General features: G+C 62.5%; 47 protein-coding genes and 3 tRNA genes. 27 read left to right on the forward strand and 23 right to left on the reverse strand.

The window, feature by feature from the left end; all coding sequences use genetic code 11:
• Nucleotides 1-166: 166 nt before the first annotated feature.
• Genes urtB through urtE form a run of 4 tightly spaced genes read left to right on the forward strand, consistent with a single transcriptional unit; the run spans nucleotide 167 to nucleotide 4,570 of the window.
• Nucleotides 167-1,834, forward strand: a complete 1,668-nt coding sequence (urtB, locus tag ACRC0P_RS08840) for an urea ABC transporter permease subunit UrtB (protein WP_438629981.1) — start codon at nucleotides 167-169, stop codon at nucleotides 1,832-1,834.
• Entirely contained in the window at nucleotides 1,831-3,048 is a 1,218-nt protein-coding gene (urtC, locus tag ACRC0P_RS08845; RefSeq protein WP_438629983.1) for an urea ABC transporter permease subunit UrtC, read from the forward strand. The genes urtB and urtC overlap by 4 nt, the downstream gene beginning before the upstream one ends.
• Entirely contained in the window at nucleotides 3,045-3,878 is an 834-nt protein-coding gene (gene urtD, locus ACRC0P_RS08850) for an urea ABC transporter ATP-binding protein UrtD (RefSeq protein ID WP_438629985.1), read from the forward strand. Before urtC ends, urtD begins: the two co-directional genes overlap by 4 nt.
• Nucleotides 3,875-4,570: an urea ABC transporter ATP-binding subunit UrtE gene (gene urtE, locus ACRC0P_RS08855; protein ID WP_438629987.1), complete on the forward strand. Its 696-nt coding sequence runs from the start codon at nucleotides 3,875-3,877 to the stop codon at nucleotides 4,568-4,570. Before urtD ends, urtE begins: the two co-directional genes overlap by 4 nt.
• A gap of 447 nt (nucleotides 4,571-5,017) precedes the next feature.
• Here urtE and holA read toward each other — a convergent pair whose 3' ends face one another.
• From holA to leuS, 3 genes are all read right to left on the reverse strand, one after another.
• The gene (gene holA, locus ACRC0P_RS08860; protein WP_438629989.1) at nucleotides 5,018-6,019 is read right to left on the reverse strand and encodes a DNA polymerase III subunit delta; all 1,002 of its coding nucleotides are present in this window, start codon (nucleotides 6,017-6,019) and stop codon (nucleotides 5,018-5,020) included.
• The gene (locus tag ACRC0P_RS08865) at nucleotides 6,019-6,543 is read right to left on the reverse strand and encodes an LPS-assembly lipoprotein LptE (protein ID WP_438629991.1); all 525 of its coding nucleotides are present in this window, start codon (nucleotides 6,541-6,543) and stop codon (nucleotides 6,019-6,021) included. The genes holA and ACRC0P_RS08865 overlap by 1 nt, the downstream gene beginning before the upstream one ends.
• Nucleotides 6,544-6,700: 157 nt before the next feature.
• Nucleotides 6,701-9,310 carry a leucine--tRNA ligase gene (gene leuS / locus ACRC0P_RS08870; RefSeq protein WP_438629993.1) on the reverse strand — a complete coding sequence of 870 codons (2,610 nt, stop codon included), beginning with the start codon at nucleotides 9,308-9,310 and terminating at the stop codon, nucleotides 6,701-6,703.
• A gap of 110 nt (nucleotides 9,311-9,420) precedes the next feature.
• On the opposite strand from leuS, the gene ACRC0P_RS08875 reads away from it, so the two are divergent.
• From ACRC0P_RS08875 to ACRC0P_RS08885, 3 genes are all read left to right on the forward strand, one after another.
• A complete protein-coding gene (locus ACRC0P_RS08875; RefSeq protein ID WP_438629995.1) occupies nucleotides 9,421-9,873 on the forward strand; it encodes a zinc ribbon-containing protein in 453 nt (150 codons plus the stop codon).
• A 2-nt stretch (nucleotides 9,874-9,875) separates the two neighbouring features.
• Nucleotides 9,876-10,658 (forward strand): YdcF family protein, encoded by a 783-nt coding sequence (locus ACRC0P_RS08880; RefSeq protein WP_438629997.1) that lies wholly within the window; start codon nucleotides 9,876-9,878, stop codon nucleotides 10,656-10,658.
• A gap of 150 nt (nucleotides 10,659-10,808) precedes the next feature.
• Nucleotides 10,809-11,213 (forward strand): hypothetical protein, encoded by a 405-nt coding sequence (locus tag ACRC0P_RS08885; protein ID WP_438629999.1) that lies wholly within the window; start codon nucleotides 10,809-10,811, stop codon nucleotides 11,211-11,213.
• Nucleotides 11,214-11,302: 89 nt separating this feature from the next.
• On the opposite strand, the gene ACRC0P_RS08890 is transcribed toward ACRC0P_RS08885, so the two are convergent.
• The 6 genes from ACRC0P_RS08890 to miaB all read right to left on the reverse strand — a co-directional run bounded on the left by ACRC0P_RS08890 (nucleotide 11,303) and on the right by miaB (nucleotide 18,028).
• Nucleotides 11,303-12,226, reverse strand: a complete 924-nt coding sequence (locus tag ACRC0P_RS08890) for a TIGR01777 family oxidoreductase (protein WP_438630001.1) — start codon at nucleotides 12,224-12,226, stop codon at nucleotides 11,303-11,305.
• A 167-nt stretch (nucleotides 12,227-12,393) separates the two neighbouring features.
• On the reverse strand, nucleotides 12,394-13,983 hold the full coding sequence (gene lnt / locus ACRC0P_RS08895) for an apolipoprotein N-acyltransferase (protein ID WP_438630003.1): 1,590 nt from the start codon (nucleotides 13,981-13,983) through the stop codon (nucleotides 12,394-12,396).
• 95 nt (nucleotides 13,984-14,078) lie between these two features.
• Nucleotides 14,079-14,963: an HlyC/CorC family transporter gene (locus tag ACRC0P_RS08900; RefSeq protein WP_438630005.1), complete on the reverse strand. Its 885-nt coding sequence runs from the start codon at nucleotides 14,961-14,963 to the stop codon at nucleotides 14,079-14,081.
• Between the two features lie 8 nt (nucleotides 14,964-14,971).
• Entirely contained in the window at nucleotides 14,972-15,445 is a 474-nt protein-coding gene (ybeY, locus tag ACRC0P_RS08905) for an rRNA maturation RNase YbeY (RefSeq protein ID WP_438630007.1), read from the reverse strand.
• A gap of 3 nt (nucleotides 15,446-15,448) precedes the next feature.
• On the reverse strand, nucleotides 15,449-16,471 hold the full coding sequence (locus tag ACRC0P_RS08910; RefSeq protein ID WP_438630009.1) for a PhoH family protein: 1,023 nt from the start codon (nucleotides 16,469-16,471) through the stop codon (nucleotides 15,449-15,451).
• 189 nt (nucleotides 16,472-16,660) lie between these two features.
• Nucleotides 16,661-18,028 carry a tRNA (N6-isopentenyl adenosine(37)-C2)-methylthiotransferase MiaB gene (gene miaB / locus ACRC0P_RS08915; RefSeq protein ID WP_438630011.1) on the reverse strand — a complete coding sequence of 456 codons (1,368 nt, stop codon included), beginning with the start codon at nucleotides 18,026-18,028 and terminating at the stop codon, nucleotides 16,661-16,663.
• Nucleotides 18,029-18,195: 167 nt separating this feature from the next.
• Here miaB and ACRC0P_RS08920 point away from each other — a divergent pair, with 167 nt between their 5' ends.
• The 3 genes from ACRC0P_RS08920 (at nucleotide 18,196) to ACRC0P_RS08930 (ending at nucleotide 21,104) form a co-directional block, all read left to right on the forward strand.
• On the forward strand, nucleotides 18,196-18,528 hold the full coding sequence (locus ACRC0P_RS08920) for a DUF1820 family protein (RefSeq protein WP_183455596.1): 333 nt from the start codon (nucleotides 18,196-18,198) through the stop codon (nucleotides 18,526-18,528).
• A gap of 117 nt (nucleotides 18,529-18,645) precedes the next feature.
• Nucleotides 18,646-19,437 (forward strand): UDP-2,3-diacylglucosamine diphosphatase, encoded by a 792-nt coding sequence (locus tag ACRC0P_RS08925; protein WP_438630013.1) that lies wholly within the window; start codon nucleotides 18,646-18,648, stop codon nucleotides 19,435-19,437.
• Nucleotides 19,434-21,104 carry a lysophospholipid acyltransferase family protein gene (locus ACRC0P_RS08930; protein ID WP_438630015.1) on the forward strand — a complete coding sequence of 557 codons (1,671 nt, stop codon included), beginning with the start codon at nucleotides 19,434-19,436 and terminating at the stop codon, nucleotides 21,102-21,104. The genes ACRC0P_RS08925 and ACRC0P_RS08930 overlap by 4 nt, the downstream gene beginning before the upstream one ends.
• A 158-nt stretch (nucleotides 21,105-21,262) precedes the next feature.
• Here ACRC0P_RS08930 and ACRC0P_RS08935 read toward each other — a convergent pair whose 3' ends face one another.
• Together ACRC0P_RS08935 and ACRC0P_RS08940 are read right to left on the reverse strand one after the other, a co-directional pair.
• Nucleotides 21,263-22,543, reverse strand: coding sequence for an aminotransferase class I/II-fold pyridoxal phosphate-dependent enzyme (locus ACRC0P_RS08935; protein ID WP_438630017.1), 1,281 nt, complete (start codon nucleotides 22,541-22,543; stop codon nucleotides 21,263-21,265).
• A 67-nt stretch (nucleotides 22,544-22,610) separates the two neighbouring features.
• The gene (locus ACRC0P_RS08940; protein WP_438630019.1) at nucleotides 22,611-23,477 is read right to left on the reverse strand and encodes a DUF6279 family lipoprotein; all 867 of its coding nucleotides are present in this window, start codon (nucleotides 23,475-23,477) and stop codon (nucleotides 22,611-22,613) included.
• Between the two features lie 317 nt (nucleotides 23,478-23,794).
• Between ACRC0P_RS08940 and nagK the strand changes: the two genes are divergently transcribed.
• The 4 genes from nagK (at nucleotide 23,795) to ACRC0P_RS08960 (ending at nucleotide 28,547) form a co-directional block, all read left to right on the forward strand.
• Nucleotides 23,795-24,733 carry an N-acetylglucosamine kinase gene (gene nagK, locus ACRC0P_RS08945; protein ID WP_438630021.1) on the forward strand — a complete coding sequence of 313 codons (939 nt, stop codon included), beginning with the start codon at nucleotides 23,795-23,797 and terminating at the stop codon, nucleotides 24,731-24,733.
• A gap of 20 nt (nucleotides 24,734-24,753) precedes the next feature.
• A complete protein-coding gene (gene nagB-II, locus ACRC0P_RS08950) occupies nucleotides 24,754-25,785 on the forward strand; it encodes a glucosamine-6-phosphate deaminase NagB-II (protein WP_438630023.1) in 1,032 nt (343 codons plus the stop codon).
• Between the two features lie 22 nt (nucleotides 25,786-25,807).
• The gene (nagA, locus tag ACRC0P_RS08955) at nucleotides 25,808-26,929 is read left to right on the forward strand and encodes an N-acetylglucosamine-6-phosphate deacetylase (RefSeq protein WP_438630025.1); all 1,122 of its coding nucleotides are present in this window, start codon (nucleotides 25,808-25,810) and stop codon (nucleotides 26,927-26,929) included.
• A gap of 298 nt (nucleotides 26,930-27,227) precedes the next feature.
• The gene (locus tag ACRC0P_RS08960; protein ID WP_438630027.1) at nucleotides 27,228-28,547 is read left to right on the forward strand and encodes a sugar MFS transporter; all 1,320 of its coding nucleotides are present in this window, start codon (nucleotides 27,228-27,230) and stop codon (nucleotides 28,545-28,547) included.
• 78 nt (nucleotides 28,548-28,625) lie between these two features.
• Here the strand turns inward: ACRC0P_RS08960 and ACRC0P_RS08965 are convergent, their stop codons facing one another.
• Nucleotides 28,626-29,672: a LacI family DNA-binding transcriptional regulator gene (locus ACRC0P_RS08965; RefSeq protein ID WP_438630029.1), complete on the reverse strand. Its 1,047-nt coding sequence runs from the start codon at nucleotides 29,670-29,672 to the stop codon at nucleotides 28,626-28,628.
• Between the two features lie 1,007 nt (nucleotides 29,673-30,679).
• Here ACRC0P_RS08965 and edd point away from each other — a divergent pair.
• The 8 genes from edd (at nucleotide 30,680) to ACRC0P_RS09005 (ending at nucleotide 40,464) form a co-directional block, all read left to right on the forward strand.
• Nucleotides 30,680-32,497, forward strand: coding sequence for a phosphogluconate dehydratase (gene edd / locus ACRC0P_RS08970; RefSeq protein ID WP_438630031.1), 1,818 nt, complete (start codon nucleotides 30,680-30,682; stop codon nucleotides 32,495-32,497).
• Nucleotides 32,498-32,571: 74 nt separating this feature from the next.
• Nucleotides 32,572-34,032, forward strand: a complete 1,461-nt coding sequence (zwf, locus tag ACRC0P_RS08975; RefSeq protein ID WP_438630033.1) for a glucose-6-phosphate dehydrogenase — start codon at nucleotides 32,572-32,574, stop codon at nucleotides 34,030-34,032.
• 16 nt (nucleotides 34,033-34,048) lie between these two features.
• Complete coding sequence (gene pgl / locus ACRC0P_RS08980; protein ID WP_438630035.1) at nucleotides 34,049-34,759, forward strand: 6-phosphogluconolactonase; 711 nt, start codon at nucleotides 34,049-34,051, stop codon at nucleotides 34,757-34,759.
• Nucleotides 34,760-34,827: 68 nt separating this feature from the next.
• Entirely contained in the window at nucleotides 34,828-35,457 is a 630-nt protein-coding gene (locus tag ACRC0P_RS08985) for a bifunctional 4-hydroxy-2-oxoglutarate aldolase/2-dehydro-3-deoxy-phosphogluconate aldolase (protein ID WP_438630069.1), read from the forward strand.
• 48 nt (nucleotides 35,458-35,505) lie between these two features.
• Nucleotides 35,506-36,540: a type I glyceraldehyde-3-phosphate dehydrogenase gene (gap, locus tag ACRC0P_RS08990; RefSeq protein ID WP_438630037.1), complete on the forward strand. Its 1,035-nt coding sequence runs from the start codon at nucleotides 35,506-35,508 to the stop codon at nucleotides 36,538-36,540.
• 185 nt (nucleotides 36,541-36,725) lie between these two features.
• Nucleotides 36,726-38,162 (forward strand): pyruvate kinase, encoded by a 1,437-nt coding sequence (gene pyk, locus ACRC0P_RS08995; protein ID WP_438630039.1) that lies wholly within the window; start codon nucleotides 36,726-36,728, stop codon nucleotides 38,160-38,162.
• A 169-nt stretch (nucleotides 38,163-38,331) separates the two neighbouring features.
• Nucleotides 38,332-39,048 carry a SapC family protein gene (locus tag ACRC0P_RS09000; protein ID WP_438630041.1) on the forward strand — a complete coding sequence of 239 codons (717 nt, stop codon included), beginning with the start codon at nucleotides 38,332-38,334 and terminating at the stop codon, nucleotides 39,046-39,048.
• Between the two features lie 363 nt (nucleotides 39,049-39,411).
• On the forward strand, nucleotides 39,412-40,464 hold the full coding sequence (locus ACRC0P_RS09005; RefSeq protein WP_438630043.1) for a sulfite exporter TauE/SafE family protein: 1,053 nt from the start codon (nucleotides 39,412-39,414) through the stop codon (nucleotides 40,462-40,464).
• Nucleotides 40,465-40,496: 32 nt separating this feature from the next.
• Here the strand turns inward: ACRC0P_RS09005 and ACRC0P_RS09010 are convergent.
• From ACRC0P_RS09010 to ACRC0P_RS09020, 3 genes are all read right to left on the reverse strand, one after another.
• A tRNA-Gln gene (locus ACRC0P_RS09010) sits at nucleotides 40,497-40,571 on the reverse strand.
• A gap of 49 nt (nucleotides 40,572-40,620) precedes the next feature.
• Nucleotides 40,621-40,697: transfer RNA gene (locus ACRC0P_RS09015), tRNA-Met, on the reverse strand.
• 118 nt (nucleotides 40,698-40,815) lie between these two features.
• A complete protein-coding gene (locus ACRC0P_RS09020; RefSeq protein WP_438630045.1) occupies nucleotides 40,816-41,730 on the reverse strand; it encodes a DMT family transporter in 915 nt (304 codons plus the stop codon).
• A 285-nt stretch (nucleotides 41,731-42,015) separates the two neighbouring features.
• Here ACRC0P_RS09020 and ACRC0P_RS09025 point away from each other — a divergent pair, with 285 nt between their 5' ends.
• Both ACRC0P_RS09025 and ACRC0P_RS09030 read left to right on the forward strand, forming a co-directional pair.
• On the forward strand, nucleotides 42,016-42,273 hold the full coding sequence (locus ACRC0P_RS09025; RefSeq protein WP_438630047.1) for a type II toxin-antitoxin system ParD family antitoxin: 258 nt from the start codon (nucleotides 42,016-42,018) through the stop codon (nucleotides 42,271-42,273).
• Nucleotides 42,260-42,565, forward strand: coding sequence for a type II toxin-antitoxin system RelE/ParE family toxin (locus tag ACRC0P_RS09030; protein WP_438630049.1), 306 nt, complete (start codon nucleotides 42,260-42,262; stop codon nucleotides 42,563-42,565). The genes ACRC0P_RS09025 and ACRC0P_RS09030 overlap by 14 nt, the downstream gene beginning before the upstream one ends.
• A 333-nt stretch (nucleotides 42,566-42,898) precedes the next feature.
• Here the strand turns inward: ACRC0P_RS09030 and ychF are convergent, their stop codons facing one another.
• From ychF to ACRC0P_RS09070, 8 genes are all read right to left on the reverse strand, one after another.
• Nucleotides 42,899-43,990: a redox-regulated ATPase YchF gene (gene ychF / locus ACRC0P_RS09035; protein WP_438630051.1), complete on the reverse strand. Its 1,092-nt coding sequence runs from the start codon at nucleotides 43,988-43,990 to the stop codon at nucleotides 42,899-42,901.
• 39 nt (nucleotides 43,991-44,029) lie between these two features.
• Complete coding sequence (gene pth, locus ACRC0P_RS09040; RefSeq protein WP_438630053.1) at nucleotides 44,030-44,668, reverse strand: aminoacyl-tRNA hydrolase; 639 nt, start codon at nucleotides 44,666-44,668, stop codon at nucleotides 44,030-44,032.
• A 3-nt stretch (nucleotides 44,669-44,671) separates the two neighbouring features.
• Nucleotides 44,672-45,310: a 50S ribosomal protein L25/general stress protein Ctc gene (locus tag ACRC0P_RS09045; protein WP_438630055.1), complete on the reverse strand. Its 639-nt coding sequence runs from the start codon at nucleotides 45,308-45,310 to the stop codon at nucleotides 44,672-44,674.
• A 188-nt stretch (nucleotides 45,311-45,498) separates the two neighbouring features.
• A complete protein-coding gene (locus ACRC0P_RS09050) occupies nucleotides 45,499-46,428 on the reverse strand; it encodes a ribose-phosphate pyrophosphokinase (RefSeq protein WP_438630071.1) in 930 nt (309 codons plus the stop codon).
• Between the two features lie 94 nt (nucleotides 46,429-46,522).
• Nucleotides 46,523-46,597 (reverse strand) — tRNA-Gln (locus ACRC0P_RS09055).
• Nucleotides 46,588-47,475, reverse strand: a complete 888-nt coding sequence (gene ispE / locus ACRC0P_RS09060; protein ID WP_438630057.1) for a 4-(cytidine 5'-diphospho)-2-C-methyl-D-erythritol kinase — start codon at nucleotides 47,473-47,475, stop codon at nucleotides 46,588-46,590. Before ispE ends, ACRC0P_RS09055 begins: the two co-directional genes overlap by 10 nt.
• Nucleotides 47,476-47,536: 61 nt before the next feature.
• The gene (lolB, locus tag ACRC0P_RS09065; protein ID WP_438630059.1) at nucleotides 47,537-48,235 is read right to left on the reverse strand and encodes a lipoprotein insertase outer membrane protein LolB; all 699 of its coding nucleotides are present in this window, start codon (nucleotides 48,233-48,235) and stop codon (nucleotides 47,537-47,539) included.
• Nucleotides 48,219-50,000: a tetratricopeptide repeat protein gene (locus ACRC0P_RS09070; RefSeq protein WP_438630061.1), complete on the reverse strand. Its 1,782-nt coding sequence runs from the start codon at nucleotides 49,998-50,000 to the stop codon at nucleotides 48,219-48,221. The genes lolB and ACRC0P_RS09070 overlap by 17 nt, the downstream gene beginning before the upstream one ends.
• Before the next feature lie 217 nt (nucleotides 50,001-50,217).
• Between ACRC0P_RS09070 and hemA the strand changes: the two genes are divergently transcribed.
• From hemA to prmC, 3 genes are all read left to right on the forward strand, one after another.
• On the forward strand, nucleotides 50,218-51,501 hold the full coding sequence (gene hemA, locus ACRC0P_RS09075; protein ID WP_438630063.1) for a glutamyl-tRNA reductase: 1,284 nt from the start codon (nucleotides 50,218-50,220) through the stop codon (nucleotides 51,499-51,501).
• On the forward strand, nucleotides 51,498-52,580 hold the full coding sequence (gene prfA / locus ACRC0P_RS09080; protein WP_438630065.1) for a peptide chain release factor 1: 1,083 nt from the start codon (nucleotides 51,498-51,500) through the stop codon (nucleotides 52,578-52,580). The genes hemA and prfA overlap by 4 nt, the downstream gene beginning before the upstream one ends.
• Nucleotides 52,581-52,740: 160 nt before the next feature.
• Nucleotides 52,741-53,568 (forward strand): peptide chain release factor N(5)-glutamine methyltransferase, encoded by an 828-nt coding sequence (gene prmC, locus ACRC0P_RS09085; protein ID WP_438630067.1) that lies wholly within the window; start codon nucleotides 52,741-52,743, stop codon nucleotides 53,566-53,568.
• Nucleotides 53,569-53,606 lie beyond the last annotated feature (38 nt).

A 53,606-nucleotide genomic window follows, 5' to 3' on the forward strand; every position in this document is an offset into this window, starting at 1 on the left:
CGTGAATACGTCCCTGTAGGCTTGTCCGCGAGGTCCCTCTCGCAGACAGTCCCGCAAACAGCCACCGGCATCAGCGCCTTCGCATTAAGTTCCGGTATTCATTTCCCGGGCCCCGAGTAGTACGAGATATCGATAATTCCTCTGTAAGTTATACGGGGTTATACAAGTGAAACATTTGCTATTGACCGGTTGCCTGCTGTTGGCGCTGGTGACGACACTGCCGGCCGCGAGCGCCGGCAGTGCCGTTTCGGAGCAGGCATCGCCGTCCGCCACACCGGCGCCCGAGGAGCCCGGCGGTGATCGCCAGGTACTACTGACGCGGCTCACCCAGGCCAGCCTGCGCGAGAGCGCAGAGGTGCTGGACCAGCTCGAGCGTTCCGGTGGCCGCGAGATGCGCGGACTTTTTGCCACCATGCTCGCGGGAGACCTTTACTACCAGCGCGAGACCGGCCGGTTGATGGCGGTACAAAAGAACCAGGCCGGCGAGCGGATCGGCAACGATATCTTTACCGGGGAGGACCTGGGGATACAGTCGCGTCGTTCGATCAAGAAAGTCCGCGTGAACAACCGCCTGCGCAGCCACCTGCGCGATGCCATTGCCCGCATTGATCTGATGCACGGGACTGAGGCGCAAAAAGAGGGCGCAGTGCTGGCAATCCTGGATGACCTGAGCCCGCAGAATATGCGCCTGCTGCAGGCCGCCGCCGGCGCCGGTCAGAGCGACAGGGTGAGCGAGCTGATTGAACTGGCGCAGGCGATGGTGGAGCTGCGCGATTCCAGCGTAACGGACGCGCGGCTGTCGGCTATCGCTGTGATGAGCGGGCGTCTCGAAGCGCCGGTGCGCAACCAGTTGAAGCGCCTGCTCGACGATGAGCGCGAAAGCGACAAAAAAATTCGCATGGCTGCTCAGCAAGCGCTGGAAGAAATTGAGGGCCGTATAGCGTTCTACGGTTTTATGGAGCAGCTGTTTTTTGGCCTGAGCCTCGGTTCGGTGCTGCTGCTCGCGGCCATCGGTCTGGCCATCACTTTTGGTGTGATGGGCGTGATCAATATGGCCCACGGCGAAATGATCATGCTCGGCGCCTATACCACCTACGTGGTGCAGCAGCTGATGCCCGGCGCCATCGAATACTCCCTGCTGGTGGCGGTGCCGGCGGCGTTCCTGGTTTCGGGGGGTGTGGGAGTGTTGATCGAACGCGGTGTCATCCGTCACCTGCAGGGGCGCCCGCTGGAAACCCTGCTGGCCACTTTCGGTATCAGCCTGATCCTGCAACAGGCAGTGCGTACAATTTTCTCGCCGCTCAATATGCCGGTGGTGACGCCCGGCTGGATGAGCGGCGCTTTCGCTATCAACCCGGTGTTCTCTGTCACCTTTAACCGCCTTTATATCCTGTTGTTTGCGCTCGCCGTATTTGCGCTGCTGCTGGTGACCCTGAAGAAAACTTCCCTGGGCCTGAATGTGCGCGCGGTGTCACAGAACCGCGACATGGCAAAGGCCATGGGGGTGCGCACGGAAATGGTGGATGCCATGACCTTCGGCCTGGGCTCGGGTATCGCCGGTGTGGCCGGTGTGGCGCTGAGCCAGCTGACCAATGTGGGGCCGAATCTCGGGCAGTCCTACATCATCGATTCATTCATGGTGGTGGTGTTCGGTGGCGTCGGCAATCTGCTCGGCACCCTCGTCGGTGGCTTCTCCCTCGGTGTGACCAACAAGTTCCTCGAGCCCGCCACCGGCGCGGTGCTGGCGAACATCATCGTGCTGGTGTGCCTGATCCTGTTTATCCAGAAGCGGCCCAAGGGGCTGTTTCCGCAGCGCGGGAGGGCCGCCGAATGACGACTGCGGAACACAACCGATCCCTGTTCGGCAACCTGGCCGGCGCGCTGGCGCGGCTGCGCGCGCCGGGCGAGGGGTCCTCGCTACTGGTGGCGATCCTGCTCGGGGTCACGCTGCTGATGTCGGCCGCCAACCTGCTGTTGCCCGCCGAATCGCCGCTATACGTGAGCACCTACACCATCACGCTGATGGGCAAGTACCTGTGCTTTGCCATGTTGGCGATGGCGGTGGATATTGTGTGGGGATACTGCGGCATCCTGAGCCTCGGTCACGGCGCCTTCTTCGCGCTGGGCGGCTATGGCATGGGCATGTACCTGATGCGCCAGATCGGCGATCGCGGTGTCTACGGCAATCCGGACCTGCCGGATTTCATGGTGTTCCTCAACTGGCAGGAGCTGCCCTGGTACTGGCACGGTATGGATCAGTTCTGGTTCGCGTTGCTGATGGCCCTGCTGGTGCCGGGCCTGCTGGCGTTTGTGTTCGGCTGGCTGGCGTTCCGGTCGCGCGTCACCGGGGTATACCTGTCGATCATGACCCAGGCGCTGACCTACGCCCTGATGCTGGCTTTCTTCCGCAACGAGATGGGGTTCGGCGGCAACAACGGCCTGACGGATTTCAAGGACATACTCGGCTTCGACCTGCAGGCGGATGGCACCCGCGTGGCCCTGCTGATGGCGACGGCGCTGCTATTGGCGCTTACCTTTGTCGCCAGCCGCGCCATCGTGCACTCGCGGCTCGGGCGCGTGGTGGTGGCCATCCGCGATGCCGAGCCGCGCGCGCGTTTTCTCGGCTACCGCACCGAAGGCTACAAGGTGTGGCTGTTCGTCTATTCCGCGCTGGTGGCGGCCGTGGCGGGCATGCTCTACGTGCCCCAGGTGGGCATCATCAATCCGGGAGAGTTTTCGCCACTCAATTCCATCGAGGTGGTGGTGTGGGTGGCGGTCGGCGGCCGCGGCACCTTGTACGGCGCCATAGTCGGTGCCCTGCTGGTGAACTACGCCAAGACCCGTTTTACCGCGGTGATGCCGGACGGCTGGCTGTTTGCCCTGGGCACCCTGTTCGTGGTGGTCACCGTACTGCTGCCGAAAGGCCTCGTCGGCCTGCTGCAGCGCGGCCGGCCGACAGATGCGGAAACGCGAGGGGAAAATAATACAGGCGAAGTTTCCGCAGGCAATGCGCCTGCGGAACCGATCACTGGGGAGGCTCGGGCATGAACGTAACGGCACAGGCACGCGAACTGCTGCGACGCGATACCACCTGGCCATTTCTGGTTCCGCGTCAGCGGGCCGTGGACGTCTCACATCAGGTGATCCTGTACGTCGAGGGGCTGAGTGTCAGTTTCGATGGCTTCAAGGCGTTGAACGATCTGAATCTCTATGTGAATGACGGCGAGCTGCGTTGCCTGATCGGGGCCAACGGCGCGGGCAAAACCACGCTGATGGACGTGATCACCGGCAAGACCCGCTGCGATAGCGGCAGCGCCTGGTTCGGCCAGAACATCGACCTGCTTGCGCACGACGAGGCGGCGATTGCGCAGCTGGGTATCGGGCGCAAATTCCAGAAGCCCACGGTGTTCGAGGCACATACGGTGTACACCAACCTGGAGCTCTCCCTGAAAGGCAGCAAGGGTGCCTGGTCTGCCCTGACCGCAGCCCTCAACGGTGAGCAGCGCGATCGCATCGACCGCGTGCTGGAAACCATCGGGCTGACGAAGGCGCGCTACCAACTTGCCGGCGCTCTCTCCCACGGGCAGAAGCAGTGGCTGGAAATCGGCATGTTGCTGGCGGCCGAGCCGCGCCTGCTGCTGATCGACGAACCCGTTGCGGGGATGACCGCGGAAGAGGCCGAGCGCACCGCGGAACTGCTCACCTCTTTGGCCGGCGAGCACACGGTGATCGTGGTGGAACACGATATGGAATTTGTGCGCAGCATTGCGCGTACGGTGACGGTACTGCACCAGGGGGCGGTACTGGCGGAGGGCACCATGGACCAGGTGCAGAGCAATCCCGATGTGATCGAGGTTTACCTGGGGGAGGGCGCATGATCCGAATCGAAAAACTCAACCAGAAATACGGCGGTACGCAGATTCTCTGGGATCTCGACCTGGATGTGGAAAAAGGTTCGTGCACCTGCATCATGGGCCGCAATGGCGCCGGCAAGACCACTTTGCTCAAGTGCCTGATGGGGCTGTTGCCGGCGAGCGACGGGCGCATTCTGTTCGGGGGCAAGCCCATTGAAGGGCGCGCGGCACAGGCGCGCGCGCATCTCGGCATCGGTTATGTGCCCCAGGGGCGGGATATTTTTCCGCTGCTGACGGTGGAGGAAAACCTGCAGATCGGACTGCCGGTGCGCAAGGACAAGGCGCGCCGGATTCCCCAGCGGATCTTTGAACTGTTTCCGGTGCTGAAGGACATGCTGCACCGCCGTGGCGGCGACCTGTCCGGCGGCCAGCAACAGCAACTGGCCATCGGGCGCGCACTGGTGATCGATCCCAAGGTATTGATCCTCGACGAACCCAATGAAGGTATTCAGCCCAACATCGTGCGCCAGATCGGCGATGTGATCCGGATGTTGAACGAGGAGGACGGGCTGACGGTTATCCTGGTGGAACAGAAACTGGGCTTCGCCCGCCGCGTTGGCCGCGAGTTCCGCCTGATGCAGAAGGGGCGGATTGTGGCCGCGGATCAAATGGCGAAACTGGACGACGGTTTGATCCGGCAGTACCTGGCGGTGTGAAGATTTCGGGCCTGAGAGTTTCTGTAGCCAGTTTGTAGGAGCCTGCCCTGCAGGCGATTGGGACAGTGCTATCGGCAATATTTGTTTCGCCAGCAGGGCTGGCTCCCACAGGGTTTCTCCTTAACTCAGTGCCATCCGGTCAGACACGAATGGCACTAAGTTAAGCGGAATCTCCCTGTAGGAGCCTGCTTGCAGGCGAATTGAGGTCGCGGCAAGGCACCGGGAATGTTCGCCTGCAAGCAGGCTCCTACAGCGTATCCTCAGGGACAGGAGCAACAACTCGGAGCTTAACTTAGTACCATTCGGGTCAGACACTAATACCGCTACCTTAAGCCGAAAATCGGCATATTTGTAGGATGGGCAAAGCGTAGTGTGCCCATCAAGGTCCTGGAAGATGGGCACGTCGCTACGCTCCTTTGCCCATCCTACGACTTCGTGCCATCCGGGTCAGACGCTGCGCCTGCCGGACAGGTTCAGCGTCAGTTCCAGCAGTCCTGTCCAGGGGTCCTGGTCCCTGCCGCCCTTGATGGCGCTGTCCACGGCGCGGGCGCGTAGCAGCAGGCCTTCCAACTGCCGCGGGCGCAGGCGGGCGAGGGCGGCCTGTACCAGTGGCTGGCGTTTCTGGATACGGACCAGGCGTGCGATGGGCTGGCCCTGGTCGAGCTTCCCGCCGATCTCCAGCAGGCTGCGGATTTCCCGTGCAATGGCCCAGAGCACCACCGGTGCCTCCACGCCCTCGGCGCGCAGGCCGTGCAGGGTTTTGATCGCGGCTTCCGCGTCCCCCGCCAGGGCCCTGTCGATCAGGCCGAAGACGTCGTAGCGGGCCGAGCTGGCCACGGCATCACTCATCACTTCGGCAGTGATCAGGTTGTCGGTATTGAGCAGCTTGAGTTTTTCTATCTCCTGGCTGGCGGCGAGCAGGTTGCCCTCCACCCGCTCTGCGAGAATCTGGATTGCCTCCGGCTCCGCATCCAGCCCCGCAGCGCGCAGGCGCTGGTGAATCCAGCGCGGCATTTCCCGGGCGTCCACCGGCCACACCTGTATCAATGCGCCTTTTGGTTCCAGCGATTTGATCCACTTGCTGTTGAGCTGGGAGCGGTCCAGCCTGGGCAGTACCAGCAACAGCAGCAGGTCGCCGTCGCTGACGGCGGCGAATTCCTGCAGCGCCTTGCTGCCCTTGTCGCCGGGCTTGCCGCTTGGCAGGCGCAGCTCGATGATTTTCTTTTCCGCAAACAGGGACAGGCTGCCGGCGGAGGCGAGCAGCAGGCCCCAGTCGAAGTTGTGTTCCGCGTGCAGCAGCTCGCGCTCGCTGAATCCCTGTTTCCTGGCTGCGGCGCGAATGCTGTCACAGCACTCCTGCACCAGCAGCGGCTCGTCGCCGGAGACGATGTAGATGGGGGTCAGACCCTTGTTCAAATTCTGCTGCAGTTGTCCGGGATTAATGCGCATCAGTAACTTCTGTCTTCTGCGGGCGCATTGACGTCGATGCGGCGCAGCCGGTCGATAATGCGGCCGATCAGTTCGCGGCGCATTTCCTCGCGCAGCAGGATCTCCTCCTCGCCCTTGCTCACCACTTCGTTGTCGTCCCACTCCAGGGTGCGGTAGACGTCTGCCTCGGCGTAGTTCAGCAGGGTGCGGCCGCTGCTGTCGCGCACACTGTAGATGGCGCTGGTGATCAGTTCGTACTCCGAGGCGCGGCCTCTGGCGTCCACCGCCACGGTGCGCTTGCGCTCTATTTCCTTGTGAATGGTCAGTACGTAGTCGGCTTCCTCGGGGGTTTCCGCCATGGGCACGCCGCCGTTTTGCAGCAGGCGGGTCAGTTCCCCGGCGATATCGCTGCGCGGGTCCTCCGCGAAGATGTACAGCTGGCTGCCCGGCGGGAAGTTCTTTGGCGCGCCGCGCAGGTGCCAGCCACAGCTGGCGGTGACGATTACCGTGAGCAGAATGAGGATGTGGTTGACTGCTTTTTTCATGGTTTACCCGAATTTGTGGGCGGGTCTGCGACCCGAAACCCTCTCCCCCAACCCCTCTCCCGCAAGCGGGAGAGGGGAGCTATTCTTTCCGAGTCCCGAGTCCCGAGTCCCGAGTCCCGAGTCCCGAGTCCCGAGTCCCGAACCATCCCGACCTTCGTTATTTCGCGACGATATTGACGAGCTTGCCCGGTACCACGATCACCTTGCGCACCGTGGCGTCGCCGATAAATTTCTGCACGTTCTCGTTGGATAGCGCCAGCTTTTCCAGAGTTTCTTTGTCCGCATCGGCCGGTGCTTCAAATTTCGCGCGCACCTTGCCGTTCACTTGCACCACCAGGGTGATGCTGGAGCGCACCAGCGCGTTTTCGTCCACCAGTGGCCACTGCGCGTCCACCAGCGGTGTGTTGTTGCCCAGCGCCTGCCACAGGCTGTGGCAGATATGCGGAGTCACGGGCGCGAGCAGCAGTACAGCGGCCTGCAGTGCTTCCCGTTCCACCGCCAGGCCTTGAGCGCTTTCGCGCTCCGCCAGCCTGCCCACTTCGTTGAGCAGTTCCATCACCGCGGCCACGGCGGTATTGAAGGTCTGGCGGCGACCGTAGTCGTCGCTGACTTTCTGGATGGTCTCGTGGGTCTTGCGGCGCAGCTGCTGTTGTTGTTCGTTGAGCGCATCGGTGTCGATGTTTGCACTGCTGCCGCCGGCAGCCCGGTGGCTGTGTACTGTCTTCCACAGTTTGCGCAGGAATCGGCTGGCGCCCTCCACGCCGGCGTCGTGCCACTCCAGGGTCTGTTCCGGCGGCGCGGCGAACATGGTGAACAGGCGCACGGTGTCCGCGCCGTACTGCTCCACTGTGGCGTGGGGATCTATGCCGTTGTTCTTGGACTTGGACATCTTGACCACGCCGCCGGGAATCACCTCCTCGCCGGTGGCGCGCTCGACGGCGCGGATCGGTTTGCCCTTGTCGTCGCGCTCCACATCCACGTCGGCGGGGGCGATCCAGGTCTTGTGGCCGTCGGTCTCCCGGTAAAAGGATTCCGCCAGCACCATGCCCTGGCACAGCAGCCGCTCGAAGGGTTCGTCGCTGTTCACCAGGCCTTCGTCGCGCATCAGCTTGTGGAAGAAGCGCGCGTAGAGCAGGTGAAGGATGGCGTGTTCGATGCCGCCCACGTACTGGTCCACCGGCAGCCAGTAGTTGGCGCGCTCTGGGTCCAGCATTCCCTGGTCGAAATCCGGGCAGGTGTAGCGGGCGTAGTACCAACTGGATTCCATAAAGGTGTCGAAGGTGTCGGTCTCGCGCTCCACCGGCTCGCCGTTCAACTCGTCTTTGCGCCACGCCGGGTCTGCCTTGATCGGCGACTGGACACCGTCCAGTTCCACATCCTCAGGCAGCAGTATCGGCAGCTTATCAGCCGGTACAGGGATCTCGCCGCCGTCGGCCAGGTTGAATATGGGGATGGGGGCGCCCCAGTAGCGCTGGCGGGATACGCCCCAGTCGCGCAGCCGGTAGTTGGTGGTGACGCGGCCCTTACCCGCGGCCTTCAGAGCCTCGGCGATGGCGTCGAAGGCGGCACTGAAATCGAGTCCGTCGAACTGTTCAAAACCTGGGCCGGAATTCACCAGCCGGCCTTTCTCCACGAAGGCTTCCTTTTCCAGGTCGATGGTTTCGCCGTCTGCAGGCTCCACCACCTGTTTGATCGGCAGGTGGTATTTGTGTGCGAATTCCCAGTCCCGCTGGTCGTGGGCCGGCACCGCCATCACGGCGCCGGAGCCGTAGTCCATCAGCACATAGTTGGCGATCCACACCGGAACCTCCTCCCCGGTGATCGGGTGGATGGCTTTGAGACCGGTGTCCATCCCTTTCTTCTCCATGGTGGCCATATCGGCCTCGGAAAGGGACTGCCTCTTGCACTCGGCGATAAATTCCTTCAGTTCGGGGTTGTCTTCCGCCAGCGCCAGGGCGATGGGGTGCTCGGCGGCGAGGGAGACGTAGGTGACACCCATCAGGGTGTCCGGACGGGTGGTGTAGACATCGAAGTGGTCGACGCCGGCGATGGGCTGCGGCAGCGCGAAGCTCAGCTCCACCCCCTTGCTCTTGCCGATCCAGTTGCGCTGCATGGTGCGCACCTGTTCCGGCCAGTGGGGCAGCTTGTCCAGGTCGGCGAGCAGTTCTTCCGCGTAGTCGGTGATCTTGATGAACCACTGCGCCAGTTCGCGGCGCTCCACGGTGGTGCCGCAACGCCAGCAGCAGCCGTCTTCCACCTGTTCGTTGGCCAGTACCGTTTGGTCGTGGGGGCACCAGTTCACCGCCGAGTTTTTCTTGTAGACGAGGCCCTTTTCATAGAGGCGGGTGAAGAACCACTGTTCCCAGCGGTAGTAGGACGGCTGGCAGGTGGCCAATTCCCGGGACCAGTCGAAGCCGAAGCCCAGCGCCTTCAACTGGCCTTTCATGTAATCGATATTGGCGTAGGTCCACACAGCCGGCGCCGTCTTGTTCTGGATGGCCGCGTTCTCCGCCGGCAGGCCGAAGGCGTCCCAGCCCATGGGGTGCAGTACATTCTTGCCCTGCATGCGCTGGTAGCGGGAGATCACGTCGGTGATGGTGTAATTGCGCACATGGCCCATGTGCAGCTTGCCGCTGGGATAGGGGAACATGGATAGGCAGTAGAACTTCTCCCTGCTGGGGTCCTCCGTCACTTCAAAGCTCTTCTGCTCCTCCCAGAACTGCTGGGCGGATGCTTCGATTGCGGAGGGGTTGTACTGCTCTTCCATTGATTGGGGACCTATACTCTGTGATCGAAATTTGAGGGGAAATTTTCAACCTACCCTGTAGGAGCGACATCGTTTACGATGCCGAAGCGCCGAATTATAGGAGGGATGCCGTGACGAAGGAACCGAAGCTGCCGCCGGAAGACGAGGACATGACAGAAGAATTGCGCCGGGACCTGGAGAACCTGATAGAGGACGAACTGGCGGTGGAAGATCTCACCGCGAATAAGGTGGCCTTCCTGCGCGCCTGGTTGAAAGATGATCTGCACCGTGCCGGAGACTATATGCGCGGGTTGGGCGGTGAAATTCGGACTCTGGAAGAGCGCACCAGCGACTGGCTGCTGGATGCCGCCGACCCTACCGAGACCGCCTGGCCCAACCTGATGCGCTGTATCCGGCGGGGCCAGCCCTGGGCCCTGGCCGGGGAGCGGGTCGGCGCCGGCGAGGAGTTGCAGTGCCTGGGCTGCGGCTACCGCGCCATGCCGCCGGAGAACAGCCAGATCACTCCCTGCCACCGCTGCGGCTACGGCTGCTTCCGGCAGATCGAAGGCGGCCTGGACGAATAGGGGTGGAAGCGCACACCACTCTGGCCGCCCTGGTGATGCCGCCGTTCCTCCCCCTGCTGGGTCTGTTGCTGGCCTTTGTCCTCTGGTGTTTTCCCGCCGCTTCGCCTTTCGCCAAACTGTCACTGCCCCTTGCTATCCTGTCCTTTGCCGTCCTGTGGGTTTGCGCGACACCGGCCTTCTCCTCCTGGCTGGGGGAGCGGCTGGACAGGATATCGCCGGCGCCGGAGGCGGTGCCCCAGGCGGTGGTGATTCTGGGTGGCGGCCGTTACCGGGATGAGAATTCCGGTAACGAGCGCGTTTCCGCCACCAGCCTGGAGCGGGTGGTCCGGGCTATGGAAAAGGCTCCCCGGCAGCTGCCGCTGATGGTTTCCGGGGGGCGGGTATACGAGGGGGAGCGGGCCCCGGAGGCCGAACTGATGGCCGGGGTGATACAGGAGCTGTTTCAACGCCCGGTGACTTGGCGCGAGAATTGCAGTCGGACAACCGCAGAGAATGCGGTCAACAGTGCGGCGCTGCTGCACGGTTCCGGTGTGGAAAGTGTGGTGCTGGTAACCCACTGGTGGCATATGCCCCGCGCCGCGGAGGTGTTCGCCCGCTCCGGGCTGCAGGTGCAGCCTCTGCCGGTGGGGACTTCGGCCGAACTGCTGCCCCGGGCGCAGAGCGGACTGCTGCGCTGGCTGCCCAGCGCCCCGGCGCTGCTGCGCACCCAGGTGTACTGGCGGGAATGGCTGGCGCGCCGGTGGTACCACTGGACGGCCCTGCCGCCGGTGAGATCCTCCTGTTGAGGAACCTTTGGGGCGATGACAGCTCTTAAGCAGTCAACCCGACACCGAAATTCAGGAATCGTTGAAAGTACCCGGCAAGTCCGGGCGCCCGTAGGGGGCTCACAGTCGATTGAGCGGACTGCCGGCAACTGTAGAAGTGGAGTGACGGCTGTGGACAACAATGAGAGAGGTACTTTCGAGATGACGGGCATCCCTTCGTCTTTTTCCCCAATCCAATTGCACAATCGTCTCAACCGCCCCGTGTGGCTGGGTTTCAGGCAGGGGCAGCAGGACGACCGCCAACTGGTGTTTCTGTGCAGCGGCACGGACAGGGCGGCCCAGGTTTGCAAGAACTTCGAGACTTTTGCCGGGCAGATTGTGCGCGAGTTCAACCTCGATCCCGCCCTGGTGGATTTCGTCGAGTTGCGCTGCGAGGACGACGAGCATCAGTGGTACCGCTGGCATGCCCAGTGGGTGGGTACCGCGCCCATGGAATGCCGCGCCGAGCAGGTGGTGGGGGAGGCGGGTCGCCGCTACCTCGCCCAGGCCCTCAGCCGCCCGATTGAGGCCGCGTAGCGAGTCCAAGGAGCGCAGCGACGTGCCCATCTTTCGGGTCTTGATGGGCACGCTGCGCTTTGCCCATCCTACAAACTTAGTGCTTCGAATTAACGCATCTGTTCCCTGACTTCTGGCTTCCGTCCTCTGGAAAGCAGGTCTTCCAGCGCCTGCTCCAGGGTGGGAAAGCGAAAGGTGTAGCCGCTGTCCAGGGCGGTGCGCGGCTCCATTTTCTGGCTGGCCAGTAGCAGTTCCTCGGCCATTTCCCCGAACATCAGTTTCAGCATCCACGCGGGTGTGCGCACCAGGCTGGGGCGATGCAACTGCTTGGCCAGCAGGCGGGCGAAACTGTTGTTGGTCACCGCTTCGGGGGCGCAGGCGTTGAATGGCTGGCAGAGCCGTTGGTCGATGACGTGCAGCATCAGCCCTACGATATCCTCCTCGTGAATCCAGCTCATCCAGTGTTCGCCGGAACTCAGCGGGCCGCCCAGCCCCAGGCGAAAGGCCGGCAGCATCTGCGTCAGCGCGCCGCCGCGGGTGGAGAGGACTATGGCAGTGCGCATAATGCCCACGCAGACGCCGGCCTGCCGCAGGGGCAGGGTGGCGGCCTCCCAGTCGCGGCACAGCTGCGCCGCGAAGCCGCCTCCGGGGCTGCTGCTTTCCCGCAGCAGGTCGCCGCCGCGGTCGCCGTAATAGCCCACTGCGGAGCCGGAGAGAAAATAAGACGGCCGCTGTTCCCGGGACAGGGACCATTCCACCAGGTTTTCGGTGATTTCCAGGCGGGAGCGGCGAATTTGCGCGCGGCGCTTGCTGTTCCAGCGGCGCGAGATGGACTCGCCCGCCAGGTTCACTACCACGTCGACCGGTGCCTGGACTTCGGTGAGATTGCGGCAGCTCACGGCCGTCTCGCCGCAGAGGTCGCGCACCTGTTCCGGCCTCCGGCTGAGCACCGTGATCGTATCGCCGCGGGCCAGCCAATACTGGCAAAACAGGCGGCCGATCAGGCCAGTGCCACCGCTGATTAAACAGTGCATAGGGAAGGCATCCGTGCCGGCATTTGACTAGAGGCTAGGCGTATCGCGATCGACGCGGGACGGTAGGGGGCGCCGACACTGTGATACGGCTTATGCGCAGTTTAGGTGAAAGTGGAGCGGTAAGCGGCAAATTTATACGCCGTCCTCGCCCCGGCTGGCGCGGGTTTTCAGTCCGATGCCTCGCCAGCCAGCGGGGTATCCGACTGCGGGGTGTTTCTGCGCCGCAGCAGCAGCGCGGAAACCAGCATCGGCAGCGCCAGCGCGAAGACGCCCCAGACGCCCGCGAGCATAAACGGCGTGTTGCCGCTCGCCGCGCGGATTCGGCCGACCAGTTCGGCCCGCTCGAACTGCGGCAGTCTGTCGATGATCTGCCCGCGGGGGTCCACGATGGCGGTCACGCCGGTGTTGGTGCCGCGCACCAGGTAGCGGCCGGTTTCCAGCGCGCGCATCTGCGCCATCTGCATATGCTGCAACGGACCGATGGAGTCGCCGAACCAGGCGTCGTTGCTGATGGTCAGCAGCACCTGGGCGGATAGGGCGCTGTCCGCCACTATCTGCGGGTAGACGATCTCGTAGCAGATCAGCGGGGCCCAGCTGGCACCGCCGGCGTGCAGCGGTTGCTGGCCTTCATCCCCCGGGCGAATGAAGGAGGTGGGCAGGTCGAAGAACTCGATGGTGCCGCGAATCCACTCCTCCAGCGGAACATATTCGCCGAAGGGCACCAGGTGGCGCTTGTGATATACCTGCGGACTGCGCCCGAAAACCGCCGCCGAGTTGTGTATCCTGTGCAGGCCGTTGTCGTCGCGGTCGTAGAGTATGCCGCTGACCAGGTCGATGCCGCTGTTTTCCGCGTTGCGCTGCAGTGCCTGCATCAGGTTGGGCGCCTGGCGGTAGAGCAGCGGCAGCGCCGCCTCGGGCCAGACGATCACGTCCACGCCGCGTTCGCTCAGAACCCGGGTGCCGTCCTGGTAGCGGCTGATGGTTTCGCCGCGGAACTCCGGGAGCCACTTCTTCTCCTGGGGAATATTGGCCTGCACCAGGCCCACGGCAATTTCCTTCCCCTCCGGTGCCGTCCACTCCACCTGCGACAGCAGTGCACCCAGCGGCCAGGGGAGGGCCGCTGCCAGCAGCAGGGCGATGTGTGTGCGCTTGTTTTCCGGGGTCAGCAGCGGCGCCAGGCGCCCGCTGGCGGCAAGGGCGATCACCGCCGCGGTGAAGGCCAGCAGCAGGCCGATACCGTAGACGCTCACCACCGGCGCCCAGCCGGACAGCCAGGTGCCGATATGGGCGTAGCCGGCAAACAGCCAGGGGAAGCCGGTAAAGATCCAGCTGCGCAGCCACTCGCTGACAAACCAAAGGGCGGCGAAGGCGAGGGCGAAGCTGATTTTGTTGTCGGTAAAACGGCCGAGGAAGTAAAACGGCAGTGCCAGCAGCAGCGCCATAATGGCCACGAAGGCGCCGGTGAGCAGCAGGCCCAGGGGAACCGATGAGCCGCCGAACTGGGTGATGGAGATATATACCCAGGAGCCGCCGCTGGCGAACAGGCCCAGGCCGTAGCAGAACGCCAGCCACAGGCTGCGGCCTCCGCCGAGCTGCCGACCTTCGCCGGCGGCGCGCAGGTTCAGCCAGGCCAGCAGCGAGAGGGACAGCAGGCCGCAGATCCACCAGCCGAAAGGGGCTAGGGAGAGGGTTAGCAGGGCGCCGGCGGCGGCCGCCAATGCGGAATGCGGAATGCGGAATGCGGAATGTTTACTCATTCAGTCCCCGGATCGGCTCCAATTTTTGGTACTGGCCTGATTCCAACTGTCGGTAGGTGCGCTGCGCTTATCCATCCCACGCCATTCCGCATTCCTCATTCCGCATTCATCATTCGACTCACCCGCAGCAGGTGAACCTGCCGGTTGTCCGCGTAGAGCACGCGGAAGGTGAAATTCCCCAGCCGGGTGACTTCGTCGCGTCCGGGCAGGTGGCCGAAGGACTGCATGACCAGGCCGCCGACGGTGTCGAACTCCTCGTCGCTGAGCTCGCTGTCGAAGTAGTGGTTGAAGTCCTCGATGGGGGTGAGAGCCTTGACGATATAGTCGTTGTCGCCCACCTTGCGGATAAAGCTGTCCGCTTCCTCCTCGTCGGTCTCGTCCTCGATCTCGCCGACGATTTCCTCGAGGATATCCTCGATGGTGACCACGCCGGAGACGCCGCCGTACTCGTCGATCACGACCGCCATATGGTAGCGGTTCTCGCGGAATTCGCGCAGCAGGATGTTCAGGCGCTTGCTCTCGGGAATGATATTGGCCGGGCGGATGATGTCCTCGAACTGGAATTCCTCCACGCCCTTCAGTACCAGCGGCAACAGGTCCTTGGCCAGCAGGATGCCGCGGATATCATCCACGCTTTCACCGATCACCGGGAAGCGGGAGTGGCCGGATTCGATGATTTTGGGCAGGAACTCCTCGGGCTTGTCCTGCAGGCTGACCACCACCATCTGCGAGCGGGGGATCATGATCTCGCGCACCTGCTGGCTGGATACGTCCAGCGCGCCCTCGATGATGGACAGGGCCTCCGCGTCCACCAGTTGGTTTTCCGCGGCATCCTTGATGATATCCAGCAACTCGTCCCGGGATTTGGGTTCTGCGGAAAAAGCGCCGAGAAGCTTTTCCAGCCAGTTTTTCTCCCCCGATCGGGGTTTGCCGGAAGAGCGACTACTTGGGGGCTCGTCTGTGGTCATGGATGTGGCCATGCTCCGGGTTACTCGTGTTCGTCCAATTCTTTTGCCGTATAGGGGTCGGGGAATCCCAATCCCTCCAGCAACCGGGTTTCCAGGCCTTCCATGATTTCCGCGTCCGCGTCCTCGATATGGTCGTAGCCCAGAAGGTGCAGTGTGCCATGGACTACCATGTGTGCCCAGTGCGCCGGGAGCGCTTTGTGCTGCTGGTCAGCCTCCCGGGCGACCACCGGGGCGCAGATCACCAGGTCGCCGAGCAGGGGCAAGCCCAGCTCTTCGGGAAGATCGGCGGGGAAGGACAGGACATTGGTGGGCTTGTCTTTGCCGCGATAGCGGCTGTTGAGCGCGCGGCTCTCTTCCTCGTCGACGATGCGCACGCTGAGCTCCGCGGATTCGCGTGCATCGCCGATTGCGGCGCGCGCCCAGGCGGCTATCTGTCCATCGCCGGGAAGGCCGGAGCAGCGGCTGGGCCGCTGCACGTCGAGTTGAAGATCCATGAGCTAGGCTGCGTCTTCGTCCGGCTTGTCGACCAGGGCGTCGCGGGCCGCTTCGTAGGTGTCGTAGGCCTCCACGATGCGCTGTACCAGCGGGTGGCGGACCACGTCTTTGGCACCGAAGTGGGTGAAGCTGATGCCGTTCACCTTGCCCAGTACCTCGATGGCGTGGCGCAGGCCGGAGGCCTGGCCGCGGGGCAGGTCGATCTGGCTGGGGTCGCCGGTGATGACCGCGGTGGAGCCGAAACCGATACGGGTCAGGAACATCTTCATCTGTTCCCGGGTGGTGTTCTGGCTCTCGTCGAGGATCACGAAGGCGTTGTTCAGGGTGCGCCCGCGCATATAGGCCAGCGGTGCCACCTCGATCACATTGCGCTCGATCAGCTTGCCCACGGTCTCGAAACCGAGCATTTCGTAGAGGGCGTCGTACAGCGGGCGCAGATAGGGGTCCACCTTCTGGCTCAGGTCGCCGGGGAGGAAGCCGAGCTTCTCGCCCGCCTCTACCGCCGGCCGCACCAGCAGGATACGCTCCACTTGGTCTTTCAGCAGGGCCTCTACCGCGCAGGCCACTGCCAGGTAGGTCTTGCCCGTACCCGCCGGGCCCACGCCGAAGTTGATGTCGTTGTTCTGCACCGCGCGCACATACTTGCGCTGGTTGAGACCGCGCGGGCGCACGGAGCACTTCTTGGTGCGGATCAGCACTACCTGTTCCGTCTCCGCGCCCTCGCTCGCCGGTTTCTCCAGCAACTCCTCGACACCGGATTCCTGCAGGGCGAGGTGGACCTCGTCCGGTGTCAGGTGGTCGCGGTCGCCGGTTTCCCGGTACAGGGAACTGAGCAGTTCGCCGGCGGCGCGGGCGGACTCGGGCTCCCCGTAGAGGGCGAACTGATTGCCGCGATTGCGGATCTCGATATCCAATCGCTGTTCAATCTGGCGCAGGTGTTGATCGAATTGGCCACAGAGATTGGCCAGGCGGCGGGCGTCGTTGGGCTCAAGCGTGATACTGTGAGCGAGGGTATAAGTTTCCAAATTGGTTTCCGGCACCTTTGTTTAGGGGGTTCATTGCTAGGGTATACCCATTTTCCCAGTATGGGAAAGGGGAGAATGTGACGAATAGGTTCTAAACAGTCCAAACCCTTATACCGTTGCGGTATTACCGCTGTAGGAGCGGCGGGGCGGATGGCCGCCCCGCCGCTCCTACAGGGAAAACCAGTCGAATTACCCCAGCGGGCCGTCCAGTTCCGAGGCCACCAGGGTCCCGCGCAGCGAGTTGGGCAGCGCCTCCTCGATCAGCACATCCGCGAACCTGCCGATCAGCCCCAGGTCGCCGGCGCGGAAGTTGACCACCCGGTTGTTCTCGGTGCGCCCCTGCAATTGCCCTGGGTCCTTGCGCGATACGCCGGTGACCAGTACCCGTTCGGTATTCCCCACCATGCGCCGGGAAATGGCCGCGGCCTGCTGGTTGAGGCGGTTCTGCAGCAGTTGCAGACGCTCTTTCTTGACCTCTGCCGGGGTTTCGTCCGGCAGGTCCGCCGCCGGGGTGCCCGGGCGCGGCGAGTAGATGAAGCTGAAGGAGGTGTCGAAGCCCACTTCCTGGATCAGGTTCATGGTGGCCTCGAAGTCCCGCTCGGTCTCGCCGGGAAAGCCGACGATAAAATCTGAAGACAGGGAAATGTCCGGGCGGATTTTCTTCAGCCGGCGGAGCTTGGATTTGTACTCCAGAGCCGTGTGGCCGCGCTTCATCGCCATGAGTATGCGGTCGGAACCGCTCTGCACCGGCAGGTGCAGGTGGTTCACCAGCTCCGGCACCTCGGCGTAGACATCGATCAGCGCGTCGGAGAACTCCACCGGGTGGGAGGTGGTGTAGCGGATACGGTCGATGCCGTCGATGGCCGCTACATAGGTGATCAGCTCGGCGAAATCGACGATCTGGCCGTCGCCGCCGGGGGCCCGGTAGGCGTTCACATTCTGCCCCAGCAGGTTCACCTCGCGCACCCCCTGGTCCGCCAGGTGGGCTACTTCCTCGAGCACGTCCGCCAGCGGGCGGCTCACTTCCTCGCCGCGAGTGTAGGGCACCACACAGAAAGTGCAGTACTTGGAGCAGCCCTCCATAATCGAAACGAAAGCGGTGGCGCCGTCCGCTTCCGGCTGCGGCAGGCGGTCGAATTTCTCGATCTCCGGGAAGCTGACGTCCACCACCACGGCGCCGTTCTTCTGCGCTCTGGTCTGCATCATCTCCGGCAGCCGGTGCAGGGTCTGGGGGCCGAAGATCAGGTCCACATGGGGCGCGCGCCTGGCGATGGCCTCGCCCTCCTGGCTGGCTACGCAGCCGCCCACGCCGATGATCAGGTCGGGATTCTTTTCCTTCAGGTGCTTCCAGCGGCCCAGCTGGTGGAACAATTTTTCCTGGGCCTTTTCGCGGATGGAACAGGTGTTGACCAGCAGTACGTCCGCGTCTTCCGGGTCGTCGGTGGGCACCATGGCGTGGGATTCTCCGAGCAGGTCGCGCATGCGCGCCGAATCGTACTCGTTCATCTGGCAGCCGTGGGTCTTGATATAGAGCTTTTTCACCGAAGTTTCGGACATATCACGCCTGGTTAAAAACTGTTCAGCCAAAATGGTGGGGCATTATAGCGATCCCACTTCCGGCTGCATAGACGGGCTATATTGAGGCTGTTATCCTTGCCCGCTTTTTCGGGTGCAGCTCCCGCCCAGACTAATATTTCCCTGGCCAGGACCTTTTTGAGACGCATATGGCGAATCCTATCTACAAAGTCATCTTTCACAACCAGAACCAGGTGTACGAGCTCTACGCCCGGGCCATCTACCAGAGCGATATGTACGGCTTTATCGAGGTGGAGGAGTTTGTCTTTGGCGAGAAGGCCCAACTGGTGGTGGACCCCAGCGAGGAGAAGCTCAAGAGCGAATTCGCGTCGGTGACCCGCTCCTATATCCCCATGCACAGTATCGTGCGTATCGACGAGGTGGAGAAGGAAGGCGTGGGCAAGATCGTCGAGGCCAAGGGCGACAAGGTCACCCAGTTCCCGTTTCCCGCCCCCATGCGCCACCCCGGCGATACCGAGTAGCGCCCAGCCCGGCCGCCAAAGGCCGGGTAATCCCTGCAATACAAGCTTCAACTGATCGTCGCACGTCTGTAAGAAAAGCGCTGCAAAGTTACCCAAACCGAAAGTTGGGACTTTGCTATGAGCAACCGCTATCGCGCACTCTGGATCTCCGATGTGCACCTGGGCAGCCGGGACAGCGAGCCGCAACGGCTGGCGGATTTCCTGGCCCAGAACCGCGCCGACACCGTCTACCTGGTCGGCGATATCTTCGATATGAAAGCCCTGGCCCAGGGCCGGGGCAGCTGGTGCCAGGCGTCCTCGCTGTTGCTGGAGATGTTGTCCGAACTCTCCAGCCGGACGCCTGAAATCATCTACATTCCCGGCAACCACGATGCGCCCATGCGCAGCTGGGCGGGCAAGCGCCTGGGCAATATCCGCGTGGAGCGCGACTGGGTGCACACCGCGGGGGACGGCAAACGCTACTGGGTCACCCACGGCGACCAGTTCGAGTACCAGATCAATATCAATCCCATCAGCTATCACATCGGCGACCACAGCTACTATCTGATGTTGCGCCTGAACCGCTGGATCAACTACTGGCGCGGGCGCTTCGACAAGCCCTGGTGGTCACTGGCCAACCATGTGAAGAGTCGCGTACAGGCGGCGAAGCGCATGATGCACAGCTTTGAGGAGGTCGCCATTCGCGAGACCGGCCGCCGAGGTCTGGACGGGGTGATCTGCGGGCACATCCACCGCGCAGGCATCCGCCACAGCGGCGCCGGGGGACAGGAAATCACTTACGCCAACTGCGGCGACTGGGTGGACTCCATGACCGCAGTGGTGGAGCAGCCCGACGGCCGCCTGGAACTGCTGCACTGGCATCGCGCGCCCAAACTGGCGCACATCATGACGGAGGCGGTGGCGGCATGATTCAACTTGAAAACCTGTTGCAGAAAAACCCCTGGTACAGCGCTGCACCGCAGAAGCCTTCGCGCCGGTTGGCCTCAGCGGCGCTGAAGAAAATCTGCTGCGAGGAGCAGATCCAGACCTTCAGCCGACGCTACCCGCATCTGGGCGGGCTGGATTTTATCCGCCAGGTGTTCGCCTATTTCGATTTCCGTTACGACATAAACCCCTCTGAGCTGGAGCGGATTCCCACTGCCGGTCCTCTGGTGATCGTCTCCAACCACCCCCTGGGCAGTCTCGATGGCCTGGCGCTGATCGATATGGTGGCGCGGGTGCGCAAGGATGTGAAAGCGGTGGCCAGTCAGCTGTTATGGAATATCGAACCGCTGCGCTCCTACCTGCTGCCGGTGGATAACTTCAAGGGGCGCACCCGGCGCTCGGATGTGGAGGGAATCTACCAGCACTTGAACGGCGGCGGAGCCATTATCGTTTTTCCCGCCGGCGAGGTATCCCGGCTCACACCCCAGGGCGTGCGCGACGGGCGCTGGAATCCGGGCTTTGCGCGCTTCGCGGAGAAAACCGGCGCACCGATACTGCCGGTGCAGGTGCGCGGGCGCAATTCCCTGTGGTTTTACGGTCTCTCCATGGTCAACAAGCCATTGTCGACCCTGTGGCTGGTGCGCGAGATGTTCAAGCAGACCAGCCGCGGTATCGATATCCGCATCGGCAGCGCGGTGGCGGCGGAGCACTTTCGCAACTGGCCGCTGACACCCCGCGCCCATGCTGGTCTGTGGCGCCGGTACGTGCACCGGTTGCACAAATCCCCGCGACCGCTGGGCCCGGAAATCATCGCCCCCGCGGAGCCCGGGGAGGAGGTGGCGCGGGTGATGGACAGCTGCGACACGCTGATCGGGCAGGGTGAGTTCGCGGTCAAGCTCTACCGACAGCGGCCGGACTGTCCGGTGATGCGCGAGCTGTCGCGCATTCGCGAAATCGCCTTCCGCGCGGTGGGCGAGGGCACCGGCCACAGCCGCGACTGGGACGCCTTCGATGCCCACTACGACCATCTGCTGTTGTGGGACCGGGAAAAGAAGAAGGTCGCCGGCGCCTATCGCCTGGCGAAAACCGATAGCCTGGAAGCGGAGCAGATCTACAGCAGCACCCTGTTCAATTACCCGCGCCCGCCGCGGCAGTGCCTGCCCGGCTCCGCGGAACTGGGGCGCAGCTTCCTGCTCCCGGAGTACTGGCGCGGCCGCGGCCTGGACCTGCTGTGGTCCGGAATCGGCCGCTGGGTGGGGCGCTGTGGGGTGCGCTATCTGTTCGGCCCGGTGTCCATGCCGGGCAATTTTTCCCTGCGCGCCAAGTCGGCGATAGTGCGCTATTTCCTGCACCACTTCGCTACCGACGCGCCGCTGGGAGACGCGCGCCTGCCGTTTGCGGAGGTGCGGGAGGATTTGCCGGTACTGAGCGGCGACGCCGGCGAGGATATGGCGCAGCTGAAAAAAATCCTGAAAGAAGAGGGGGTGATGCTGCCGCCGCTCTTCAAGAAGTACGCCTCGGTCACCCGGCCCGGCGGCACCAGCTTTCACGCCTTCAATGTGGACCCGGATTTCTGTGATTCGGTGGACGGGCTGGTGGTGGTGGACCTGGAGCAGGTGGACCCGAAATTCGCCAGGCGCTATCTTTCCTGAATGCGGAATGCGGAATGCGGAATGCGGAATGCGGAATGCGGAATGCGGAATGCGGACAAATCTGCCGGGAGCAGATTTGCACAGCCGAAGGCTGCCCGCGAAGCGGGTGAAGCGCAGGGACGCGCGCCATTCCGCATTCCGCATTCATTATTCCGCATTTATTCCGCATTCATACCCAACTGCTTGCGCACACTGGCCAGCTTCACGCAGAGCACAAACACCGACATGGCGGTATCCAGTTCCTCCAGGGGCGGGAAGCTGGGAGCGATGCGGATATTGCGGTCCTCAGGGTCTTTGCCGTAGGGAAAGGTGGCGCCGGCGGGGGTGAGTTTGACACCGGCGTCCGCGGCCAGTTGGATCACCGCCGCGGCGCAGCCGGGACGGGTATTGAAAGAAACGAAATAGCCACCTTTGGGTTCTTCCCAGGTGCCTAGGTCCGTATCCGCAAAGGCCTTTTCCAGCTGGCTCTGCACGCATTCGAATTTCGGTTTGAGTATCTGCGCGTGCTTCTGCATATGTTCCCGGAGCAGGGTGAACTCGCCGAAAAAGCGCGAGTGGCGCAGTTGGTTCACCTTGTCCGGGCCGATGGTCATGGCCTGCATCTGTTTTTTCAGTGAGGCCAGGTTGGCTTCGCTGGCGCTGACGAAGGCGAGGCCGGCGCCGGCGTGGGTCACCTTGGAGGTGGAGGCGAACTGCAGCACCGAGTCGCCGGTGTCGTTCTCGTGGGTGGCCTCGCGAATACCGGGCAGGTTGACCTGATGCTCCAGGTCGTGAATCGCGTAGGCGTTGTCCCAGAAGATGCGGAAGCCGGGGTTGGCGAACTGGCCCAGCTGCGCCAGGCGGTCCACGGTCTCCTTGTCGTAGGTGACCCCGGTGGGGTTGGAGAATTTGGGCACGCACCAGATACCGATGATTTCGGAGTCCCCGCGGATCTGCTCTTCCACCGCGTCCATATCCGGGCCCGTGGCGGTCATGGGGACGTTCACCATGCCGATGCCCAGTTGTTCGCAGATGGAGAAGTGGCGGTCGTAGCCGGGCACCGGGCAGAGGAACTTGGGCGATTTCATCTCCCGCCAGGGGGTGTTGCCGGCAAAGCCGAACAGGTAGCCGGTGAGCACCGCGTGGTACATCAGGGTGAGGGAGCTGTTGCCGCCGGCCATCACTTCTTCGGTGGGGACCTGCAGGATATCCGCGCCCAGTTCGCGGGCGCACTGCAGGCCCTCCAGGCCGCCGTAGTTGCGGGTATCGGTGCCGTCGGCGGCGCGGTAGTCGCCGTTGAGAATCCCGTCCAGCCCGTCCGACAGGTGCAACTGGTCCGCGGAGGGTTTGCCGCGGGTCAGGTCCAGGTTCAATTCGTGTTGGCAGATACGCTGGTACTGCGCGCTCAGTTCACTTTCCCACTCTTGCAACTGGTCGCTTCTGGCGGAGTCGATACGCACGGGGTTTCCTCGTTTGGCCGATGAATGGAAGCGGCGAGCTTAGCAGTTTCGCGGGAACTCTTGCATCCTATTCGCGGGAGAGACTGCGAAAATCCCCGGCGTGGCTGCGCAGCGCCGCTTCCAGATGCAGGCGCTGCTCGGGGGTGATGGTGGCGAGTATCTGTTCGCTCAGGGAGCGGATTTGCCGGTGGCGTTGATCCTGCATCCGGCGGTACTCCTCAGACCAGAGTTGCCCGGGGTTTACCATCAGGTCGCGCAGCTGTTGCAGGTAGCCCTCGGGCTTGCGGCGCAGGAGTTCGATAACGCGGGCCTGCCACAGCTGGCGCTGCCGGTCGCGCAGCAGCGGGTTGTATGCCGCCTGCGCGACCCATTCGGCGATCAGGGCTTCCTGTTCGCCGCTGAGTTTGCCGAGCCAGCGCCGGCTGTGCTTGCGTATCTGTTTCAAGCGACGGCGTTGTATTTTTTCCGGTGACTCGCGCCATTTTTCCAGAGATTCTTCGCGCTTTTCCTGCAGGTTCTCCTCCAACTCGTCGATCTGGCCGCTGTCCAGTGTCGCGGCCAGCGGCAGCAGGATGTCGTAGAACCGGGCGCTGGCGGTGTCCCAGAAATCGCCCACCTGCTTTTCCACGGCCTGTAGTTGGGCCGAGGTGAACTGGCTCTGCTGTACCCGGTCGGCCAGTTGTTCCAGGTAGTCGGCGTAGTCGGGGAGTTGGGTCTGCCGGTGCCAGTGGTGGAAGCTGTCGAGTGCCGCCGCCAACTGCTGCTTCTGGGGGCCCTTGAGGTCGACATAGTCGTCCAACTGCCAGCGTATCCAGCGGTCCATATGGTTGTAGGCGAGCTGTACGCTGGAACAGCTGGCCAATAGCAACAACAGGGTCGTGGCCGGAAGCAGGCGCAGTATCCGGTCCGGCAGTTGGTTTGCCCCTAGGGTCATAGGTTCTTCCTTGTGGCGGTCACCCGGTAAGCCGACCACAAGCATAGCCGAGCCAGTTTATCCATACCTCCACGCGGCTATAAGAATCTATATACTTCACCAATGCCAGAGCAAGGAAGCTCGGTCGGCGCCCTCTGTTGGCGATTTTTACAGAAATTGGGTGACAACGCTGTCATTGCTGCGGTAGTATCCCCCTATATTGGCATTGGCACCACCCGTGTGGGTTTGCTTCGGCCGGGTTTCCGGGGGGAAATGAAATGTATTGGGAAGCCCGGTAAAAACACATAACAATACAAAATCTTAGAGGCCGATTACAGATGGTTGCTTTGAGAGACAGGGATACACTTTTTATTGGCATCGACGGTGGCGGCAGCAAATGTCGCGCCTCTGTCGTGGATGCCGACAATCGCCTGCTCGGTACCGGCGTCGCCGGCCCGGCCAACCCGCTGCACGGCTATGCCCAGACCATCGATTCCATTATGCACTCCGCTGCCCTCGCGCTCGCCGACGCCAAGCTGCCGCCGGAAACCCTGGGAGAATTGGTAGCGGGCGTGGGTCTGGCCGGCGTGAATATGCCGCGCTTGTACGACGAGATGGCATCCTGGGCCCATCCCTTCCGGAAAATGTACCTCACCACCGATCAGCACTCCGCATGCCTCGGCGCCCATCGCGGCGGCGACGGCGCGGTGATCATCGCCGGCACCGGCTCCTGTGGCTACGCCTGGGTCAACGGCCGAAGTAAATTGATCGGCGGCCACGGCTTTCCCCACGGCGACAAGGGCAGCGGCGCCTGGATGGGCATGGAGGCGGTCAAGTACCTGTTCCTGGCCCTGGACGGCCTGGCGGAGGATTCGCGCCTGAAGGGCGAACTGCTCAAGGCCCTGGGGAGCAGCGACGCCAGCGAAGTGTTCGAGAAAATCGGCGGCAAGTCCTCCAGCCACTACGCGCGCCTGGCGGTGCCGGTGATCGAGTGCGCGGAGTCCGGCGATCCGGTGGCGGTGTCCATCGTGCGCGACGGCGCCGGCTATATCAGCGCCCTGGCGGACAAGCTGTTGGAGCTGAAGCCGCCCCGCCTGTCCATGATCGGTGGCCTGGCGCCCCGCCTGCGCCCCTGGCTCGCCCCCCATGTGGTGAAGCGCCTGGCCGAGCCGCTGGACGCGCCGGAAATCGGCTGTGTCTATTTTGCGCAGCAATCCCTGGCCCGGGACGCCGGAAAATCCGGGAAAAACACCGGCAGCAAAGCGCTGTTTGGCTGATCGAGGAGCAGAGATCTTCCATGACCGCAGCAACTCCATCCGAGGCGACACCGATGGCCACCACCGTAATGGAAACCGAAGCCCGCGAAGCGCCGGGTCGCATCGCCGAGCAATTGCGCAACAACGCCGACACCATGGCGAAACTGGGCGAGCGCCTGCGCCGAGAGCCGCCGCGTTTTGTGATGATCGTGGGGCGCGGTTCCTCTGACCACGCCGGGGTTTTTGCCAAGTACCTGATCGAGATCGAAACGGGTACGCCCACCTTCGCCGCGGCGCCTTCGGTATCCAGCGTATACGGCAGAAAGCTCAAGCTGGAGGGCGCCCTGGTGCTGGTGATCTCCCAGTCCGGTCGCAGCCCGGACATCCTCGCCCAGGCCAGAATGGCAAAAGAGGCGGGCGCCTACACGGTGGCGCTGGTCAACGACGAAACAGCGCCCATCGGCGATATCGTCGACCTGATGGTGCCGCTGAAGGCCGGGCCGGAAAAAGCGGTCGCCGCCACCAAAAGCTACCTGGCGACCCTCTCCGCGGTGCTGCAGCTGGTGGCCAACTGGACTCGCGACGAGGAACTGCTCGACGCGGTGGGCACACTGCCGCAGACCCTGGAAGAGGCGGTCCACTCCGACATCCAACTGCGTCCGGAGGACCTGGCAGCAGTAAAAAATCTGGTGGTGCTGGGCCGCGGTCCGGGTTACGCAATTACCCGCGAACTGGCCCTGAAGCTGAAGGAAGTGTGCAATATCCACGCGGAGTCTTTCTCCAGCGCGGAATTCCTGCACGGCCCGGTGACCCTGGTGGAGCAGAAGCTCACCGTGGTCAACGTGCCCATCGAGGACGAATCCTTCGAGGCGCACAGCGAACAAATCGCCGACATCATCCGCCGCGGTGGCACCCTGGTGAACCTGCATGTGCCGAGCAAAGGGGTACACCCTCGGGTGGCTCCGCTGGCGCTGCTGCAACGTTTTTATATCGACGTGGCCCATGTGGCGATCAGCCGCGGCGTCAACCCGGACGAACCCGCCGGGCTGAAAAAAGTCACCCGGACCCTTTGACCCGCTGAATCTGGAGCTTCCTGTGGCGCGCACACTGATCGCGGAACAGCTTTTCGACGGCGAACAGATGCATCGCAATATTCCGTTCGTTGTAGACGACAAGGGACGTATTCAGTCCCTGGGCGGCGAGGCGGCCGCCGCTGCCGAGCGTCTTAAAGGCCTGCTGGCTCCGGGGCTGGTGGATGTACAGGTCAATGGCGGCGGCGGGGTACTGTTCAACAACGACCCCAGCGTGGACGCGCTGGGCAAAATTGGGGCGGCTCACGCGCGTTACGGCACCACCGGATTTTTGCCCACCTTGATCACCGACCGGGTGGATGTGATGCGGCGGGCCGCGGATGCGGTGAGCACCGCCTTGCGCGAGGGGGTGCCCGGTGTGCTGGGAGTGCATTTCGAGGGGCCGCACCTGAGCGAGCCGAAGAAGGGCACCCATGAAGCGGACTTTATCCGTCCCCTCAGCGAAGAGGAACTGGCCATCTACGCCCGCGACGACCTGGGGGTCAAGGTGGTCACCCTGGCGCCGGAAAATGTCGCGGTGGAAGATATCCGCAAGCTGGTTTCCCTGGGGGTGAAGGTCTGCCTGGGCCATTCCAATGCCGACGGCGCGACCGCGGCGGCGGCGGTGGCTGTGGGGGCCACGGGCTTTACCCATTTGTACAACGCCATGTCCCCGCTGCAGTCCCGCGAGCCGGGCATGGTGGGAACAGCGCTGATCACCGACGACGCCTGGTGTGGACTGATCGCAGACGGCCACCACGTCTGCGCCGAGGCCATGCAGCTGGCGCTCAAGGCCAAGCCGCGCGGAAAAATCATGCTGGTAACCGATGCCATGTCCCTGGTGGGCAGCGAGGAAACCCGTTTTCCGCTGTTCGATCGGGTGGTGACCCGGGAGGGTGACAGGCTTACCTCCACCACCGGTGAACTGGCCGGGTCACACCTGGATATGATCGGGGCGGTGCGCAATATCCGCGACTGGTGTGGTGTGGAATTGGCCGAGGCGCTGCGCATGGGCGCGCTCTATCCGGCGCAGTTTTTGGGGTTGAAAGCCGGCCGGTTGGAAGCCGGCGGGCCCGCGGACATGATTTTGCTGAACGAGAAGTTAGAGGTTGAGAAAACCTGGATAGGTGGCAGGAAAGTTTTTTGACTCAAGTTTCCGGGTTCAGTTCCGGTAGCCACCGGCGGGTGACTCGAATTTCGAAACTTGAGTTTAAAAACAAATTTCAAAACGTACTATTCACCCCTGTGGCACTAAGCCGGGGCCGTGGGCGGCCCTGCTACCGGTAGCCGTTCGTTCAACAGCCTCATCGGTCTGTTTGTCAGCCGCAGGCGCTTTCTCGAACGGCTCCCGGTATCAGGGCCTTTGCATCAAGCTCCGGTTTCTTTTCCCGAGTCCCGAAGGCGAGTAGTTACAAAAACATCATAACGATAAAGAAGGTGCTCCTATGGAAACCGCAGTAGCAACCCAGAGTAGGTCGAGAAGCAGTTTGTTGCCGATGGCGATTGTCGGCATGTTGTTTTTTCTGTTTGGCTTTGTCACCTGGCTGAACGGTTCGCTGATCCCGTTTTTGAAAATTCTGTGCAACCTGAATGATTTTCAGGCCCTGTTCGTCACCTTTGCCTTTTATATCGCCTACACGGTGATGGCACTGCCGATGTCGTATATCCTGCGCCGCACCGGCTACAAGGACGGTATGGCGATCGGCCTGGCAATTATGGCGGCAGCGTCACTGGTATTTATCCCCGCGGCGCAGACGGGCAGCTTTCCAATATTCCTGCTGGGGTTGTTCGGCCTCGGCGCCGGTTTGACTATCCTGCAGACCGCCTCCAATCCCTATGTGGTCAAGGTCGGCCCGGCGGAGAGCGCGGCCATGCGCATCGCGGTGATGGGGATCTTGAACAAGAGCGCGGGCGTGCTCGCTCCGATCGTATTTACGGCTCTGGTGCTCTCGGGCCTGAGCGATTTCAATACCGAGGCGATTGCCCGGCTGGAAGAGGCGGAGCGCACAGTCAAACTGCAAGAAGTGTCCAGCCGACTGGTCATGCCTTATATCTACATGGCCATCATGCTGTCGCTGCTGGTGGGCTTGGTCAAATTTTCCGGTCTTCCGGATATCGAGGAAGACGAAACCGAGGACGGCGAGAGCAAATCCGGCGTCCTGCAATTTCCCCAGGTGGTTCTTGGCGCGCTGGCGCTGTTCACCTACGTGGGCGTGGAGGTGATCGCCGGCGACACCATCGGCCTCTACGGCGAGCGCCTCGGGCTGGCCAACTTCTCCTCGCTCACTTCCTACACCATGGTGTTTATGGTGGTTGGCTACCTGATCGGGGTTTTCGGTATCCCGCGCTTTATCAGCCAGCAGCAGGCCCTGCTGGGTTCCGCCGTCGCCGGCAGCCTCTGCGTCCTGGGTGCGGTGTTCGGCTCCTCAGAGAGTACCGCGATCGCCGGCGTGCTCTGGGGCTGGAGCGGTGTTCCGGTTGTGCCCGACACCGTGACCTTTGTCGCGCTGATGGGCCTGGCCCACGCGCTGGTGTGGCCCTCCATCTGGCCGCTGGCGCTGGAGGGGCTGGGCAGGTTTACCGCCCAGGGCTCAGCACTGCTGATTATGGGGATCGCCGGCGGCGCGATCATTCCGCTGTTCGGCTTTGGCCCCATAGCGGAGGCCACTGGTGAAACCCGGATGGGGTACTGGATCGCGCTACCCTGCTATCTGTTTATCCTGTTCTACGCACTCAAGGGGCACAAGATGCGCAGCTGGAAGTAGCGCTTCTTATTTGATTCTACCTGCCCTCCCTGTGAGGGCTTTCTTTTTTGTGTGGAATGGAGCCACCGCATTCTGCAGTCAAGTCGGCGCCGGCCCGCTGGAGTCCCGCACCACCAGCGACGGAATAAATTCGCGCACGATTCCCGACTCTTTGCTCGCGGTGCCGCTCTCTGCCGCGCCCTTGCCGCGAGCCTTGCTCAGAACCAGCGCCGCGGCGCACTTGGCGATCTCGTTGTTGGGCTGGTGGGCGGTGGTGAGTTTGGGCCAGGTCTGGCGGGAGAAGGGGCTGTCCTCGAAGCCGACGATGGAAAGCTGTTGCGGAATATCGATATTCATCAGGCGTGCGGCAAACAGTGCGCCCGCAGCCATTTCGTCATTGCTGGCAAAGATCGCCGTGGGTGGCTCGGCGGACTGCAACAGGGTTTTGGCCCCCTGCACCCCGGAGTCGAAGGAGTATTCCCCCTTCAGGATGAGGTTCGGGTCCACGGTGATACCCGCTTGCCGTAGGGCGCGCTTGTAGCCGTGCAGGCGGCCGTAGGTGGATACGTGCTCCTCGCCCCCACAGAGGAAACCGATGCGTTTGTGTCCCAGCTGCAACAGGTGTTGCGTGAGATCGAAAGCCGCCGCGCTGTCGTCCACCTGGATACAGTTTTCCTCGTCCTCCTGCGCCGCGGCGCTGGAGACGATGCGCACGTAATCCACTTTGAGGGATTTGACTGTGTCGATCACCGCCTGGATTTCAGAGAAGGGCGGGGTGAGCACCAGGCCGGCAATTTTTGAGTGCTCCACCAGGTTCTTCAGTTCGTCGTGCACCGAGGCGGATTTGGAATTGCTGGGGTGGATCAGCAGTTCGTAACCGCGCGCCTTACAGGCCTCAAGTATGCCGTTTTGCATATCGATCACGTAGTAGGCGTTGGGATTGTCGTAGATGAGCGCGATGGTGTAGGAGCGGCTTCCGGCCAGATTGCGCGCCGCCAGGTTGGGCTGGTAGTTGAGCGCCTCTACCGCCTCCATCACTTTCTTCCTGGTGGCCGGACGAACCGAGGGCTCGTTGTTGATCACCCGGGAAACGGTCTTGATGGAAACGCCCGCCTGTGCGGCGACGTCGTTGATCGTGGCTTTCATCGGTGGCGCTGGTCCTTACTTTGGCCGAAGCGGGCATTCTAACACCGGGGGCAGGGGAGGTGCGTACAGGGCACCTACGGGGCTGTAGAGCCCGAGGTCCGCTCGTCCCTGCCGTGAAGGAAAGCTACAAAACCGATTGACCCCCATCTTGCGATCTCAAATTTCGGGGCTCGAGGACCTGTGAGTGCTTCCGGGACAGCCGTAGGGTGTGCCGTGCGCACCAAGAAGCCTGGGGCTCCCACCAGCCCTGGAGCGGTGCGCACGGCGCACCCTACGGTTGAACCCCGAAACTTGAGTTGCGATGAGATTCTTTACTGTAGAGAGAGCCCGAGGTCCGCTCGTCCCGGGCGTGAAGGAAAACTACAAAACCCATTCACCCTCATCCTGCGATAAGATTCTTTATTGATATGATAGCGCTGTCAATTCTTGCAAGAGGCGCAGCGCCTGTCACTAGAGAAGAGCAAGCAGTGCCAACTCCCTGTCCGGCGCCCCGTTCTACACCCCAGATTGCGCGGAGGATTGCCGGAAGTGGTGTAGGTTGAAGGAGTGTCGGTATCCTTCCAGGTTGAAAGTGAATTCGAGGCGCTTGAAAGTGTTTGTAATTTTACTACATAATGGGGGCTGCTATTGATGGTGGCGTTGCTATTGTCATCGGGTTTCGAGGGTATCCGCGCAACACAATTCTGCTACACAAGCTGCCGGCTCCGTACCTTGGGTGCACTGATTGCCCCCATTTTGAGTACAAGGTTTTTGTCCTGGCGTTATTTTGGAAATCTATTCTCGCGCCCGTGAGGCTTGGAACTGGGGAAGGGACTGGCTGCGGCGCTACAACAATTGGAAAGTAGCGATTTACGCGGTTGGCGTTCCACCGCGCAGCTGACCGAACACTACCGGCGGGCAAAGGCCGGCGCTGCGGCGCTCGAGTTTGCCGTCTGATCACAGCGAGTTAACGCGTGGGATTGGCACGCTTCGCCTTGCCCATCCTACACAACCAGATACGGGTCTTTATGGTACACAGCAAAATCCAGGCGGTTACCGAGCGGATTATCCAGCGCAGCGAGGAGACGCGCGCGGAATACCTCGCTCAAGTAGAGCGCGAACATATCGAGGGGCGCGCCAGCGCCCGGTTGTCCTGCGGCAACCTGGCGCACGCCATCGCCGCTTCCAGCGACCGCGACAAAAACCTGATCGCCTCCGGGCGCGGGCCCAACCTGGCGATAGTCACCGCCTACAACGACATGCTGTCGGCGCACCAGCCCTACGGTACCTATCCGCAGCTGCTGAAAGAGGCCGCGATGCGCAGTGGTGCCAGCGCGCAGGTAGCCGGTGGCGTACCCGCCATGTGCGACGGCGTGACCCAGGGTCGCCCCGGTATGGAAATCGGACTTTTCTCCCGCGATGTGATCGCTATGTCCACCGCGGTGGCCCTGTCCCACGATGTCTTCGAGGGCGGCCTCTATCTGGGGATCTGCGACAAGATCGTCCCGGGACTGGTGATCGGTGCACTGGCCTTTGGCCATCTGCCGGCGGTATTCGTACCGGCGGGGCCCATGCCCACCGGAATGTCCAATGCGGAAAAGGTACGGGTGCGCCAGCTGTACGCGGAAGGCAAGGTGGGGCGCAAGGAACTGCTGGAAGCGGAGAGCGCCTCCTACCACAGCCCGGGCACCTGTACCTTTTACGGTACTGCCAATAGCAACCAGATGCTGGTGGAAATCATGGGTCTGCAGCTGCCCGGCAGCTCCTTCGTAAACCCCGGCACCGAGCTGCGGAACGCGCTCAACGATGAAGCGGTAAAGCAACTGGTGCGGATCACTGAGCCCAGCCAGTTCACGCCCCTCTCGAAAATTCTCACGGAAAAAGTCTTTGTCAACGGCATTGTCGGCCTGTTGGCCACCGGCGGTTCCACCAACCACACCCTGCACCTGGTGGCCATGGCCCGCGCGGCGGGCATCCAGCTGACCTGGCAGGATATGGCGGAGCTCTCCGACGTGGTGCCGCTGCTGTGCCACGTGTATCCCAACGGTACTGCGGACATCAACCACTTCGCCGCCGCCGGCGGCATGCAGTTCCTGATTCGCGAGCTGCTGGACGCCGGCCTGCTGCACGACGATGTACACACGGTATTGGGCGACTCCGGCCTCAAACCCTATTGCTACGACCCTTTCCTCAACGAAGACAAGAGCGGCCTGGTGTGGCGCCCGACCGCAGAGGAGAGCGGCGACACGACGATTATCCGCCCGGTCAGCGAACCCTTCTCCGGCCACGGCGGCCTGCAATTGCTGGAGGGCAATCTGGGCAAGAGCGTGATAAAGGTTTCCGCTCTCAAGCCGGAACACCTGAAAGTGAAGGCGCCGGCGGTGGTGTTCGACGACCAGGACGCACTGATCGAGAGCTTCAAGGCCGGCGAACTGGACAAAGACTTTATTGCGGTGGTGCGCTTTCAGGGTCCCCGCGCCAACGGTATGCCGGAACTGCACAAACTGACCCCGCCTTTGGGCGTGCTGCAGGACCGCGGATTCAAGGTGGCGCTGATTACCGACGGGCGTATGTCCGGTGCTTCCGGCAAGGTACCGGCGGCGATCCATATATCTCCGGAGGCGGTCGACGGCGGCCCCATCGCCAAAATCCGGGACGGCGACCTGATCGAACTGGACTGTGAGGCGGGTATCCTGCGTGTAGATGTGGACGAGGCCGAACTGGCCGCGCGGGAGCCGGCGGAGTGCGATTTGTCCGCCAATGCACGCGGCACCGGGCGCGAACTCTTCGCCAATATGCGCGCGCTGGCCAGCGGTGCGGAGAGCGGTGCCAGTATATTGTTTTGATGCTTCCCGGTGCGCGATAGCCGTCTGTGGCGGTGGAGCACCGGGGAAAATACAGAAATTTTAAGAGCAAATTTATGGCTACTCCTTTTGACATGGTGTTGTTCGGCGGCGGCGGCGACCTGGCCCTGCGCAAGCTGATTCCCGCACTGTACCGGGCCCATCTGGAGGGCAGTTTGGCAGAAGGCTGCCGCATTTTTCCGGTGTGCCGTCGACAGGAAGACGCCGACCAGTACCTGGACACCGCCCGGGAGGCGCTGAAGACCCATTTGCGCGACGGCGAGTACAGCGATTCCGCCTGGCAGACTTTCAGTCAGCTATTGCGTGCAGTGGCCCTGGATATCTCCGAGCCGGACGATCGCTGGGACCAGTTGGCGGGCATCCTCCGCGCCGAAGAGGATCGCGTGCGACTCTTCTACCTGGCGATTCCGCCGGCGGTATTCGGTCCCTGCTGCGAAAATCTGTCTCTCAAGGGGTTGATCAGCGGCCAGTCCCGGGTGGTGGTGGAAAAACCCCTCGGCTACAACGCGCAAACCTCCGACGAAATCAACAGCAAGATCGCCAGTTATTTCCCGGAAGAGAATATTTTCCGTATCGACCACTACCTGGGTAAGGAAACCGTACAGAACCTGCTGGCGCTGCGTTTCAGCAACGTGTTGTTCGAGCACCTTTGGGACGCCAAGTCCATCGACCATATCCAGATCAGCATCGCGGAAACCGTGGGCCTGGAAGGGCGGGCCGGTTTCTACAACGAGACCGGCGCGTTGCGCGATATGGTCCAGAACCATTTGCTGCAGCTGCTGTGCCTGATTGCGATGGAATCCCCCAACAGCATGTCGGCGAAAAACATCCGCGCGGAAAAAATCAAAGTGCTGGAAGCGTTGCGCCCGCTGGCGGGTAACACGGTGGACAAAAATATCGTGCGCGGTCAGTACGTGGCCGGCGGCCTGGGCACCGAGCTGGTGCCCGGCTACCTGGAAGAGCTGGAAGCGGCCTCCAGTAGTACCGAGACCTTCGTCGCCATTCGCGCCCATATCGACAACTGGCGTTGGGCGGGTGTGCCTTTCTATTTGCGCACCGGCAAACGCATGGAAAAGCGCTGTGCGGAAATCGTAATCCAGTACAAAAAAGTCTCTCACCGGGTGTTCAGTCCGGAGGCGGGAGATGTATTGCCCAACCGGTTGGTGATCCGCCTGCAACCCGAGGAGAGCATCAAGCTGGTGCTGATGGCGAAGAAAATGGACAGCCTGACCATGGAGTTGCGGCCGGTGGAGTTGAACCTCACCCTGTCGGACACCTACGACACCTTCCGCAGCGATGCCTACAAACGCCTGATGCTGGATGCGGCGGCCAACAACTCCGCTCTGTTTATCCACCGCGACGAAGTGGCCGCGGCCTGGGCCTGGGTGGATCCGATCATCGACCACTGGCACGAGACCAATAACCAGCCGCAGCTCTACCGGGCCGGCAGTTGGGGGCCACAGGCGGCCGGTGATCTCCTGGAACAGGACGGGCGCCACTGGTTCAACGCGCAATAACATCGGGGTGGGCGCAATGGTAGAAGAGAAATTTTATCCGGATCGCGAGCGTCTGGTACTGGCCCTGGCCAACGACTGCGCCAGTGCGCTGCAGTTGGGGATCAAGGAGCGCGGTCAGGCCACCTTCCTGGTTTCCGGTGGCAGCACGCCGAAGCCCGTGTACCAGGCCCTGTCGAAAAGGCCGCTTCCGTGGACGCAGATTACAGTCGCGCTGGTGGACGAACGCTGGGTGGACAAAACGGCCAGCGGCAGCAACCACGCGTTTATCGAGGACAACCTGCTGCAGAACAACGCCTCGGGAGCACCTTTCCTGGGATTGAAAACGCCCCATGCCACCGCCGCGGAAGGTGAGGCGGATTGCCAGCAGGTCTACGGCGAACTGCCCAGGCCCTTCGACGTCTGCGTATTGGGAATGGGCAGCGACGGCCACACCGCCTCGCTGTTTCCCCACTCTCGGGGTCTGCAGGAGGCGCTGGACCCACAGTCCGACCAACTCTGCCGCGCGATTACCGCACAGCAGAGCGAAGTCACCGGCAGCCACACGGAGCGTATGACTCTGACCCTTGCGGCAATTTTGCAGGCGCGGGATATCAAGCTGCTGATCACCGGTGAGGAAAAACTCAGGGTCTACCGCGAGGCGTTGCTGGGCAGCGACGAACTGGAAATGCCGGTGCGCAGTATTCTCAAACAGGGCCTGAAACCGGTCACTGTTTACTGGGCACCGTAAACGCCGCCGGGTTTCAGCCCGGTTCGTGGGCCGCAGGTCCGCTACAACGAGCAATTTGGAATTTGATGATGCAAAAGAATATCTCCGAAATACTGGAGCAGGCCGGAGTCGTCCCGGTCCTGGTTATCGATAATGTCGAAGACGCCCTGCCGCTGGCCGAAGCGCTGGTGGAAGGCGGCTTGAACGTGCTGGAAATCACCTTGCGTACCGAGGCGGCGCTGCCGGCGGTGGAGCGGATAGCCAAACACCTGCCGGACGCCCATGTGGGCACGGGCACCGTACTGAACGGTGATGATTTACAGCGCTCCGTAGATGCCGGCGCGAGCTTCCTGGTAAGCCCGGGTGCCACCGAAAAACTGCTGGATGCCGCGGAAGGTTCCACAGTACCGCTGCTGCCCGGCGCTGCGAACCCGTCGGAAGTGATGCGCCTGCTGGAGCGGGGCTATCGCTACCAGAAATTCTTTCCTGCGCAGGCGGCGGGCGGCGTGCCCATGTTGAAGTCCATCGCCGGTCCCCTGGCGCAGGTGCAGTTTTGCCCCACCGGCGGAATAGGCCCGGGAAATGCGGCGGAATACCTGGCGCTGCCCAACGTAATGTGCGTGGGCGGTTCCTGGATGGCGGCTTCCTCCCTGGTCGCGGAAAAGAACTGGGGGGAGATCACCCGCCTGGCGAAAGAGGCAGCCGCGCTGAAAGGTTGAGAAAGCGCGGTTGGTTGGAAAATTCAAAATATTGAGGGTTAAAGCGAGATGAAAATAAAGATCGCCATTAACGGCTACGGCAGAATCGGACGCAACGTCACCCGTGCTATCTACGAATCCGGCTATCGCGACCGCGTACAGCTGGTGGCCATCAACGACCTGGCTCCGGTGGAGTCGAACGCACACCTGACCCGTTTCGACACTATCCACGGCCGTTTCAACACGCCGGTATCTGTCGACGGCGATGCGCTGGTGATCGGTGGTGACCGCGTGCGGGTTTGCCAGGAACGCGATCCGGCGCAACTGCCGTGGAAAGAACTCGGGGTGGACCTGGTATTGGAATGCACCGGCCGCTTTACGGACAAGGCCTCGGCCTCGGCCCATATGGTCGCCGGCGCCAGGGCCGTATTGATTTCCGCCCCCTCCAAGGATGCAGACCTCACTGTGGTCTACGGCGTAAACGACGACAAACTCACCGCTGACCACAAGGTGGTTTCCAACGCTTCTTGTACCACCAACTGCCTCGCGCCGGTGGCCAAGGCGCTGCACCGGGAGCTGGGTATCGAGCGCGGTTTTATGACCACCGTGCACGCCTACACCAATGACCAGAACACCCAGGACGCGGTGCACGCGGACATCTACCGCGCCCGCGCCGCCGCCGACAATATGATCCCCACCAAAACCGGTGCGGCCGCGGCGGTGGGCCTGGTGTTGCCGGAACTCAAGGGACTGCTCGACGGCATGGCCGTGCGGGTGCCGGTGAACAATGTTTCCCTGGTGGACTGCCAGTTTATCGCCGGGCGCGAAACCACCGCGGAAGAGGTCAACAGCATTATGCAGCAAGCGGCGGAGACCAGCGGCGGCGTACTGACCTATTGTGACCAGCCGCTGGTATCCGTGGATTTCAACCACACCACGGCTTCCAGCCACTTCGACGCCAACCACACCCGGGTCAACGGCAACCTGGTCAAGGTGATGGCCTGGTACGACAACGAGTGGGGCTTCTCCCACCGCATGCTGGACACCAGCCTGGCGATGTGGGAAGCGCTGCAGTTGCAGGAGCGCGTAGCCGAAACTGCCTGATATCCCGGGAGTGCGGAGCTTTTTAGCTGAGCTGAAGGCTCCTTAGCTGAGCTGAAGACTCCTTAGCTAAGCTGAAGGCTCCAGCTCCGCGTCGGGCCGCGAGCCCGCGCTTGCTTTCCCCTCTCCCGCATGTGGGAGAGGGTATTAATCTCTCCAGTCTTACCAAATAACTCTAACTGGTTACTATGATTCGCCATACTAAAATCGTCGCCACCCTCGGCCCGGGCACTGACAAGCCCCACGTGATCGAAGAAATGATCCGTGCCGGCGTCAACATCGTGCGCCTCAACTTCTCCCACGGCTCTGCCGATGACCACCGCCGCCGCGTGGCGGAAGTACGCCGCGCGGCCACCGCGCAAAATAAACTGGTCGCGGTACTGGGGGATCTCCAGGGTCCTAAAATCCGTATTGCCCGCTTTGCCGAAGGCAGTATCTGGCTGGAGAACAACAGCGAATTCACCCTGGATGCCGACTGTCCGGCAGAGGGCGGCGACCAGCACCGCGTGGGTGTGGACTACCCGACCCTGATCAGTGACTGCAAGGCCGGCGATATCCTGCTGTTGGATGACGGCAAGATCCGCCTGGAAGTCACCGGTACCACTCCGCAGAAACTTTTCTGCCGTGTGCTGCAGGGGGGCAAGCTGTCCAACAACAAAGGCATCAACCTTCTCGGCGGCGGCCTTTCAGCCCCCGCGCTGACAGAAAAGGATTACCGGGACATCGTTCTCGCCGCCGAACTGGATGTGGATTTCCTCGCGGTGAGCTTCCCGCGCTGCGCCGAGGACCTGGAGACCGCGCGCCAGGCCATGCAGGAGGCGGGCAGCCAGGCAGCCATCGTCGCCAAAGTGGAGCGGGCCGAAGCGGTAGCCGACGACCAGCAGATGGACAGCCTGATCCTCGCCGCCGATGCCATTATGGTGGCCCGCGGCGACCTGGGTGTGGAGATCGGCGATCCGGCCCTGATCGGTGTGCAGAAAAAACTGATCAACCGCGCCAATGCCCTGGACCGTGGCGTGATTACCGCGACCCAGATGATGGAATCCATGATCACCAGTCCCACGCCCACCCGCGCGGAAGTGATGGACGTGGCCAACGCGGTGCTGGATGGCACCGACGCGGTGATGCTCTCCGCGGAGACCGCCGCCGGCGACTTTCCGGTGGCCGCGGTGGAGTCCATGGCCGAGGTGATCGTGGGCGCGGAACAGTACCTGGGCAGCGTACCGCGACCGGCCGCAAACCAGAGTGCCTCCGACCGCATCGACACGGTGATCGCCCAGGCGGCCATCGATGTGGCCGCGCGGGTCGAGAACCTGTGCGCGGTGGCTGCGCTCACCGAGTCCGGCCGCACCCCGCGCATCATGTCCCGGGCCACCACCCACCTGCCCATTTACGCACTCACCCGCCATCCCCGGGTGGCGCGCCAGTTGGTGCTGCTGCGCGGCGTGGAGGCGGTGGAATTTGATCCCGCCTCGGTGCCCCTGGGCCACCTGACAGACTCGATAATCGAAGTGCTTGGCTCCCGCCTGGACCTGCAAAAGGGCCAGCGGATTCTGATCACTCAGGGTGAACGCGTGAACGTGGGTGGCCATACCAGCTCTATGCGCATCAAGGAAATTGAGTAATATGTGACCGGCCTGTCTCTGCCCCTGAGGGCGGTTTTTGCCGGCGGCGGGCTCCTGAGATGAGCCCTGGCCAGCCGGGTTGCCTCAAATTGCTTATGGAAATATGGTCGTATAAAAAATATACTCTCCGGCTTCAATCAGAATAACCAGATCAATCCAATGGTGTTGTATGACGACTAACCAAGCCCCCAAAATCGTCCCCCTGCGCAGCGACGTTCACCGCAACCTGAAGGTGAACGAATTGGGCAGCTTTGAGCATGTGAAGAACAGCCATATGGTTCCGGTGACTGCGCACGAGTTCAGCCGCCTCGGGGCCGAATACCCGATTGTTTTTGTCAAGAATTCTGATACCGGGCAGTTCCAGTCGGTGGCTCTGTTGAGCCTGAAGGTGGGGGAGAACCTGTTTGTAGAGGATGGCCAATGGCGGGGCGTATTTGTACCGGGCTGTATCCGCAACCACCCCTTTGTGCTGGCGCCGAATGGCCAGGAACAGGAGCAGCTGATGGTCGCCCTGATCGAGAACAGTCCGCGGGTGAGCAAGGAGGAGGGGAGTGCCCTGTTTACCGAATCGGGCGAGGAGACGGACTACCTGAAGGCCAAAAAGGAGACTCTGGTCAGCTTCCTGGAGAGCGACCAGATGACCAAAGCTTTTGTAAAGGTTTTGGTCGATATGGAATTGCTGACGGCCCAATCGGTTTCAGTCAACGCCGGCGAGGAGAAGATCGACCTCAATGGGCTCTATATCGTCGATGAGAAAAAGCTCAACGAGCTGAGCGAAGAGCAGTTTGAGGACTTCCGCAAGCGGGGCTTCCTGCCGCCTATTTACGCCCAGCTGGGATCCCTGCATCAGCTGTCCAAATTGGCCAAGCTGCAGGCAGGTGCCTGAAGCGAGACGGAGTTTGTCCGTGAATGCGATGTCACCTTCAAGCAGAGTATCAAGTTTGTGGGCCGTATCGGTTTTTCCTCGCTCTTTATCAAGTTGCACTACTGCCTTTCCCGGCGAATGGATAATCCCTTCTGGCTGGAAGACAGGAAAGGCGCGGTAAGTGTCTGTCTAGTATGAGACGCGAATGGCACTGACTTAAGCGGGGATTCGCTATTTTGTAGGGCCGAAGGCGCCGTGAAGACCTGGAGCGGCCGGACTGGGCAAAGCGCAGCGTGCCCATCAAAAGCCGCGGATGATGGGCACGTCGCTACGCTCCTTTGCCCATCCTACGGAGGTTGTAACGCTTAAGTCAGTGCCATTCGTATGAGACACCACACTAATACCGGAAGAAACAGGCTTTGGCTTTGGGGGCTGTGGCTGGCGCTTTTTTACGGCAGCTGGCTTGTTCTGGTGGCGGTGCTCGGCCACTGGCAAACCGCCGAAGATCACTGGCCCATGGCCCTCGCCATGGCACTGGGCAGCTATGCTGCCGGTTCCACTCCCATGGGGGGAGGCACCGTGGGTTTTCCGGTGCTGGTGCTGCTGTTCGATATGCCGGCGAGCCTGGGTCGGGATTTCAGTTTTGCGGTGCAATCCATCGGCATGGTCAGTGCCAGTATCTTTATCCTTTGCCGGCGGCAGCCGCTCGCCTGGTCGATGTTGCGCGGCGCCATGCTGGGGACTCTGGTCGGCACACCCCTGGGCATATTTCTGATTGCCCCCTTTGTGGCGGATTTGTGGATAAAGCTGACCTTTGCAGTTCTCTGGGGCAGCTTTGGCGTTCTGCACCTGTACCGTCTGGGGGAAATCACTTCTTTCACCGGCGATGCCCGCGGGCGGGAGCGCCAGGATTTCAGTTTGGGCCTGGTGCTGGGTTTGCTGGCGGGCGGCTTTGCCGCGGCGGTGACCGGTGTGGGTATCGATATGGTGATCTACGCGGCGCTGGTAGTACTGTGTCGGGTGGACCTGAAGATCGCGATTCCCACTTCGGTGGTGATTATGGCGTTTACTTCCGTCGTCGGCGTGGTGGTGAAAAGCCTCTGTGGTGACTGGCAGCCGGGAGTGTTCGGCAACTGGCTGGCGGCGGCGCCGGTGGTGGCACTGGGCGCGCCGTTGGGAGTCTTTGTGGTGAGCCGTATCGGCCGCCAGCCCACGCTGCTGGTGGTGGCGATGCTCTGCGTGGGGCAGTTTGTATGGACCTGTTTCGAGGAGAGCGCCGTGCTTGGCCCTTGGGGAATGGTCCTCGCTGCAATGTCACTTGGGATTTGTATTCTCGGTTTTGAGTGGGTAAGACGCATCGGAATGCGGTTGGCCGGGGTGGGCGCCGATCGCACTTTACACTCTGGGTCGCAGGTACCCGTCTCGACCGGCCTGTGAGCCGCTTGGGAAGTTTTCACGATTTGGAAAAATGGCTGGGGCGGTAGGATTCGAACCTACGCATGACGGGATCAAAACCCGCTGCCTTACCGCTTGGCTACGCCCCAGTATCGGGACGGCGAAAATATACTTTAAATATACTTTCGCCGATTGAAATGGTAGCAAGGGGGAGACTTGAACTCCCGACCTCAGCATTATGAGTGCTGCGCTCTAACCGGCTGAGCTACCTTGCCACTTTGACCCGGCTCAGGTCCGGTGTGATTTCCGGGCCAACCGAGGGCGCGCATTATCGGGCCCTGAAGCGGGGCTGTCAACCCCTGTTTTCGCTGTCTTTTCAGTAAGTTAGCGCAGTCAGCGGCCTTTCCCGACAGCGGCGAGAAGGGAGCCGCAGACCACCGCCAGGGCGCCCAGCCAACTGATCCAGTTCAACGGTTCCACCTCGATATAGCCGGGCCACAGTGTGTCTATGGCCGCGCTCAGGGCCAGGGTCGTCAGCGGTACCAGGGCCAGGGTGGCGCTGACGCGGGAAGCCTCCCAGCTGCCCAGAGCTTTGGCGAAGGCGCCGTAGGCGATCAGGGTATTGGCGGTGAGGAACAGCAACAGCAGCCAGCCGGGCCAGTCCAGTTGTACCACGCTGGCGGGGTCCGCCAGGGGCAGGAAGCTGACGGTGCCGGCGAAGTAGATCAGTACCAACAGGTCCTGCGGTGTGGCGCTGGCCAGGATTTTCTTCTGGAAGAAACCGTACACTGACCAGCCGATCGCTGCCACCACGATAAGCCCCAGCCCCAGCAGGTATTCGCTGTCCGCGCCGCTCACCAGTTCCGGCAGGCGCTGGTTGAAAAACAGCGGCAGCCCCGCCGCCACCAGCAGAACCCCGAGCCACTGGCGCGGGGAAAAGTGCTCCCCCAGCCAGAACACACTGGCGATCAGCAGTATCAGCGGTGCCAGTTGAATGACGATCTGGGCGGCGCCGGCGGTGATGAATTTGAGGCCGGAGGCGTAGGTCAGATAGTTGGTGAGCAGGCCGATCACCGCGCACAGGGTGAAGGGCAGCAGCGCGCGGCCGAACAGCTGGCGCAGGTTGAGCCGGTGCGACCAGCCGTAGTAGCCGCCGGCCAGCACCGCGGCGCCCACAAAGCGGTACCAGGTGGCGGTGGTGGCGCTGATGGTGTCCAGCAGCCCCTTGAGGGCGATGGGCAGCAGTGCCCACATAAACACGGTGATCAGTGCCAGAGGCAGGCCGATTTTCCAGTTGGATTGGGTCATTATCTTTCCCGGTTGTGGGGAGGGCTGGCGTTGATCTACGCTCCGGCGGAAGTGGCGACACGCGGGCCAAAGAGATACGGGGGCCCAGATACAATACAAAACGCGACAGATGTTACATCACGAAAGTCATTTTAGGCAGGGGCAGCCGTTGAGGAGACCCCTTTGATCGTGTGGCCTGATCTACACCGGGGGTTGGAGGGGGGCGATTGGTGTTGTTATCAATGGTCGACAAGAGTATGCTTTATTGCACCAATAGTATGATCCTGTATGTTTTGAGGTTGTAGCATGGCTACCGTACGCAAAACCATTACGCTGACAGGCCAGCAAAGCGACTGGGTCAAGTCGCGCATTGCCAGTGGTGATTTCACCAATGACAGCGAATATTTCCGTGATCTGATTCGGCGTGACCAGGAGCGCAATTCCGAGATAGAGCAGCTTCGCGCGGCTCTGGTTGAGGGCGAGCATAGCGGGATCAGTGAGCGCACGCCGGATGGCATTCTCCGTGCTGCCAGGGATAGGCTAAAAAAGGATGGCCGGATATAGACTCAGCAAGCGCGCCGACGAGGACTTCGAGTCCATCTATCTGTTCGGGGTGCAGGCATTCGGGTTAATGCAGGCCGATGCTTACGCTGTCGGCATGCAGGAGCGCTTCGATCAACTGGCGGAACAGCCGCCTCTCTATCAGGCCATTGATTACGTGCGGCCGGGCTATCGGCGCAGTGTCTACGGCAATCACAGTATCTACTATCGTATGGATGGTGACGGCGTACTGATTGTCCGTATTCTCCGCAATCAGAACCTCAGCGCGGCGCTTGGGGGAGGCGCAGAAAATTAACAAAGTTTACGCGACGCCAATAATGCATGCCCTGATCCGATCTTCCGGATTTCGCAGAACCGGGAACTTGGCGAAATGTGTCTCAAGTTTCTCTATCAAGCCACCCTTTTCAATCAGCAAATCCTTGCGAATGTCCCTCAGCAGCAATGGTTTTGCCCTCGATGTGAGTGTCCCTGTTATTGTTTGGTTTCGGGGATGCGCGCAACTTAGACATTCCGGTCAGGCGTGAGAATTGCCTTTTATATAGGCTATCAATGAGATCGGCAAGGTGCGGGGTGCCGGCGGCTGGGGCGGGATACACCGCCGGCCGTCACGCTGGCGGTGTGTAGGGCTTCAGACGTTAAAGCGGAAGTGGATGACGTCGCCGTCGGCAACCACGTAGTCCTTGCCCTCCAGGCGCCACTTGCCCGCCTCCTTGGCGCCAGTCTCGCCTTTGTGGGTGACGAAATCGCTGTAGCTCACCACCTCCGCGCGAATAAAACCTTTCTCGAAATCCGTGTGGATCCTGCCCGCCGCCTGGGGTGCGGTGGCGCCCACGGGAATGGTCCAGGCGCGGACTTCCTTGACCCCCGCGGTGAAGTAGGTGTGCAGGCCCAGCAGCTGGTAGCCGGCGCGGATCACGCGGTTGAGGCCCGGCTCCTCCATGCCCAGCTCTTCCAGGAATTCCTGCTTCTCGTCGTCGTCCAGCTCGGCGATCTCCGCTTCCAGCTTGTTGCAGATGGGCACCAGTACCGCGTTTTCCTCCGCGGCGATGGCGGCCACCGCATCCAGGTACGGGTTGTTCTCGAAACCGTCCTCGTCCACGTTGGCGATATACATGGTGGGTTTTACGGTGAGCAGGCTCAGTTCGCGAAGATCCGCCAGTTCGTCCTCACTCAGGCCCATGGAGCGCAGTGGCCTGGCCTCGTTCAGGTGGGGCTGGATTTTTTCCAGCAGCGCCTTCATCCGGATCGCGTGCTTGTCCTGGCCCTTGGCGGCGCGGGTAAAGCGCTGCAGAGCCTTTTCCACGGTTTCCAGGTCCGCCAGTGCCAGTTCGGTGTTGATCACCTCGATATCCGATGCCGGGTGCACCTGGTTGGCTACGTGGATGACGTTGTCGTCTTCGAAGCAGCGCACCACATGGGCGATGGCGTCGGTCTCGCGGATATTGGCGAGGAATTTGTTGCCCAGGCCCTCGCCCTTGGAGGCGCCCGCCACCAGGCCGGCGATGTCGGTGAATTCCATGGTGGTGGGGATCACCTTCTGCGGCTTGACGATCTCCGCCAGCTTATCCAGGCGCGGGTCCGGTACCGGCACCACGCCGGCGTTGGGCTCAATGGTGCAGAAGGGGAAGTTTTCCGCATCGATACCCGCCTTGGTGAGGGCGTTAAAGAGCGTGGACTTGCCCACATTGGGCAGGCCGACGATTCCACAAGTGAATCCCATGATCGATATTCCAGTGGTTGTTCGCCTGCAAGCAGGCTGCTACGGGCGTTTCCCGGGTCCCGGGTCCCGGGTCCCGGGTCCCGACTTGGTGTGGAGTTCTTTCATGGCCGCACCCCAGTCGCCGGAGGCGGCGATGGGCATCACATCGACGGCGCGGTCGATGGCGTCTGCCAGTTGCTCCTGTTCCGCGCCCGGGGCGCGCTGGAGCACATAGTTGACCACGTCGCGGGCACTGCCCGGGTGGCCGATACCGAGGCGCAGGCGCATAAAGTCGCGATTGTTGCCCAGTGCGGAGATGATATCCCTCAAGCCGTTGTGGCCACCGTGACCGCCGCCGGCTTTGAGGCGCGCGGCGCCCGGGGGCAGGTCCAGCTCATCGTGGGCCACCAGTATTGCCTGGACGGGTATCTTGAAGAAGTGTGCCAGCGGGCCCACCGACTGGCCGCTGCGATTCATATAGGTGGTGGGAATCAACAGGCGGATATCCTCGCCGCCGATCCGCACCCGGCCGCTGAGGCCGCGGTATTTGCTGTCCGGCACGAGCTGGGCGCCGTAACGGCGCGCCAGCTCGGCGAGGAAGTCGGCACCGGCGTTGTGGCGTGTCCGGTCGTACTCGGGGCCGGGGTTGCCCAGGCCCACGATCAACTGGATCGGCGTATCCGGTGCGCTAGCCCCCATTGCTTACTCTTGGCCTTCGCCGCTCTCGCCTTCAGCTTCGCCCTCGGCTGCCGCTTCGACAGCGCCGCGGGGCTTGTGTACTGAAGCGACAACCAGGTCGTGGTCCGGGCCGTGGGACAGGGCAACAGACTCGACGCCGGCGGGCAGTTTCAGGTCGGAGATGTGGATGATGCCGTCCATTTCCAGGTCGGCCAGGTCCACTTCGATAAACTCCGGCAGCTTGGCGGCAGGGGCGCTGATTTCCAGCTCGGTCAGGGTGTGGGACACGATGCCCCCGGCCTTGACGCCTTTGCAGGTGTCTTCATTGAGGAAGTGCAGGGGCGCCTTGACATGGACCTTGGTGTCGCCGGATACCCGCTGGAAATCCACGTGCAGCAGCTGCTGCTTGGCGGGGTGGCGCTGCAGATCCCGCAGGATCACCTTCTCTGCCTTGCCGTCCACGTCCAGGGACACGACGGAGGAGAAAAAGGCTTCGTTTTCCAGGGCCTTGAACAGCTCCTTCTGCAGAACGGAGATGGATTGTGGTTCGGCCTTGCCACCATACACGATGCCGGGGACACGACCTTCCTGGCGACGCAGGCGGCGGCTCGCACCTTTCCCTTCGTCGCTGCGGACGTTGGCGTTCAATGTGATATCAGACATGGGATTAAAACCTCGGGTTGTCTGTCCAGGGCGACCTGCGACCGGATCGCTCTGGCGTTGAAGTAAATCGGGCCACCGGCCCAATAGTAAACGCCCGGCGGTGCCGGGCGGGCGCGTATTATACAGAGGGCGGGGGGCAGAGGACAGAGCACAGACAGCGAAATCTGTCCTCAGGCTTCTGTCACCTGTTATCTGAACATGGCCGACAGGGATTCCTCGTTGCTGATCCGGCGCACGGACTCGGCGAGCATGGCGGACAGGGTCAGCTGGCGAATCTTCGGGGCCCGCTGCATCTTGTCGCCCAGGGGAATGGAGTCTGTGACCACCAGTTCGTCCAGCACCGAGTTGTTCAGGTTCTCGATCGCGTTGCCGGACAGCACCGGGTGGGTGCAGTAGGCCACCACTTTCTTGGCACCGTGCTCCTTGAGGGCATTGGCGGCATTGCACAGGGTGCCGGCGGTGTCCACCATATCGTCCACCAGCAGGCAGGTGCGGCCGTCGATCTCGCCGATGATGTTCATTACCTCGGCCACATTGGCCGCCGGGCGGCGCTTGTCGATAATCGCCAGTTCGCAGTCCAGGCTCTTGGCCACCGCGCGGGCGCGCACCACACCGCCGATATCCGGGGAGACCACCACCAGGTTCTCGTAGCCCTGGCGTTCGATGTCGTCCAGCAGTACCGAGGAGCCGTAGACGTTGTCCACCGGTACGTCGAAAAAGCCCTGGATCTGCTCCGCGTGCAGATCCACGGTCAGCACGCGGTCGATACCCACGCTCACCATCATATCCGCCACCACTTTCGCGGAAATGGGGACCCGCTGGGAACGCACCCGGCGGTCCTGGCGCGCGTAGCCGAAGTAGGGGACCACCGCGGTGATGCGCCCGGCGGAGGCGCGGCGCAGGGCATCCACCAGCAGGATCAGCTCCATCAGGTTGCGGTTGGTGGGCTGGCAGGTGGACTGCACTACAAACACATCGCGGCCGCGCACGTTATCGGTGATCTCAACCGCGATTTCGCCGTCGGAGAAGCGTTTTACCACCGCTTCGCCCAGGGGGATCGCCATATGGTCGACAACTTTCTGTGCCAGTTCCGGGTTTGCGTTGCCGGTAAACACCATTAAGTCAGCCACGAGAGTACCTTGTGTTTCGATTGAGGAGGAGGGATGGATTGTGAGGCGACTGTCTTCTGACTTCTGTCCTCTGACCTTTGAATGGCTGGGGCGGTAGGATTCGAACCTACGCATGACGGGATCAAAACCCGCTGCCTTACCGCTTGGCTACGCCCCAGTAATTTTTGAAACAGCTTTCAGTTGTCGGTGCGCGGGGGATTCCTGTACCCCCGCGGCGACAAAGCCCCGCCATCCGGCCGGCGCTTTGGCGAGAATGCTTTCCGCCGTGTGCGCCGCATCGAAGGCCGCGAAAACGCAGGCCCCGGTACCGGTCAGATGCGCTCTGGCAAACTGCTGCAGCCACTCTCTGGCCGCGCGTACCGCTGGATAGAGGCTCTCGACCAGGGGCTGGCAATCGTTGCCGGAATACTCTTCCAGCCATTCGCTGTCCAGCCGCCTGTCGCGAAGGTGCGCTAATGTAATTGGGGTCGAATCTCTTGTCAAACGCGGATCGTCGAACACTGCCGCGGTGCTCACCTGGCAGTCCGGTACCAGCACCAGGTAGTGCCGGGTCTCGGTAACCACCGGAGTCAACACTTCGCCGATGCCCTCCGCCCAGGCAGTGCGGCCGCGCACGAATACCGGCACATCCGCACCGAGCTGCCGGCCCAGTTGCGCGAGTTCGTCGAGGGTGAGGTGGCACTGCCACAGTTGGTTGAGTCCCAGTAGTGTGGTGGCGGCGTCGCTGCTGCCACCGCCGATGCCGCCGCCGAGGGGCAGATTCTTGTGCAGGCGGATATGTGCACCGCCGGTGCAACCAGTTTTTTGTTGCAGCAAATGTGCGGCGCGATAGATCAGGTTCTCCCGCAGCGGGATTTGCAGGCTGCCGGCATCGACACTGATTTCGCTGTCGGCGCGCAGCTCAAAGTCCAGCTGGTCGCCGAAATCGAGCAGTTGAAACAGGGTCTGTAACCGGTGGTAGCCGTCTTCGCGACGGCCGAGGATACGCAGGAACAGGTTCAGCTTGGCCGGTGCCGGCAGTTGCAGGTCGGGCATAAATTTGTGGTTACGGCAAAAAGACGGGCGCTAGTGTCGCTATTTAGTACCATACAGGACACTAATTTTGCGGCAACCACTCCTTGATCACCAGCGTCACTTTGACCGGCCCCGCCGCCTGGAGGGTTTCCGCCACTATGCGGGTGGGTAAGACGTAGGTTCCCACGTTCTGGTAGCCGCTGAAGTTCAGGTTCCAGCCGGCCTGCTGCAGGCTTTGCAGTTGCCCCTGGCCGCCCTTTTGCTGGCCCTCCACCGGCGCGCCGGGCGCGGCCATGCCGCGCACCCAGTAGTACATTTCCGCCACCGGTAGCGGCCAGCCGAGGATCTCTGCGGTGAGTTCCGCCGGGGTGGCGGCCTGCAGCGGCACCTCGCCGCCTTTTTGCAGGGTCACGCCGGCGGGCGTGCCGGTAATCACCGTGGTGCCGGCGCCCAGCGGGCCGCTGAGATGGATGCGGTAGTTGTGTTGGGTGCGCTGCCACCACTGCAGATTGGCGCTGCCGTTATCCCCCGGTGAGCGCACGCCCAGCTTGCCGTTGATGGTCCAGTGCTGCAGCTGCGCCGCCGGCGATTCCGCGGCAATCGGGGGCCGCGGCTGCGGTTGCGACTGCTGGCCGGCGCAGGCGGCAAGTATCAGTGTGAGACCGCAGAGCAACAGGCGCAGGGCTGAATATGTTGCGTCTATCCGCCCCGCCTTTCCGGCAATTATCCCGAGTCCCGGGCCCCGAGTCCCGGGTTCCGTCTTTTCAAGATTCAGAAACATGCTGCTCCACTCCCCCATTGTCGCGCAGCCGCTTCATGGCCGCCGGGATGACTTTGCTCTGCGGATTGATTTCCAGGCCGCGCTGCCAGACCTGCAGAGCCTGTTCGCGATCGCCCTGCACCCAGAGTACCTCGCCCAGATGCGCGGCGATTTCGTGGTCCGGCAGTTTTTCCATGGCCTGCCGCAGATACTTTACCGCTTCGCTGTGATTGCCCAGACGGTACTGTACCCAGCCCATGCTGTCGATAATAGCCGGATCGTCCGGGCGCAGTTGCAGTGCCCGGGCGATCACCTGCCGCGCCTCGTCGAGGCGCGTGTCATCCTCGGTCAGTTTGTAACCCAGGGCGTTGAGCAGGGAGGGGTTGTCCGGGTCGCGTTCCAGCAGTTTGCGCAGGCCGCTCTCGTAGGCGGCGGAATTTCCCAGGTGGTCGCTGGTAAGGGCGCGGGCGTAGATCAGGCGGCCGCTCTCCCGATGCTGCTCCAGGGCCTTGTCGAGCAGCTCCAGGGCCTGCTGGTGGTGCTCGTGCTTGTTCAGCAGCTCCGCCTCCAGCAGGTAAAAGTGTTCCGCCTGCTCCGGGTGCCGCCGGCGCAGTTCGGCAAACCAGTCGCGGTTGTTCCCCGCCAGGTCGGCGGCAGCCAGCAGTTGGGTGCCGCGGGTAATCGCCTCCACATAATCGCCGCCGGGCTCCACTGCGCGGTAGTGGGCGATAGCGCCGTCGACATCCTTTTCCCGCTCGGCGATGTTGCCCAGGTAGAAGTGCGCCGCGGACTGGTGCTGCTCCAGCTCGAGCAGGCGCTCGAACAGGGGTCTGGCCTGGATGAGGTTGTCGGTTTCAAAGCGGATCAGCGCCAGCGACAGGATCATGTTGCCGTCGTAGGGGCGCTGCGCTACCAGCTCGGCGAACTGCTGTTGCGCGAGGTCCAGGTCCTTGCGGATCAGCAGGCGCGCATACTGCAGGCGCAGGCGGCTCTCCTGGGGGTAGGTGCGCACCAGGTTCTCCAGCAGTTGCAGGGCCTCTTCGCGCCTGTCCTGGTCCACCAGCAGGTGGGTTTCCAGCAGCGGCGCATCGAGCATTTCCGGGTGCTGTTCCTGTACCCGGTGGACGATGGATAGGGCCTGTGGGTATTGCTCCCGGGCGCGCAGCATCATCGCGTGAGCCAGGGCCGCCTCGCCGTTTTGCGGATACTTTTCCGCCAGCCGGCGAAATTCCGCCAGGGTCTGCTCTTCCACTTCTTCATCCGCCACCGCGGCGGCGGCGAGGGACTGCAGCGGGGCGTCACCGCCCAGGTCCAGGGCTTTTTCCGCGTGCGCCAGCGCTGTGTCCAGCTCCCCCGCCAGAGCGAGTTCGGCGGTGGCGGCCAGCTGCGCCTCTACCTCCTCCGGCTCCAGTTCCACCCACAGCTGCGCCGAGCGCAGCGCCGCGCGCCGGGCGTTGAGGAAGCGCGCTATATGGGTGGCGCGGGCCGCCACCCCGGGGTCCTTGGTGCGCTCGGCCTGGTAGTAGTAGTTGGCCAGGGCCACGTCATACTGCTCGCGGTTGCCGGCCACTTCCGCCACCAGCAGGGTGTAGAAGGTTTCGATGGGGAAGGGGCGGCCGTCGGCTTTCTCCTCTGCGGGCGCCACGGGCTGGGGCTGCGGCTCCGGGAGAGTCTCGTCCCGGGCAGGCTGCTGGGCGCAGGCGCCGAGCAGCGCGCAGACGGCCGCGGCGAGCAGCGACTTGTGGGAAAGCGGGCGGGAAAGGCGGGCCGGGATTGCTGGAGGCATAAGGGCGTATCCGTACGTTACGGGGACATCAGGTGACGTATTTTGAGCGGTTATCGCCGTATAATTCTAGTCGTGATTTGACCCCCGGACTGTGCTCCGGGTTCGCAAAAGCAAAGTCTGCGCCTATTTAAGCAGCCCCCTCGCTTGCAAGCGGCGCGGCCGCCCGGGAAAATGCGCCTCCCGCTGCCACCACCAGATTTAACGCCGACAGGAGCCTATGCCAATCCTCGCCCTGGGTATCAACCACGATAGCGCCCCGATCGAGGTGCGCGAGCGGGTGGCCTTTGCCCCGGAGGTGATGCCCGGCGCCCTGGCGGATGCGCGCAAAGCCCTGGGCTGTGCGGAGCTGGCGATACTGTCCACCTGCAACCGCACCGAGATTTACGGCGAGGTGTCGGAAGAGCGGTTGCTGGAGTGGCTGGCGGACTACCACCAGGTATCCCGGGAGCAACTGGTCGCCAGCCATTACAGCTACCGCGGCGAGGATGCGGTGCGCCATATGATGCAGGTGGCCTGTGGCCTCGATTCCCTGGTGCTGGGCGAGCCGCAAATCCTGGGCCAGATCAAGTCCGCCTACGCGGTCGCGCGCGAGAGCGGCAGTGTCGGCAGCCTGTTGCACAGCGTCTTCCAGCAGGTGTTCGCAGTGGCCAAGAAGGTGCGCACCGAGACCGCCATCGGCGAGAACCCGGTTTCCGTGGCCTACGCCGCGGTATCCCTGGCGTCGCGCATCTTCACCGACCTGGGGCAGCAGACGGCACTGCTGATCGGTGCCGGCGAGACCATCGAACTGGTGGCGCGGCACCTGCTGGACCAGGGAGTTGCGCGGCTGATCGTCGCCAACCGCACCCTGAACCGCGCGGAACAACTGGCGGATAATTTCGGCGCAGAGGCCATATTACTGGCGGATATTCCCGAGCACCTGCCGCGGGCGGATATCGTGATCAGCTCCACCGCCAGCCAACTGCCAATCCTCGGCAAGGGCGCGGTGGAATCGGCGCTCAGGCAGCGCCGCCACCGGCCCGTGTTTATGGTGGATATCGCCGTGCCCCGGGATATTGAACCCCAGGTGGGCCAGTTGGACGACGTCTACCTCTATACCGTCGACGACCTGCGCGGGGTGATCGACGAGGGCAAGCGCTCGCGGGAAAAGGCCGCTGAAGCGGCCCACGCGATTGTCGATGCCGCAGCCGGTGCCTTTATGCGCGAACACCGCGCCCTGGGTGCAGTGGACACCATCCGCAGTTACCGCCAGCGCGCGCAGCAGATCGGCGACACGGAGCTGGAAAAAGTGTTGCTGCAGCTGGATAAGGGCGAAGATCCGCGGCGGCTGTTGGAGCAGCTGGCCCGCTCCCTCACCAACAAACTGATTCACGCCCCCACGGTCAATCTCAGGCGAGCCACCGCCGAAGGGGACCTGCAGCGGCTGCGCCTGGCGCGGGAAATCGTCGGCCTGGACCCCTTCGCGGAAACAGAAGAAGCAGAGAGTAAAAAAGACGAATGAAAGATTCGGTACTGAACAAGCTGGAAAACCTGGTGGAGCGCCACGAGGAGGTGTCCGCGCTGCTCGGGGATGCGGACATTATCGGCGACCAGGACAAATTCCGCGATCTGTCCCGCGAGTACTCCGAGCTGGAGGATGTGGTGAAGTGCTACGGCCGCTACAAGCGCCTGCAGGACGACATGGCCGCGGCGCGGGAGATGCTGGGTGAGAGCGATGCGGAGATGCGCGAGATGGCGCAGGAGGAACTGCGCGAAGCGGAGACGCAACTGGAGCCGCTGGAGCGGGAACTGCAGACGCTGCTGCTGCCGAAAGACCCCAACGACCGCAAGAACGTCTTCCTGGAAGTCCGCGCCGGCACCGGTGGCGACGAGGCGGCGATCTTTTCCGGCGACCTGTTCCGCATGTATTCCCGCTACGCGGAAAAACAGGGCTGGCGCATCGAGATCATCAGCGAAAACCCCGGTGAGCACGGCGGCTACAAGGAAATCATCACCCGGGTGGCCGGCGAGGATGTCTACGCAAAACTGAAATTCGAATCCGGCGCCCACCGGGTACAGCGGGTGCCGGAAACCGAATCCCAGGGTCGCATCCACACCTCCGCCTGCACCGTGGCGGTGATGCCGGAACCGGACGAGCGCGACGCGGTTGAGATCAACAAGGCGGAACTGCGCGTGGACACCTACCGCGCCTCCGGCGCCGGCGGCCAGCACGTGAACAAGACCGACTCCGCGGTGCGCCTCACCCATCTGCCCACCGGCATCGTGGTGGAGTGCCAGGACGAGCGCTCCCAGCACAAGAACCGGGCCAAGGCCATAGCGCTCCTGCAGGCCAGGCTGCAGAGCGAACAGGAATCCGCTGCCGCGCGCGAAATTTCCGACGCGCGCCGCAACCTGGTGGGCAGCGGCGACCGCTCCGAGCGCATCCGCACCTACAACTTCCCCCAGGGCCGGGTCACCGATCACCGCATCGGCCTCACCCTGTACAAGCTGGACGAAATCATGCAGGGCGCGCTGGACGAAGTGATCGAGCCACTGCGTACCGAGCACCAGGCGGACCAACTGGCCGCCCTCGGGCAGTGATCAGTGGTTTGTGGGTGGTGGTTGGTGTAGGAGCGGGGACCGCCAGGGATGGCGGAAATGCAGATTTTGCAGGAGCAAAAATCTGCCCATGCCCGCGATCTGAGTCTGCCATGACTGAAAACCTGATCGCGGGCATGGCCCGCTCCTACACAGATTCAAAATGACCTCAGTTAAACAGAACCTCGCCCGCAGCGCCGAACTCGCCGACAGCGACACCGCCCGCCTGGATACCGAAATCCTGCTCGGCCATATCCTCGGCCGCCCACGCACCTGGCTCTACACCTGGCCGGAATACGGGTTGAATGAAGCCGAGCAGGCGGAGTTCGACGCGCTGTTCGAGCGCCGTAAAAACGGCGAACCGGTGGCCCACCTCACCGGCACGCGGGAATTCTGGTCGCTGCCGCTCAAGGTGAATCCGTCCACGTTGATCCCCCGCCCGGAAACCGAACTGCTGGTGGAGACTGCGCTGGAACTCTGTCCGCAGGAAACCCTGCACGCGCTGGAGCTGGGTACGGGCACCGGCGCCATCGCCCTGGCGCTGGCTTCGGAAAAACCCGGCTGGCGGATAGTCGCTGCGGAAAAATCCGCGGAGGCAGTGGCGCTGGCGGAGGAAAACCGCCGCTCTCTCAAGCTCGACAAGGTGCAGATTCTGCGGAGCGACTGGTTTGCGCAGATACCGCCGCAGCAATTCGACCTGATCCTCAGCAACCCGCCCTATATCGACGCCGCCGATCCGCACCTGGAGGAGGGCGATGTGCGTTTCGAGCCCCGCTCGGCGCTGGTGGCTGCGCGCGAGGGGCTGGCGGACATCGAATGGATTGCGCAGAAAAGTATTGAATATCTGCAGCCCGGCGGCTGGCTGATCGTCGAGCACGGCTGGCAGCAGGCCGGGGCGGTGCGCGAAATATTTGCCGTTGCCGGTTTAAATAATATCGAGAGCCGCAAAGACTACTCCGGCTGGGAACGGCTGACGCTGGGCCGGAAATAATACCTGTAGGAGCGGCGGGGCGGATGGCCGCCCCGCCG

Origin of the sequence: Microbulbifer sp., from assembly GCF_051659245.1 — a bacterium.
GTDB lineage: Bacteria > Pseudomonadota > Gammaproteobacteria > Pseudomonadales > Cellvibrionaceae > Microbulbifer.

Bases quoted from the DNA above. Each gene is read 5' to 3' on its own strand.
- urtC (WP_438629983.1), top strand. From the start codon at position 1,831: ATGACGACTGCGGAACACAACCGATCCCTGTTCGGCAACCTGGCCGGC.
- urtD (WP_438629985.1), top strand. From the start codon at position 3,045: ATGAACGTAACGGCACAGGCACGCGAACTGCTGCGACGCGATACCACC.
- urtE (WP_438629987.1), top strand. From the start codon at position 3,875: ATGATCCGAATCGAAAAACTCAACCAGAAATACGGCGGTACGCAGATT.
- holA (WP_438629989.1), bottom strand. From the start codon at position 6,019: ATGCGCATTAATCCCGGACAACTGCAGCAGAATTTGAACAAGGGTCTG.
- ACRC0P_RS08865 (WP_438629991.1), bottom strand. From the start codon at position 6,543: ATGAAAAAAGCAGTCAACCACATCCTCATTCTGCTCACGGTAATCGTC.
- leuS (WP_438629993.1), bottom strand. From the start codon at position 9,310: ATGGAAGAGCAGTACAACCCCTCCGCAATCGAAGCATCCGCCCAGCAG.
- ACRC0P_RS08890 (WP_438630001.1), bottom strand. From the start codon at position 12,226: ATGCACTGTTTAATCAGCGGTGGCACTGGCCTGATCGGCCGCCTGTTT.
- lnt (WP_438630003.1), bottom strand. From the start codon at position 13,983: ATGAGTAAACATTCCGCATTCCGCATTCCGCATTCCGCATTGGCGGCC.
- ACRC0P_RS08900 (WP_438630005.1), bottom strand. From the start codon at position 14,963: ATGGCCACATCCATGACCACAGACGAGCCCCCAAGTAGTCGCTCTTCC.
- ybeY (WP_438630007.1), bottom strand. From the start codon at position 15,445: ATGGATCTTCAACTCGACGTGCAGCGGCCCAGCCGCTGCTCCGGCCTT.
- miaB (WP_438630011.1), bottom strand. From the start codon at position 18,028: ATGTCCGAAACTTCGGTGAAAAAGCTCTATATCAAGACCCACGGCTGC.
- ACRC0P_RS08920 (WP_183455596.1), top strand. From the start codon at position 18,196: ATGGCGAATCCTATCTACAAAGTCATCTTTCACAACCAGAACCAGGTG.
- ACRC0P_RS08925 (WP_438630013.1), top strand. From the start codon at position 18,646: ATGAGCAACCGCTATCGCGCACTCTGGATCTCCGATGTGCACCTGGGC.
- ACRC0P_RS08930 (WP_438630015.1), top strand. From the start codon at position 19,434: ATGATTCAACTTGAAAACCTGTTGCAGAAAAACCCCTGGTACAGCGCT.
- ACRC0P_RS08940 (WP_438630019.1), bottom strand. From the start codon at position 23,477: ATGACCCTAGGGGCAAACCAACTGCCGGACCGGATACTGCGCCTGCTT.
- nagK (WP_438630021.1), top strand. From the start codon at position 23,795: ATGGTTGCTTTGAGAGACAGGGATACACTTTTTATTGGCATCGACGGT.
- nagB-II (WP_438630023.1), top strand. From the start codon at position 24,754: ATGACCGCAGCAACTCCATCCGAGGCGACACCGATGGCCACCACCGTA.
- ACRC0P_RS08960 (WP_438630027.1), top strand. From the start codon at position 27,228: ATGGAAACCGCAGTAGCAACCCAGAGTAGGTCGAGAAGCAGTTTGTTG.
- ACRC0P_RS08965 (WP_438630029.1), bottom strand. From the start codon at position 29,672: ATGAAAGCCACGATCAACGACGTCGCCGCACAGGCGGGCGTTTCCATC.
- edd (WP_438630031.1), top strand. From the start codon at position 30,680: ATGGTACACAGCAAAATCCAGGCGGTTACCGAGCGGATTATCCAGCGC.
- zwf (WP_438630033.1), top strand. From the start codon at position 32,572: ATGGCTACTCCTTTTGACATGGTGTTGTTCGGCGGCGGCGGCGACCTG.
- pgl (WP_438630035.1), top strand. From the start codon at position 34,049: ATGGTAGAAGAGAAATTTTATCCGGATCGCGAGCGTCTGGTACTGGCC.
- ACRC0P_RS08985 (WP_438630069.1), top strand. From the start codon at position 34,828: ATGCAAAAGAATATCTCCGAAATACTGGAGCAGGCCGGAGTCGTCCCG.
- gap (WP_438630037.1), top strand. From the start codon at position 35,506: ATGAAAATAAAGATCGCCATTAACGGCTACGGCAGAATCGGACGCAAC.
- pyk (WP_438630039.1), top strand. From the start codon at position 36,726: ATGATTCGCCATACTAAAATCGTCGCCACCCTCGGCCCGGGCACTGAC.
- ACRC0P_RS09000 (WP_438630041.1), top strand. From the start codon at position 38,332: ATGACGACTAACCAAGCCCCCAAAATCGTCCCCCTGCGCAGCGACGTT.
- ACRC0P_RS09005 (WP_438630043.1), top strand. From the start codon at position 39,412: ATGAGACACCACACTAATACCGGAAGAAACAGGCTTTGGCTTTGGGGG.
- ACRC0P_RS09020 (WP_438630045.1), bottom strand. From the start codon at position 41,730: ATGACCCAATCCAACTGGAAAATCGGCCTGCCTCTGGCACTGATCACC.
- ACRC0P_RS09025 (WP_438630047.1), top strand. From the start codon at position 42,016: ATGGCTACCGTACGCAAAACCATTACGCTGACAGGCCAGCAAAGCGAC.
- ACRC0P_RS09030 (WP_438630049.1), top strand. From the start codon at position 42,260: ATGGCCGGATATAGACTCAGCAAGCGCGCCGACGAGGACTTCGAGTCC.
- ychF (WP_438630051.1), bottom strand. From the start codon at position 43,990: ATGGGATTCACTTGTGGAATCGTCGGCCTGCCCAATGTGGGCAAGTCC.
- pth (WP_438630053.1), bottom strand. From the start codon at position 44,668: ATGGGGGCTAGCGCACCGGATACGCCGATCCAGTTGATCGTGGGCCTG.
- ACRC0P_RS09045 (WP_438630055.1), bottom strand. From the start codon at position 45,310: ATGTCTGATATCACATTGAACGCCAACGTCCGCAGCGACGAAGGGAAA.
- ACRC0P_RS09050 (WP_438630071.1), bottom strand. From the start codon at position 46,428: ATGGTGTTTACCGGCAACGCAAACCCGGAACTGGCACAGAAAGTTGTC.
- ispE (WP_438630057.1), bottom strand. From the start codon at position 47,475: ATGCCCGACCTGCAACTGCCGGCACCGGCCAAGCTGAACCTGTTCCTG.
- lolB (WP_438630059.1), bottom strand. From the start codon at position 48,235: ATGTTTCTGAATCTTGAAAAGACGGAACCCGGGACTCGGGGCCCGGGA.
- ACRC0P_RS09070 (WP_438630061.1), bottom strand. From the start codon at position 50,000: ATGCCTCCAGCAATCCCGGCCCGCCTTTCCCGCCCGCTTTCCCACAAG.
- hemA (WP_438630063.1), top strand. From the start codon at position 50,218: ATGCCAATCCTCGCCCTGGGTATCAACCACGATAGCGCCCCGATCGAG.
- prfA (WP_438630065.1), top strand. From the start codon at position 51,498: ATGAAAGATTCGGTACTGAACAAGCTGGAAAACCTGGTGGAGCGCCAC.
- prmC (WP_438630067.1), top strand. From the start codon at position 52,741: ATGACCTCAGTTAAACAGAACCTCGCCCGCAGCGCCGAACTCGCCGAC.